General features: G+C 44.7%; 41 protein-coding genes and 1 other RNA gene (1 of these 42 only partly in view). 38 read left to right on the top strand and 4 right to left on the bottom strand.

Going from position 1 to position 45,149, the window contains the following annotated elements; translation table 11 throughout:
* From AC1DOV_RS27165 to rnpB, 27 genes are all read left to right on the top strand, one after another.
* A protein-coding gene (locus AC1DOV_RS27165) for a histidine triad nucleotide-binding protein (RefSeq protein WP_477511364.1) crosses the window boundary here: on the top strand, positions 1–66 show its final stretch. 282 nt of this gene lie to the left of the window's left edge; only the last 66 of its 348 coding nucleotides appear in the window; its start codon lies off the left edge, out of view; its stop codon occupies positions 64–66.
* Between the two features lie 91 nt (positions 67–157).
* On the top strand, positions 158–331 hold the full coding sequence (gene rpsU / locus AC1DOV_RS27170) for a 30S ribosomal protein S21 (RefSeq protein ID WP_005547957.1): 174 nt from the start codon (positions 158–160) through the stop codon (positions 329–331).
* 15 nt (positions 332–346) lie between these two features.
* A complete protein-coding gene (locus AC1DOV_RS27175; RefSeq protein ID WP_076266886.1) occupies positions 347–790 on the top strand; it encodes a GatB/YqeY domain-containing protein in 444 nt (147 codons plus the stop codon).
* Between the two features lie 156 nt (positions 791–946).
* On the top strand, positions 947–2,320 hold the full coding sequence (locus AC1DOV_RS27180; protein WP_477511390.1) for an NfeD family protein: 1,374 nt from the start codon (positions 947–949) through the stop codon (positions 2,318–2,320).
* Positions 2,321–2,353: 33 nt separating this feature from the next.
* Complete coding sequence (floA, locus tag AC1DOV_RS27185) at positions 2,354–3,343, top strand: flotillin-like protein FloA (protein WP_076266888.1); 990 nt, start codon at positions 2,354–2,356, stop codon at positions 3,341–3,343.
* A 70-nt stretch (positions 3,344–3,413) separates the two neighbouring features.
* Positions 3,414–3,908 carry a hypothetical protein gene (locus AC1DOV_RS27190; RefSeq protein ID WP_477511366.1) on the top strand — a complete coding sequence of 165 codons (495 nt, stop codon included), beginning with the start codon at positions 3,414–3,416 and terminating at the stop codon, positions 3,906–3,908.
* Between the two features lie 149 nt (positions 3,909–4,057).
* Entirely contained in the window at positions 4,058–4,336 is a 279-nt protein-coding gene (yqfC, locus tag AC1DOV_RS27195) for a sporulation protein YqfC (protein WP_076266890.1), read from the top strand.
* A gap of 48 nt (positions 4,337–4,384) precedes the next feature.
* A complete protein-coding gene (gene yqfD, locus AC1DOV_RS27200; RefSeq protein ID WP_076266891.1) occupies positions 4,385–5,584 on the top strand; it encodes a sporulation protein YqfD in 1,200 nt (399 codons plus the stop codon).
* A gap of 6 nt (positions 5,585–5,590) precedes the next feature.
* A complete protein-coding gene (locus AC1DOV_RS27205) occupies positions 5,591–6,562 on the top strand; it encodes a PhoH family protein (RefSeq protein WP_054026960.1) in 972 nt (323 codons plus the stop codon).
* Positions 6,563–6,579: 17 nt separating this feature from the next.
* The gene (locus AC1DOV_RS27210; protein ID WP_477551492.1) at positions 6,580–8,826 is read left to right on the top strand and encodes an HD family phosphohydrolase; all 2,247 of its coding nucleotides are present in this window, start codon (positions 6,580–6,582) and stop codon (positions 8,824–8,826) included.
* Positions 8,823–9,320: an rRNA maturation RNase YbeY gene (gene ybeY / locus AC1DOV_RS27215; protein ID WP_477511368.1), complete on the top strand. Its 498-nt coding sequence runs from the start codon at positions 8,823–8,825 to the stop codon at positions 9,318–9,320. Before AC1DOV_RS27210 ends, ybeY begins: the two co-directional genes overlap by 4 nt.
* A complete protein-coding gene (locus AC1DOV_RS27220; protein WP_477511369.1) occupies positions 9,320–9,682 on the top strand; it encodes a diacylglycerol kinase family protein in 363 nt (120 codons plus the stop codon). Before ybeY ends, AC1DOV_RS27220 begins: the two co-directional genes overlap by 1 nt.
* A 24-nt stretch (positions 9,683–9,706) precedes the next feature.
* Positions 9,707–10,144 carry a cytidine deaminase gene (gene cdd / locus AC1DOV_RS27225; RefSeq protein ID WP_477511370.1) on the top strand — a complete coding sequence of 146 codons (438 nt, stop codon included), beginning with the start codon at positions 9,707–9,709 and terminating at the stop codon, positions 10,142–10,144.
* 8 nt (positions 10,145–10,152) lie between these two features.
* Positions 10,153–11,076: a GTPase Era gene (gene era, locus AC1DOV_RS27230; protein ID WP_054024225.1), complete on the top strand. Its 924-nt coding sequence runs from the start codon at positions 10,153–10,155 to the stop codon at positions 11,074–11,076.
* Positions 11,077–11,176: 100 nt separating this feature from the next.
* Positions 11,177–11,338, top strand: a complete 162-nt coding sequence (locus AC1DOV_RS27235) for a YqzL family protein (RefSeq protein ID WP_076266896.1) — start codon at positions 11,177–11,179, stop codon at positions 11,336–11,338.
* A gap of 127 nt (positions 11,339–11,465) precedes the next feature.
* Positions 11,466–12,209 carry a DNA repair protein RecO gene (recO, locus tag AC1DOV_RS27240; RefSeq protein ID WP_477511372.1) on the top strand — a complete coding sequence of 248 codons (744 nt, stop codon included), beginning with the start codon at positions 11,466–11,468 and terminating at the stop codon, positions 12,207–12,209.
* A gap of 153 nt (positions 12,210–12,362) precedes the next feature.
* A complete protein-coding gene (locus tag AC1DOV_RS27245; RefSeq protein ID WP_477551493.1) occupies positions 12,363–13,904 on the top strand; it encodes an MDR family MFS transporter in 1,542 nt (513 codons plus the stop codon).
* 358 nt (positions 13,905–14,262) lie between these two features.
* Positions 14,263–15,150: a glycine--tRNA ligase subunit alpha gene (gene glyQ / locus AC1DOV_RS27250; RefSeq protein WP_076266899.1), complete on the top strand. Its 888-nt coding sequence runs from the start codon at positions 14,263–14,265 to the stop codon at positions 15,148–15,150.
* On the top strand, positions 15,143–17,224 hold the full coding sequence (gene glyS / locus AC1DOV_RS27255) for a glycine--tRNA ligase subunit beta (RefSeq protein WP_477551494.1): 2,082 nt from the start codon (positions 15,143–15,145) through the stop codon (positions 17,222–17,224). The genes glyQ and glyS overlap by 8 nt, the downstream gene beginning before the upstream one ends.
* A 27-nt stretch (positions 17,225–17,251) precedes the next feature.
* Positions 17,252–18,067, top strand: a complete 816-nt coding sequence (locus AC1DOV_RS27260; RefSeq protein WP_076266901.1) for a pyruvate, water dikinase regulatory protein — start codon at positions 17,252–17,254, stop codon at positions 18,065–18,067.
* 101 nt (positions 18,068–18,168) lie between these two features.
* On the top strand, positions 18,169–18,618 hold the full coding sequence (locus tag AC1DOV_RS27265; protein WP_339209682.1) for a YaiI/YqxD family protein: 450 nt from the start codon (positions 18,169–18,171) through the stop codon (positions 18,616–18,618).
* A gap of 41 nt (positions 18,619–18,659) precedes the next feature.
* On the top strand, positions 18,660–20,513 hold the full coding sequence (dnaG, locus tag AC1DOV_RS27270) for a DNA primase (protein ID WP_477551495.1): 1,854 nt from the start codon (positions 18,660–18,662) through the stop codon (positions 20,511–20,513).
* Between the two features lie 18 nt (positions 20,514–20,531).
* A complete protein-coding gene (gene rpoD, locus AC1DOV_RS27275) occupies positions 20,532–21,662 on the top strand; it encodes an RNA polymerase sigma factor RpoD (RefSeq protein ID WP_053376806.1) in 1,131 nt (376 codons plus the stop codon).
* 126 nt (positions 21,663–21,788) lie between these two features.
* Complete coding sequence (locus tag AC1DOV_RS27280; RefSeq protein ID WP_339203430.1) at positions 21,789–22,625, top strand: hypothetical protein; 837 nt, start codon at positions 21,789–21,791, stop codon at positions 22,623–22,625.
* A complete protein-coding gene (locus tag AC1DOV_RS27285) occupies positions 22,625–23,398 on the top strand; it encodes a tRNA (adenine(22)-N(1))-methyltransferase (protein ID WP_477551496.1) in 774 nt (257 codons plus the stop codon). Before AC1DOV_RS27280 ends, AC1DOV_RS27285 begins: the two co-directional genes overlap by 1 nt.
* Positions 23,374–24,495: a Nif3-like dinuclear metal center hexameric protein gene (locus tag AC1DOV_RS27290; RefSeq protein ID WP_477551497.1), complete on the top strand. Its 1,122-nt coding sequence runs from the start codon at positions 23,374–23,376 to the stop codon at positions 24,493–24,495. Before AC1DOV_RS27285 ends, AC1DOV_RS27290 begins: the two co-directional genes overlap by 25 nt.
* Before the next feature lie 77 nt (positions 24,496–24,572).
* An RNA gene (rnpB, locus tag AC1DOV_RS27295) (RNase P RNA component class A) lies at positions 24,573–24,979 on the top strand.
* Positions 24,980–25,046: 67 nt separating this feature from the next.
* Here rnpB and AC1DOV_RS27300 read toward each other — a convergent pair.
* Positions 25,047–26,894: a S8 family peptidase gene (locus AC1DOV_RS27300; RefSeq protein WP_076266907.1), complete on the bottom strand. Its 1,848-nt coding sequence runs from the start codon at positions 26,892–26,894 to the stop codon at positions 25,047–25,049.
* A gap of 184 nt (positions 26,895–27,078) precedes the next feature.
* Here AC1DOV_RS27300 and AC1DOV_RS27305 point away from each other — a divergent pair, with 184 nt between their 5' ends.
* The 3 genes from AC1DOV_RS27305 to AC1DOV_RS27315 are packed head-to-tail and all read left to right on the top strand — an operon-like array spanning position 27,079 to position 28,269.
* A complete protein-coding gene (locus tag AC1DOV_RS27305; RefSeq protein WP_076266908.1) occupies positions 27,079–27,579 on the top strand; it encodes a YpuI family protein in 501 nt (166 codons plus the stop codon).
* Positions 27,580–27,633: 54 nt separating this feature from the next.
* Positions 27,634–27,846 carry a DUF1540 domain-containing protein gene (locus tag AC1DOV_RS27310; RefSeq protein ID WP_076266909.1) on the top strand — a complete coding sequence of 71 codons (213 nt, stop codon included), beginning with the start codon at positions 27,634–27,636 and terminating at the stop codon, positions 27,844–27,846.
* Between the two features lie 6 nt (positions 27,847–27,852).
* Positions 27,853–28,269 (top strand): DUF4190 domain-containing protein, encoded by a 417-nt coding sequence (locus AC1DOV_RS27315; RefSeq protein ID WP_477511379.1) that lies wholly within the window; start codon positions 27,853–27,855, stop codon positions 28,267–28,269.
* A 47-nt stretch (positions 28,270–28,316) separates the two neighbouring features.
* On the opposite strand, the gene AC1DOV_RS27320 is transcribed toward AC1DOV_RS27315, so the two are convergent.
* The gene (locus AC1DOV_RS27320) at positions 28,317–28,946 is read right to left on the bottom strand and encodes a GTP pyrophosphokinase (RefSeq protein WP_076266910.1); all 630 of its coding nucleotides are present in this window, start codon (positions 28,944–28,946) and stop codon (positions 28,317–28,319) included.
* Positions 28,947–29,103: 157 nt separating this feature from the next.
* Between AC1DOV_RS27320 and AC1DOV_RS27325 the strand changes: the two genes are divergently transcribed.
* The gene (locus AC1DOV_RS27325) at positions 29,104–29,892 is read left to right on the top strand and encodes an ABC transporter ATP-binding protein (RefSeq protein ID WP_430057973.1); all 789 of its coding nucleotides are present in this window, start codon (positions 29,104–29,106) and stop codon (positions 29,890–29,892) included.
* The gene (locus tag AC1DOV_RS27330; RefSeq protein WP_477551498.1) at positions 29,883–32,207 is read left to right on the top strand and encodes an alpha/beta hydrolase; all 2,325 of its coding nucleotides are present in this window, start codon (positions 29,883–29,885) and stop codon (positions 32,205–32,207) included. The genes AC1DOV_RS27325 and AC1DOV_RS27330 overlap by 10 nt, the downstream gene beginning before the upstream one ends.
* A gap of 91 nt (positions 32,208–32,298) precedes the next feature.
* On the opposite strand, the gene AC1DOV_RS27335 is transcribed toward AC1DOV_RS27330, so the two are convergent.
* Positions 32,299–33,024 (bottom strand): queuosine precursor transporter, encoded by a 726-nt coding sequence (locus tag AC1DOV_RS27335; RefSeq protein ID WP_339203415.1) that lies wholly within the window; start codon positions 33,022–33,024, stop codon positions 32,299–32,301.
* A gap of 240 nt (positions 33,025–33,264) precedes the next feature.
* Here AC1DOV_RS27335 and helD point away from each other — a divergent pair, with 240 nt between their 5' ends.
* Complete coding sequence (gene helD / locus AC1DOV_RS27340) at positions 33,265–35,592, top strand: RNA polymerase recycling motor HelD (RefSeq protein WP_441886079.1); 2,328 nt, start codon at positions 33,265–33,267, stop codon at positions 35,590–35,592.
* A gap of 2 nt (positions 35,593–35,594) precedes the next feature.
* Here helD and AC1DOV_RS27345 read toward each other — a convergent pair whose 3' ends face one another.
* Positions 35,595–36,488, bottom strand: a complete 894-nt coding sequence (locus AC1DOV_RS27345; RefSeq protein WP_441886082.1) for a PAS domain-containing protein — start codon at positions 36,486–36,488, stop codon at positions 35,595–35,597.
* Between the two features lie 697 nt (positions 36,489–37,185).
* Between AC1DOV_RS27345 and glgB the strand changes: the two genes are divergently transcribed.
* The 5 genes from glgB to AC1DOV_RS27370 all read left to right on the top strand — a co-directional run bounded on the left by glgB (position 37,186) and on the right by AC1DOV_RS27370 (position 44,959).
* Complete coding sequence (gene glgB / locus AC1DOV_RS27350) at positions 37,186–39,093, top strand: 1,4-alpha-glucan branching protein GlgB (RefSeq protein WP_477511383.1); 1,908 nt, start codon at positions 37,186–37,188, stop codon at positions 39,091–39,093.
* A gap of 16 nt (positions 39,094–39,109) precedes the next feature.
* Positions 39,110–40,276, top strand: a complete 1,167-nt coding sequence (locus AC1DOV_RS27355) for a glucose-1-phosphate adenylyltransferase (RefSeq protein WP_477511384.1) — start codon at positions 39,110–39,112, stop codon at positions 40,274–40,276.
* A complete protein-coding gene (gene glgD / locus AC1DOV_RS27360) occupies positions 40,273–41,385 on the top strand; it encodes a glucose-1-phosphate adenylyltransferase subunit GlgD (protein ID WP_477551499.1) in 1,113 nt (370 codons plus the stop codon). The genes AC1DOV_RS27355 and glgD overlap by 4 nt, the downstream gene beginning before the upstream one ends.
* Before the next feature lie 140 nt (positions 41,386–41,525).
* Positions 41,526–42,992: a glycogen synthase GlgA gene (gene glgA, locus AC1DOV_RS27365; RefSeq protein ID WP_477511385.1), complete on the top strand. Its 1,467-nt coding sequence runs from the start codon at positions 41,526–41,528 to the stop codon at positions 42,990–42,992.
* Positions 42,974–44,959, top strand: coding sequence for a glycoside hydrolase family 15 protein (locus tag AC1DOV_RS27370; RefSeq protein ID WP_339203406.1), 1,986 nt, complete (start codon positions 42,974–42,976; stop codon positions 44,957–44,959). The genes glgA and AC1DOV_RS27370 overlap by 19 nt, the downstream gene beginning before the upstream one ends.
* The last annotated feature ends 190 nt before the right edge of the window (positions 44,960–45,149 follow it).

Genomic DNA, 45,149 nt, shown 5'->3' on the forward strand with positions numbered 1-45,149 from the left:
GTTTATCATCTGCATATCCATGTATTGGGGGGAACGAAACTTTCTTCTCGGGTTGTAGATATCTAAAGTTGACACTGCCTTTTGGTTTGACATATAATGAAATTTGATAAACCGTGTTATAGCTCTGGACGGTCTGTTTCGGAGGGAGGGAAAACTGGTGTCTGAAACTAAAGTTCGCAAAAACGAAACTATTGATGCTGCGCTTCGCCGCTTTAAACGTTCCATCGCTAAAGATGGTGTTCTAGCTGAGGTGAAAAAACGCAAGCATTATGAAAAGCCAAGTGTAAAGCGCAAGAAGAAGTCTGAGGCTGCGCGCAAGAGAAAGTTTTAGGAGGATCCTTCCATAATGAACCTGAGCGAAAGATTGACCGATGATATGAAGCAAGCCATGAAGAATCAGGACAAGTTTAAACTTTCCGTTATTCGTATGATGCGCGCGTCAGTGAAAAACTTGGAAATCGATCTCAAGCGTCCATTGGACGATAACGAAGTGCTTGATATATTGAGTCGCGAAATCAAACAACGTAAAGATTCCCTCCAAGAATTTAAAAAAGCCAGCCGCGATGATTTAGTAGCGGGTCTTGTGGTCGAAATTGAAATTATTAGTCAATACCTTCCCGAACAGCTGACTGAAGAAGAGATTCAAGAGATAGTAACGCAGACCATCCATGAACTCGGTGCTTCTTCCAAAGCCGATATGGGAAAAGTTATGAGTGCCCTTTTGCCTAAAACAAAAGGACGCGCTGACGGTAAACTAGTAAATCAGCTCGTTCAGCAACATCTCAACTAACTAAACATACGGACTCACAAAACACCCCTTAACGGGGGTGTTTTTTTGTACGTTTCAAGTGTAAATGGTATGATATGGAGAAGGCTGCCTGAAACGTTTTCATTTGTCAAACGTAGTAGAAAGCAAACACGAAAAAAAGGAGGAACCTTCTTGCACATGAATCGATGGCGAAGAAGTATGTCCGCCACTCCAATCGCATTGATCGCAGCGGTGTTAATGGTGACGCTTGCAGCATTATTTGGTTCACCGGGGGAGAAAGCAAAGGCAGCAAATGAAGTTGGCCCAGCAGTGTATGTGATTCCCGTTAAACAAACGGTGGAATCGGGGCTTCAATCCTTTTTGGAGAGAGCCTTTAAAGAAGCTGAGGAAGCAAAAGCTGAGCATGTGATTCTCGTTATTAATACGCTTGGCGGCAAAGTCGTAAACGCAGAGGAAATTGGTCATCTTATAAGGGAGAGCGCCATTCCTACTACGGCTTTTGTTGAGGGGAAAGCCGTATCAGCAGGCACTTATATTGCTTTAAATGCTGATAATATCATCATGCAGCCGGGCAGTACGATTGGTGCAGCTGCTGTAGTGGATGGCTCAGGGACATTAGAGGATAATCCCAAAACGATTTCCTATTGGACCTCTGAAATGAGTGAGTCAGCAGGATTGCAGGGTCGCGACAAGAGTATCGCTGTCGCTATGGCGGATCCGAATGCAATGGTGGAGCTGAAAGACAAGCTTGGCAGAGATAAGCTGAAGGGAGAAATTCTTACCCTGTCAGCAAGTGAAGCTGAGAAAGTCGGATACTCTGAGCATACAGCAGCAAACGTTGATGAAGCAATCAAATGGCTGGGCTTGGAAGGCAGAACACAAATTGAGGTTGTTCCGTCACTTGCGGAAAATGTAGCTAGATGGCTGCTCAATCCAATCGTTATGACGATTTTGCTCATACTTGGCATTGCTGGTATCGTTATTGAAATGATCATTCCAGGCTTTGGAGTACCGGGCGTTGTTGGAATATTATCGTTTGCCCTTTATTTCTTTGGCCACTATGTTGCTGGATTTGCCGGTATGGAGTCGGTCGTGCTGTTCGTAATTGGAATAGCCTTGCTCATAATCGAGGTGTTTGTACCAAGCTTTGGGATTTTGGGCTTGCTCGGCAGTGCTGCGTTGGTAGCAGGAGTCGTTACCGCAGCTTCAGACCCAATGACGGCTTTCATATCGATCGTCATTGCGTTAGTTGTAGCCACCATTCTAATCGTTATTTTTATTAGAATGAACAAATCCAGAGGTATTTGGAACAAATTTATATTGCGCGAGAAGCTGACAACGGAGCAAGGTTTTGTTTCTGCGGATATAAAGGATTCACTGCTCGGATTGCAAGGGACAACAATTACTCCGCTGAGACCGGCAGGAACAATTGTTATTAATGACAAGCGAATTGATGTCGTTACCTCTGGTGAGTTTATCGATACGAACCGAACGGTGACCGTCATTAAAGCGGAAGGTACTTGGGTCGTTGTCAAAGAAGTAACAAAATAGAGAAAACGAATATACAAATGGAGGTTAGAACAAATGGATCCTATCGTATCTTTTTTAATTTTGGCTGTCGTTGTTATTATCGTACTGTCCGTATTCTTAAGCTTTTTCCCGATTATGCTGTGGGTATCTGCATTAGCATCGGGCGTTAGAGTTGGAATTATTACGCTCGTTGCCATGCGTCTTCGCCGCGTCGTACCAAGCAGAATCGTCAACCCGTTAATTAAGGCAACAAAAGCAGGGCTGGGACTTAACATAAACCAGCTTGAGAGTCACTTCTTGGCAGGCGGTAACGTCGATCGGGTTGTCAATGCGTTGATTGCAGCGCAACGTGCGAACATTCCACTTATATTCGAACGCGCGGCGGCTATCGATTTGGCTGGTCGTGATGTACTACAAGCCGTACAAATGAGCGTTAATCCGCGCGTTATTGAAACACCAATCGTAGCTGCGGTTGCGAAGGATGGTATTGAAGTGAAAGTAAAAGCTCGTGTTACAGTTCGTGCCAACATTGAACGCCTAGTCGGTGGTGCTGGTGAAGAAACTATCATTGCTCGTGTTGGTGAAGGGATTGTAACGACTGTAGGTTCTGCTGGCTCACATAAAGACGTTTTGGAAAATCCGGACATGATCTCTCGCACTGTGCTTGGCAAAGGGCTTGACGCAGGTACAGCGTTTGAAATATTGTCAATCGATATCGCGGACGTTGATGTAGGCAAAAACATTGGTGCACATCTTCAAACGGAACAAGCGGAAGCGGACAAAAAAATCGCTCAAGCAAAAGCCGAGGAGCGCCGTGCGATGGCCGTTGCTCACGAACAGGAAATGAAAGCAAAAGTCGTTGAGATGGAAGCGCGCGTAGTAGAGTCGGAATCACAAGTTCCACTTGCCATGGCTGAAGCGCTTAGAAGCGGGAAAATTGGCGTTATGGACTATATGAACTTGAAAAACATCGAAGCGGATACCCATATGCGCAGCTCTATCGGCAAGCAGGACAGTTCTACGGACATTAAAGACGGCCGATAAAGTCGATGGCTCAGTTATTTGGTCGGATCAAGTAGGATCAACGTAACTGAGCCTTGGAGGTGAAGGCAAGTTGAAGATTATAGAATTTCTGATGAATAACATATTTATCGTTGTCGTTATATTGGGTGCGCTGGCTTCGATATTCGGCAAATCCGGCGCGAAGAAGAAGCCTGGTCAAATGCCTGACTTTGGCGGCGGAGGGCTGCCGCGTTCATTGTTCCCGCAGTCCGGAGAACAGGAGCGAGAGGTAGAGCGCCCGCAACCGCAACCGCCGCAGGCAGCTGGAGGAACGGTTTATCGCTCTGTAACTGACGTTGAGCGTTCTTCTGATATGAATTCGACACGTTCTAGCAGAGAGAGCGCAGAAGCGCCGCAAACAGCTTCTCTGCAGCGCGCGCTTCAAAGAGCAGCAGCTAACAAAGAAACAGCACAGGTTGCAGCACAGCGCAATTATGGAAGCCAGAGCATCAACACAGCATCCATTCGATCCGATGATTTGCGGAAAGCAGTTATTTGGGCCGAAGTATTAGGACCGCCTCGCTCGAAAAAACCTTTTCGAAAATAAATTTAAACCGCCTAAGCGCTGCGCTTAGGCGGTTTTTTTATTTTGGAGCCATAATTATCGAGCGGTTTGCATATTTTGGTACAGTACATGAAAATCGCCATTCCTTTGCTTTACTTTTAGCAAACCTTGAAGGAGGCAAAGAATCGTACATGCGCCACATAAAAAAGAGATTTCGCAAAATGACAGCAGAGCTGCTTGATATGCCGCATGATGTCGTATTTGATTTGCCGCGATTAACAATGATTGGAGACTGCCAATTATATATCGAGAACCATCGTGGTGTTGTTCATTTCTCTAGTGAGCGATTGAGACTCGCACTAAGCAAAGGCCAGTTGGAGGTTACGGGAAGCTCTCTAGTTATCCGCACCATTTGGACAGAAGAAGTGTTTATTGAGGGACAAATTACGAATATTCAATTGATTCCATGAAATAGATAAGGCGATTTTCTATATTAATAGCTGAGGTAATGGAGGGGAATGGACGTGAGCGGACAAGGTGCAAATTGGTTAAAGGGTATGGTCACCATTCATATTCGGGGGGGACAACCTGAGCAGCTCGTCAACCGAGCGCTGGCTGGCGGCTTGCAGCTGTCTTCCATCAGATGGACAAGCAGCGGCTTGCTTGAATGTGAGCTGTCAATCAGTGATTTTTTTGGCCTTCGTCCGTATTTAAAAGAGACAGGCTGTCGTGTTCATGTTACGAAGCGCAAAGGATTGCCTTTTCTGCTTGTCAAAGCAGAGCGCAGAAAGCTGTTTGCGGCTGGCATCGTGTTGTTTTTTGCGATTATCTTTATGCTGTCCTCGCTTGTTTGGAGCATCGAAGTGCAAGGCAATGTCAAGCTGACGGAGGATCAAATAAGGGCTGCTGCCAAAGAGGAAGGCTTATATCCTATGCAGTGGTCTTTCCGTTTAACCGATGCTGATGTGCTGTCCAAGCAGCTTGTTCGCAAGCTTCCAGGCTCAACCTGGGTTGGTGTGGAGAAAAAGGGGACAAAGGTTATTATTCAAGTGGTTGAATCAACGATACCGGATAAGGCTTCCTTGAATACACCTCGACATTTGGTGGCATCTGATGATGCTGTAGTTACCGAAATTATAGCAGAGGCGGGACGGCCCGTCGTTCGAAAAAATACGAAAGTGAAAAAAGACCAAATTTTGATCTCGGGAACGATTGGGGGAGAAATGAACTCGCGCACTGTCGTTGCCAAGGGCAATGTTCGTGGGCTTGTTTGGTACGAATTTGAAATTTCTTCACCGCTTGTTCAACAGGTTAAGGTGTATACTGGAGATAAAGAGACGAAATGGTTTGCAGTCATCGGCTCGAGAGCGCTTCAGCTTAGCGGGTACGGTGATTCTGCTTTCGGAAAATCCGAATCGATTAAGCATGAGGAGAAGGTTTCCTGGCGCAATTGGTCTCTTCCAATTGGTAGAATGAAGGAGACCATAATGGAAACCCGTATGGAAGACCGCACGCTTACCGAAGAAGAAGCGAAGAACGTCGGCATTCTGCAGGCTAAAGCCAAATTGCTGCTTAAAACAGGCAGCGATGCAGTCATCCGCGATGAAATTGTTTTGCATGAAAAGGCGGACAATGGTAAAGTTTATATGAAAGTTCTTTTTGAAGTCGAGCAATCTATCGTTAAGGAAATGCCACTAGTCCATATGCAGGGAGAATGAGGATTGTTGCAAATTGAAACGAAAGTAGTAAAGATACCGCTCGGCAACGCAGCGGAAGGACTTGGAGTATTCGGACCACAGGATAATTTTTTACGTCTCATTCAAGCGCAAGTAGAGTCTTCGATTACATCGCGTGAAGCGGAAATTGTCATATCAGGTCCTGTAGAAGAGGTTGATTCGTTAGAACAACTATACAATGTGCTCTTACAGCTCGTTCGCGGGGGCTATAAGCCATCAGAGCGTGATGTTGCATATGCACTTGAGCTCGCCAGATCGATGCAGGCAGAAGAGCTGTTGGACTTGTTTAAGAAAGAAATTACAACTACCTTCCGTGGTAAGCCGATTCGGGTAAAGACGATCGGTCAACGCCATTATGTGAAGACGATCCGCAAGAAGGATATCGTGTTTGGAATAGGCCCAGCCGGAACAGGTAAGACATATTTGGCCGTTGTGCTCGCTGTCGCTGCTTTGAAGGAAGGCTCGGTAAAAAGAATTGTTCTTACGAGACCTGCCGTAGAAGCGGGAGAAAATCTCGGCTTTTTGCCAGGCGATTTGCAGGAGAAGGTCGATCCTTATCTTCGTCCTTTGTATGATGCACTGCATGATGTGCTTGGACCTGATCAGACGGTCAAAGCGCTTGAGCGCGGAATGATTGAAATTGCTCCGCTTGCTTATATGCGCGGCAGAACGCTTGACGATGCGTTTATTATTTTGGATGAAGCACAAAATACGACGCCTGAGCAAATGAAAATGTTTCTAACAAGACTAGGATTTAGTTCTAAAATGGTTATAACGGGAGACGTTACGCAAATCGATTTACCGCGGGGCAAAAACTCCGGCTTAATTGAAGCTCAGCGGATTCTGAGAGACATAGAGGAAATTGGCATCATCCTTTTCTCAGAGCAGGACGTCGTTCGTCATTCGCTCGTTCAAAAGATTATTGTTGCCTACAACTGGGATGCTGAAAACAAAGCCTAGAAAGGAATGTCTGCTGCATGAACCAAAACCAGACCGGAAAACAAGGGAACTTGCGGCCGTCCAAAACGGCGGGTTGGAAGCAGAGTGCAGCCGTTCGCTGGGTGCTGATGTTGATGTTTGTGCTGCTATTCTATTTCAGCTTAGCTCCGCATCTCGTTCCTGAAACCTATGATATTCAGGAGGGCGCTGTAAGCGAGAAGGATATCAAAGCGCCCTTCCAAATTAAAGACGAGAAGGCGACTAGACAAGCGGAAGAGGATGCAGCCGAGAAAGTCGATGTCATCTATTCGATAGTACCGCTACGCAACGAGGTGCTTGTAGACCAAATCTTTGTTCGAATAGAGCAGCTGAATCAGGACGACCAAGTAACCTTGCAAAATAAGATTGATATTTATCGCAATGAAATCCCAGGTCGTTATTCGGAGTATATTGATACCTTTGTTAAGCTGAATAAGGGCCGTGGAACGTATAACAACACGCTGCTTGAGGAAATGGCGCTTATTGCGAAGGAGCAGCAATACACCATTCCGGAAGAAACCTTTTACAAGATGCCCAATCTAACAGCAGAAACGCTAACCGAGATGCGCGATGTAGCTCGGGATATTGTGCGTAAACTGACAGTAGAGCAGCTTCGTGATGCGGAAACCGCTCGAACACAGGTTGCGGAACTTGTTAATGCAAGCTCGCTATCCAGCCGGACAAGCAGAGAAATTGTGCAGGAGCTTGCGAGATTTGCCATCATGCCAAACAAGTTTCTGGATAAGGAAGCGACGGACGAGGCTAAAGTGCAGGCTAAGCAAAACACGCCGCCTGTCGTAATTAAAGAAGGTGAGCTGATCGTGAAGCGCGGTCAGACGATTACGCCTGAATTGTACAAGCTGCTCGTAGATTCTTCCCTGCTGCAGGATCGTAAGACTTATTGGCCACAGTTCGGATTGCTAATCATGTCTGTGATGTTTATCGTCGTCATTTACGCGTATTTGCATCAGTCTGGAAGTATCAATGGGATTAAGCCCAAATATAACAACTCTTCTCTTTTGATGTTGTGGCTCATCTTTCTGATCAATATTATTACGATGGAGATTACTTCGTTGACGCAGACGGATGCTGCCCCTTATGCGGGTTATTTGGCTCCTGCTGCTCTCGGAACGATGCTGATTACCTTGCTGCTAGATATGCATCTAGCCATGATCAGCTCCATAATATTTGCAATAATGGGCAGTATTATATTGAACACGAGCCAGCATCAAATTTTTGATTTCCAGTATGGCTTTGTCATTATTGTCGTTTCGTTTGCTGCCATCTTCTCGATTCATAGAGCGAGTCAGCGATCAACAATATTGAAGGCCGGAATAATGGTGAGTTTATTTGGCTCCTTGTCCGTTTTATCCATTTTACTGCTGTCTGAACAGCTGGAACGTGCTCATTTCATCTATTCTGTTGCTTTTGCGTTTGCTAGCGGTTTGATTACTGCGGTGCTCGTCATTGGCTTGATGCCGTTCTTTGAAGTTACATTCGGCATTTTATCTGCGCTTAAGCTTGTAGAGCTTTCGAATCCCAATCACCCGCTGCTTCGCAAGCTGTTGACTGAAACGCCGGGAACCTATCACCATAGCGTAATGGTGGGCAATTTGTCAGAGGCGGCAGCAGAATCAATTGGGGCAGACGGCTTATTATGCCGGGTTGGCTCGTTTTACCACGATATTGGGAAGACGAAGCGGCCGAATTATTTTATCGAAAACCAATCCAATATTGAAAATCCGCATGATACGATTGATCCTAAGTTAAGCAAATCAATCATTGTTGCTCATGCGAGAGACGGCGTCGATATGCTTAAAGGGCATAATATCCCTAAGCCGATTCGCGATATTGCAGAGCAGCACCATGGGACAACATCGCTGAAATTCTTTTATTACAAAGCGATAAAACAAGCGGAAGAACAAGGTGTCGAACCTGCGTTTACGGAAGATGATTTTAGGTATCCTGGTCCGAAGGCACAGTCAAAGGAAGCGGCTGTTGTTGGCATTGCTGATTGCGTGGAAGCAGCGGTTCGCAGCCTTCGCAACCCGACAGTAGAGCAGGTAGAAGCAATGATTAACAAAATTATTAAAAGCAGGCTGGATGACAATCAATACAATGAATGTGATTTAACGTTGAAGGAGCTGGACAAAATTGCGCATTCACTTAAGGAAAGCGTAATTGGCATCTTCCATTCACGTATTGAATATCCGGATGATGTGAAAACAAAGGAGCGTTTGTCATGAGCTTGCAACTCGGTTGGAGCAATGAGCAGGAAAAGCTGGAAATACTCGAGGATTGGATTACAAAAATAGAGCAATTGCTGCAATTGGCTGGTGAAGCGGAAGGCATTTCCGATGGTGAGGTGTCTTTAACATTCACAAACGATGAGGAAATTCATCAGCTGAATCGTGAATATCGCGGAATTGATCGTCCAACCGATGTATTGTCATTCGCTATGCAAGAAGATGGCGTGGATGAGCTTGATATTATTTTTGAAGTGGACAGCGAGGATGAGAAGGACCCGATCTCAGGCATGCTTGGCGATATTATAATAAGCGTGGATACGGCTCTTGCTCAAAGCGAGGAGTACGGTCATTCCTTGGAACGCGAAATCGGCTTTTTGTTTGTACATGGTTTTTTGCATTTGATCGGTTACGATCATCAGGATGATGAAACCGAAGCCGAAATGACCGCTAAGCAAGAAGCGATTTTGCAGCAGGCTGGCTTAACTCGTTAATGCGAAAAGTTATATCTAGTTTCGCAGTTGCAATATCCGGCATAGGCTTTGCTCTTCGGACTCAAAGTCATATGCGGTTTCACGCAATTGCCGCCGCAGTGGTGTGCTGTTTAGGTTTTATGCTATCACTTAAGCCGCTTGAATGGGCGATTATTTTAATGGCGATCGCCCTCGTGATAAGTGCTGAAATGGTAAATACGGCAATTGAACAGGCGGTTGATCTAGCAAGCCCCAATATTCATCCAGTAGCTAAAGCTGCTAAGGATGTTGCTGCTGGGGCGGTGTTAGTTGCTGCTGCAATTTCTGCAATTATAGGGCTGCTCATACTTGGGCCGCCCTTATGGCATTTAATAATGGATTAAAAAACGGGGAATGGCGGGATATTTATGGTGGTTTTTGAAGGATTGTCGGAGTCTTACACTTCGCTAATGATTTCGGCTAAGGAAGCGATGTCAAGAGCATACGTTCCTTATTCAAATTTCCAGGTTGGAGCAGCACTGCTTGACGATGAGGGCCAAGTCCATTATGGTTGCAACATAGAGAACGCAGCTTACAGTCCAACAAACTGTGCGGAGCGTACCGCATTATATCGCGCAGTAGCGGATGGAAAGCGACCAGGACAATTCCAAGCAATAGCTGTTATTGGCGATACGGATACTCCAATCGCGCCATGCGGCGTTTGCCGCCAGGTTCTAGTTGAGCTATGTCCGCCAGAAATGCCTGTCATTATGGGGAATTTAAAAGGTCAATGGACGATCTCAACCGTTTCAGGCATATTGCCGGGTGCCTTCACGCCGGCTTCATTAGATAATAGGGAGCGTTAAACAAGAATATGAATCAAAAAACATCAAATGAACGCAGCAACAAAAAATTTCGGTCCGGTTTCGTAGCTATAATCGGCAGGCCAAATGTTGGTAAATCAACGTTGATGAACCATCTTATCGGTCAAAAAATTGCGATTATGTCAGATAAGCCGCAAACGACACGGAATAAAATTCATGGTGTTTATACGACAAATGACACACAAATCGTGTTTCTTGATACACCTGGTATTCATAAACCACAATCCAAGCTTGGGAATTATATGATGCAAACCGCGGAAAGCGCGCTTCGTGAAGTGGAAGCAGCGCTCTTTCTAATCGATGCGTCAGAGGGACTAGGCGGCGGTGACCGTTTTATTATTGAACAGCTGAAAAAAGTGAAAACACCTGTTTTCCTAGTAATGAACAAAATCGATAAAGTAGAGCCTGAACAGCTTCTGCCGATGATTACACAATATAATGCATTGCATGAATTTGCGGAAATTATCCCAATTTCAGCGCTTAAGGGTAATAATGTGGAAACCTTGCTTGAACAGCTGACACGTTATTTGCCAGAAGGACCACAGTATTATCCAGCAGATCAAATTACTGATCACCCTGAGCAATTTGTTTGTTCGGAGCTTATTCGCGAGAAAATATTGCATATGACGCGTGAAGAGATTCCACATTCAATCGCAGTGACCATTGAGGATATGCGCGTAAAGGAAAATGGAGTCGTCTATATCGGCGCTGTTATTTTTGTAGAGCGTGATTCTCAGAAGGGTATCATCATTGGCAAAAAAGGTGATTTGCTGAAGGAAGTTGGCAAACAAGCGCGAAAAGATATCGAAGCGCTCCTTGGCTCACGCATCTTTCTTGAGCTGTGGGTAAAAGTGAAGAAGGATTGGCGCAATCAGGAGCGTGTGCTGAAGGATCTTGGTTACCGGAACGAATAAGCATAATTGACGTATTTTGTTAAGGATAGACATGAGCGGTTTATCGCATCCTATTAACGTCTGAAGCAGCATTTCAGGGGACGGAAAGGGATGAATACGTATGCGGAATTTTTCGTGGAAGTATTTTACGTTGACCGGGGATGTCGAGTCTTTCATGTTATACAAGGAAATACACCAATACGGAGCAGAAGGCAGCTCCGATGCGTTAGTAGGAAATCAGGATGAGCTTGCCGAGCTGGACCTCGAGGACACATCTGTCTAACGTATCAATGGCATTATTTGAATCGGTTGATCAAGTATAGAGCTTTTGTGTTTTTAACAGCTAAACGTATGTTTGCCGCCATGGGACGGTAAACATACGTTTCTGCTTTCAGGGGAGAGTTTGCATTATGTTGTATCGTGTCGAGGGAATTGTGCTGCGAAGCATGGATTACGGGGAAGGCAATAAAATTGTTACTCTGCTGACGAAGACAAATGGAAAAGCGGGTGTACTTATACGCGGAGCGAAAAAGGTGAAAAGCAAACATTCTTCGCTCGCGCAGCCGTTTACATATGGAGAGTTTGTTTATTTCCGAAGCAGCGGGCTTGGCACGCTTAATCATGGTGAGATTATTGAATCTCACCATGTTTTGCGTGAGAAGCTTGATTTGGCTGCTTATTCCTCTTACGTAGCAGAATTGACGGATCGTTCAATACAGGACGACGAGGCAACGGGTTTTCATTTTGAGCAGCTAAAAGCATGTCTTTCTGCACTTCAAGAAGGCAAAGACCCGCAAATCGTTTCTCATCTTTATGAAATGCGCATTTTGGATTTGTCTGGTTATGCTCCTGCACTTGATGAGTGTGTAAGCTGCGGAAACGTTGTTGGTCCTTTTAAACTTTCTCCCTATGCGGGTGGAATATTATGCTCAAGATGTACTGGTAAAGATCCTCATGCGATTTCGCTAGGGGAGGGTGCTTATAAGCTGCTTCGTTTGTTCCGCAGGATGGATATGAGAAGACTTGGTTCAATTCAAGTGAAGCCTGAGACAAAAGCAGAGCTGAAAATTGCTATGCGTAAGCTGTTAGATACTCATTTAGGAATGCAGTTGAAATCGCGTAATTTTCTTGATCAGCTCGATAAATTGATGTAAAGAAATTCATTTCTTGAAATGGGTGCTTTTGGTTTGTTATCGGTCTCAAGACGGAGGGAAGGCTCATTCCTCTGCATGATTTCATCATCTAAGAAATTGATTTATGATAGATGAGGTTGTTTGAGATTCATAGTAATTGGAGGGGTTGACCTGATGTCTACAGGACAAAATAGACTGGGCTTTGTCGTGGCCGGACTTTTGCTTGGTATACTGGTCGCATCAATCGATAATACGATTGTATCGACAGCAATGGCAACGATTGTATCCGATCTTGGCGGCTTGGACAAATATGTGTGGGTTACATCTGCATATTTGGTAACAGAGATGGCAGGCATGCCGATTTTTGGGAAATTGTCTGACATGTATGGGAGAAAACGTTTTTTCGTTTTAGGTATTTCTTTATTTCTAATCGGCTCTGTTCTTTGCGGAACGGCTGAATCGATTACGCAGCTGACCATTTACCGTGCTATTCAAGGTATTGGCGGCGGTGCGATGATGCCAATTGCCTTTGCAATCGTATTTGACATTTTTCCAGCAGAGAAACGCGGTAAAATGGGTGGATTGTTCGGTGCTGTATTTGGTACCTCAAGCTTGTTTGGACCGCTTGCAGGCGCATACTTAACGGAATATATCAATTGGCGCTGGATCTTTTACATCAATGTACCCATTGGTCTTGTGGCACTTGCTTTTATCGTTATTTATTACAAAGAGTCGCTTTCTCATTCCAAGCAAAAGATCGACTGGTGGGGAGCAACGACACTTGTGGGCTCTATCGTCTGTCTCATGTTTGCACTCGAGCTCGGTGGAACTGAGTTTGCTTGGGATTCAGTGCAAATTATTGGTTTATTTGCTGGCTTTGCGGTTTTACTCGGCATCTTTCTTTTCGTGGAAACCAAGGCAGCAGAACCAATTATTTCGTTTAATATGTTCAAACAAAGACTGTTTGCAGCAAGTACGGGAGCGGGCTTATTCTACGGAGCGGCGTTTATTACAGCAGCTTTATATATCCCGATGTTTGTCCAAGGCGTATTCGGCGGAACAGCGGTTAGTGCAGGTTTAACTTTACTGCCTATGACCTTGGGATCAGTTATTGCGGCGCAGCTCGGTGGTTTATTAGTCAACAAAATGTCCTATCGCAGCGTCATGATGATTTCAGCTGTTATATTTATTACAGGTATTTTCTTGCTATCCACCATTACGCCGGAAACAACAAGGTTTATGTTGTCCGTGTATATGTTCTTAACTGGATTTGGTATCGGCTTCTCATTCTCTGTGCTTGGAATGTCCTCCATTCATGGATTCGATATGCGGCAAAGAGGAAGCGCCACATCTACGATGTCCTTCATTCGTTCATTAGGCATGACAGTAGGGATTACGGTATTCGGCATTATTCAGCGCAACCACTTTACAAAGGGTATGACTGATGCTTTTGCAGGTGGGGAAGGAGCGGCTCCGATGACGGAAAATGCACGCGAGCTGTTATCACCGGAGAAGCGTGCGGAAATACCGGCTCCAGTCATGGAGAAAATTGTTGCCGCTTTGTCAGATTCAGTATCAACCACGTTCGTTTGGTCTATTGTTCCCGCAAGCTTAGCATTAGTTTGTGTTTTGATGATGGGGAATACGGGTATGAAAGATATTATCGGCAAACGTGATGGAAAAACGTCTAATACAGATGAGATTCGTGCACATTAGCGGCTTTATTATGATACCTAGGATCGATGTTTGACAATTGGCATAAAGAAGCATAAAATAATGCAATATGAATATTGGGCAGTGATGGAGAAAGTAATCGTTTTAAGCGGACTTGGTTAGCGAGCTGGGGAAAGTGAAAGCCCAGACGGTCAAAACGATGAAAAGGCACTCCGGAGTCGTATACAAGCAAAGAGGGTTTGCTCTTAAGGAGCTGACCAAGTAGGGTGGAACCGCGGGATTACAACTCTCGTCCCTACGTCTGGGAGCAGGCGTAGAGACGGGAGTTTTTTGCGTATAAACGCCTTTGCCTGCTTCGCTTTGACGGACACAAAACAGAGGAAGAAGGAGAGGGTCAGTTATGAATTTTCAAAAAATGATTTTGACTTTGCAGCAGTTCTGGGCTGAACAAAATTGTATTCTCGTACAGCCTTATGACGTTGAGAAGGGTGCAGGAACGATGAACCCTATGACGTTTCTACGCTCGATTGGTCCTGAGCCTTGGAATGTTGCCTATGTGGAACCATCAAGACGTCCAGCGGACGGTCGATACGGTGAGAACCCAAACCGTTTATACCAGCATCATCAATTCCAAGTTATTTTGAAGCCATCGCCTGACAATATTCAGGAGCTTTATTTGGAAAGCTTGAAGCAGCTAGGCATTGATGCACTTGAGCATGATATCCGTTTCGTTGAGGATAACTGGGAATCACCAACTCTTGGCGCTTGGGGTTTAGGCTGGGAAGTATGGCTGGACGGCATGGAAATTACGCAATTCACATATTTCCAACAGGTTGGCGGCATTGATGCTAATCCTGTCGCTGTTGAGATCACATATGGTATGGAGCGTTTGGCTTCTTATATTCAACAAAAAGAGAATGTTTTTGATTTGGAATGGGTTGAAGGAGTAACCTACGGTGACGTCTTCAAACAACCAGAGTATGAGCATTCCAAATATACATTCGAGACATCGGATACAGCAATGCTGTTCTCTTTATTTAACATGTATGAGCAGGAAGCTCAAAAAACGATGGAGCATCATCTTGTGTTTCCAGCGTACGATTACGTATTAAAATGCTCGCACACCTTTAACCTGCTCGATGCGCGCGGCGCAATCAGCGTAACGGAAAGAACGGGCTATATTACACGGGTAAGAAATTTAGCGCGTGCTTGCGCATCGACATACTACGAGGAAAGAGAACGTCTTGGATTCCCTTTGCTGAAGAAAGGAGTGGAGCAGCATGACTAGAGATTTGTTGCTTGAAATCGGACTTGAGGAAGTGCCTGCTCGGTTCGTGCGCGGTGCGATGAACCAGCTAAAGGATAAAATGGTGAAGTGGCTTGCGGACTCAAGAATCGAACACGGCGCTGTAAATGTGTATGCTACACCACGCCGAATTGCTGTTCTAATTAACGACGTAGCTGAGAAGCAAACGGATATGAATGAAGAAGCTAAAGGTCCTTCTCGTAAAATTGCTCAAGACGACCAAGGCAATTGGAGCAAAGCTGCTCTTGGATTTGCTAGAAGCCAAGGCGTTGAGCCTGAACAGCTGTATTTCCAAGAACTAGCTGGCGTTGAATATGTTTATGCTACCAAAAGCAGCATCGGTACAGACACAGCAGCGGTACTGCCAGATGGCTTGCTCAGCTTGATTACTTCGATGTCTTTCCCGAAAAACATGCGTTGGGGCAATCATGAGCTAAAGTTTGTTAGACCGATCCGGTGGTTGGTTGCACTATTTGGTCAAGATGTGATTCCTTTTGAAATTACAGGGGTACAAACTGGAAATACAACACGCGGACATCGTTTCCTTGGCAATGATGCAACTGTACAAGAACCTGCTCAATACGCTCAGCGCCTGCGCGAGCAGCATGTTCTTGCTGATGTCAGCGAACGTGAAGAGCTGATTGTAGCTCAGATCGATCGTCTAGCCAAAGAAAAAGGCTGGGAGATTGCAATCAAGGAAGATTTGCTTGAAGAGGTTGTTTTTCTAGTTGAATATCCAAACGTATTGTTTGGCGGCTTCGACCCAGCTTTTCTACACATTCCGCAGGAAGTGCTTATTACATCGATGCGTGAGCATCAACGGTATTTCCCGGTATTCAACAGCGAAGGTGAGCTTCTTCCGTTTTTCGTTACGGTTCGCAACGGCGATCTTAAGTCGATCGAGCTAGTATCGAAAGGTAATGAGAAAGTACTGCGCGCAAGACTTTCGGATGCTAAATTCTTTTATGAAGAAGATCATAAGCTCACGATAGAGCATGCTCTTTCGAAGCTTGAGAATATCGTATATCACGAAGAGCTAGGCTCAGTAGCTGACAAAGTAAGACGCATTCGTGCAACAGCTGATCTTCTGAGCAAGCATTTGCTGATCGATGAGCAAACGTCCAGCGACATTAGCCGCTCTGCTGATATTTGCAAATTCGATCTCGTATCCCAAATGGTTTATGAATTTCCTGAACTGCAAGGCATTATGGGGGAAGATTATGCTCTAAAAGCAGGAGAGCGAGCTTCAGTGGCGAAAGCCATTAATGAACATTATCAGCCGCGTTTTGCCGGAGATCTAGCTCCATCTGAATTAACAGGAGCAATCGTAAGCTTAGCGGACAAAATCGATACAATCGTTGGTTGTTTCTCGATCGGCATCATTCCGACAGGCTCGCAAGATCCTTATGCCCTTCGCAGGCAAGCAGCAGGTATCGTTCAAATTATTTTGGCGCACGGCTTGAAGCTGGAGCTAAACGATTTGTATGATGCTGCGCTATCCGTACATGAGAACCGCGGCCTTAAACGCGACGCTGCTGAAATCCGCAAAGATCTTTCTGATTTCTTTGCGCTTCGCGTTAAGAACGTATTGTCCGAGCAAGGCGTTCGTTATGATGTTGTAGATGCCGTTATGGCTTCTGGTTTTGCAGATCTGAAATCGACCATCGAGCGTGCGAGCGTCGTTCAAGCGCTTGCTGCAAGCAGCGATCGTACTGAATTTAAGCTAACTGTCGAGCAGTTTAACCGTGTCAGCAATCTGGGTTCCAAAGCTGCTGATTCAGCGGTTGATCCAGCTTTGTTCGCAGAACAGGTGGAAACAGAGCTGTATCAAACATGGCTAGCGCAGCGTCCAACGTTTAAACAAGCGATTGATGAGGGAGATATTTCAAGAGCGGTACAATCTTTATCATCGTTGAAGCCGTTTATTCATAACTATTTTGAGAATGTTATGGTCATGGCGCCTGATGAGGCTGTTCGTGCGAATCGATTGTCAACGCTTGCTGGTATCGCAGAAGATATTGCGATTATCGCAGATTTCTCGAAGCTCGTTTGGTAATTGAGTCCGTAAGGAGGATGATAGATCATGTCTCGTTCTAATCCCGAAGTAATCGTATATGTCGTCTCCGATGCAGCTGGTGATACAGGGGAGCTTGTTGTACGCGCAGCAATCGCGCAATTTCATCCACTTCATACCGATATCCGCAGAGCCCCTTTTGTAACGGAAGAGGCAGGCTTGCTGCGAATTATTGAGCAGGCGCAGCAAGTTGATGCAATAGTGATCTATACACTCGTTATTCCGCATCTTCGCGACAGCATGAAAAAGTTTGCAGAGGCATACAGCGTTACCGCGATCGATCTTTTGGGATCTTTTATCGAGACGCTGGAGAAGCGGACTGGGCGGAAATCACGTCAAGAGCCTGGTCTTAATCATGTGCTTGATGCCAATTATTTCAAAAAGGTAGATGCTGTAGAATTTGCGGTAAAATATGATGACGCGAGAGATACATCCGGCGTACTAAAAGCAGATATTGTACTCGTTGGCGTATCACGCACGTCAAAAACGCCTTTATCGATGTACCTCGCGCATCAGAAGTTCAAAGTTGCTAATGTGCCGCTAGTCCCTGAGCTAAAGCCGCCAGACGAATTGTTTAAGCTGCCAAAACGCAAAATAATCGGGCTTACAATAGGTGTTCCATACTTAAATACAATACGCAAAGAACGCCTTAAAGCACTTGGCTTACCGAATAATGCATCTTATGCGACTCCTGATCGTATTGAAAAGGAACTGCTTTATGCCGATACTATTATGAAGCAGCTAGGCTGCGTTGTGATTGACGTATCACATCGAGCCGTTGAAGAGACAGCAAGTTTGATTATGGAATATGTACGTTTGCCATAATGTCAAGCGGAAGGATTTTTTAGAGTTATGCCGTATATAATAGTATAGGAAAAGAATTTGAAACCGAGCGGTGATTTTCTATTCGTCAACAAAAACCTACCATTGTGGTCGATGCGGATGCATGTCCGGTAAAAACGGAAATAGGTGAAACGGCAAGACTCTTTTCTGTAGCAGTACTTATGGTTGCTTCTCACGACCATCGGCTGGAGCCTCAGCCTGGAGTAGATATTGTACAGGTGGACCGAAGCAATCAATCTGTCGATCTATACATTGTGAACCATATTGTGCGTGGAGATATTGTCGTTACACAAGATTTTGGACTGGCATGCATAGCAATCGGCAAAGGCGCTGTCGTATTGTCTCCTCGCGGAGAACAATATACCGATGAGAACATTGATTATTTGATGGAACGTAGACACGAACTTGCGAAACGTCGCCGTACCGGAGGCAAAACAAGAGGGCCAAAAGCGATGAACAACGACGATCGTGCACGGTTTCAACAAAAGTTGACAAAAGTTTTACGAAATGAGCAGGAGAACCATGACGTATAGCGAATATTATTTACGTGTTACTAGGATGAAGGTGATGAACGATGACATACGGTAATAAAATACCGGAAGAGGTCATTGATGCGGTTCGCAAGCATTATGACATCGTAGAGACGGTCGGGAAATATGTTCATCTCACGAAGCACGGCAAATATATGAAGGGGTTATGTCCGTTCCATTCGGAGAAGACTCCCTCATTTACAGTGACGCCGGAGCTCCAAATTTACCATTGCTACGGCTGCGGTAAGGGCGGCAACGTTATTCGTTTTTTTGAGGAAATGGAAGGTTATTCGTTTCCTGAAGCTGTTCGAGTGCTGGCGATGGATGCGGGAATGCCTGTAACCTGGGCATCACCAGATGGAGTGAAATCCACGCCGCATGATGCAGACCGAGCCAAGATCATTGAGGCGCATGAGCTGACAATTAAGTTATATCATCATGTGCTGAATAACACGAAGCAAGGACAAGCGGCAAAGCAATATTTGCGGGATCGCGGACTTAGTGATAAGCTGATTGATCATTTTATGATTGGTTACGCTCCTGAGGAATGGGACTTGCTGGCCCGGTTTTTAACGAATCGTGGGTTTGATCTTGCATTGATGGAAAAAGGCGGATTGCTTTCGGCTAAATCTGACGGGAGTGGATATGTGGATCGGTTTCGAAATCGCATTATGTTTCCGATATGGGATCGAGACGGCAAAGCTACCGCGTTTGCGGGTCGCATTATAGGCGAAGGACAGCCGAAATACTTGAATACCTCGGAAACGATGCTGTTTACGAAAAGCAGAACACTTTACAATCTGCACTATGCGCGGCCATCTATTCGAAAGAGTAAGCAAGTTGTATTGTTTGAAGGTTACATGGACGTCATTAAATCATGGAGCGCTGGCGTAAAAAATGGAATTGCCACGATGGGAACGGCTTTGACCGAAGAACATTGCGCTATTCTAAAACGACAAGCCGAAGAAGTCATTGTATGTTATGACGGTGATGATGCAGGACAAGCAGCAGCATTCAAATCAATTCCGATGCTTGAAGGCGCAGGCCTCAAAGTATCGGTGGCGATGCTTCCGAAAGGAAAGGATCCCGATGATTATATAAGCGAATATGGTCCGGAGTATTTCTTGCGAGAGATAATGGATCAGCCGGTATCGGTGACAAAATTTAAGCTTATATATTCAAGGAAAAACCATATACTGCTAAAAGAAGAAGGTAGAAAGAACTATCTGCTTGAGGCGGTACAAATTGTTGCAGAGCTTGATTCTTCAACGGAACGCGAAGTCTACCTGAAGGAAATTTCACGAGAGTTCGAAATCTCACTGGATGCTTTGAAACAGGACTGTCATCAAATTAGACAGGAGCTGCAAAAAAAGAAACCGCAAGGGGATAATAACGACAATTCGTGGAATAATGGTAGGAATGAAAAGCCCCGAAAGTCTGGACCACCTACTCTTATGCCTGCTTACACACATGCAGAACGAAGGTTGCTGCACGTTATGATGCGGGATCGAGAGGTAGCGCAATCGGTTCATGAACGACTCGGCGATGCGTTTAATGTAGAGGATCACGCAGCTCTTGCTGCTTATTTATACGCTTATTTTGCTCAAGGCTATGATCCGGATGTCAGCCGCTTTATTGCAACGCTGCATGATGACCGATTAGAACGTACAGCTGCATCGATTTTGATGATGGACGGTGACTTTCCGTTCGATGATACGACGATGGACGCATATATCCAAGACATTATTAAAGTACCGCAGTATCGTGATATTGAACGCAAGAAAGAAGAAATGGTGCGTGCTGAGCGTACCGGAGATTTTTTGGCAGCAGCACAAATAGCAAGTGAGATTATAACCCTAGAGAGACAGCTCAAAGGACGACAGGAAGATCGTTTCTAGGGGGGAGGGAGTCGGAATATGGCGAATGATCAACATACTGAACTAGATACCGAACAAAAACTGGATCATGTGAAGGATCAATTGATTGAGCAAGGCAAAAAGAGGTCATCTTTGACGTATAAAGAAATTATGGATAAGTTGGCTCCGTTCGATCAAGACCCTGAACAAATTGATGAATTTTTCGAACAGCTCGATGATTTTGGGATTGAGGTACTGAACGAAAATGACGAAGAAAATCCACTCGCTGCCCAAGGGGAAGAGCAAGAGCGCGAACAGGACGACTTTAACTTTGATGATGATCTAGCTTTGCCGCCGGGTATAAAAATTAATGACCCGGTACGTATGTATTTGAAAGAAATCGGTCGGGTTCCACTTCTTTCTGCAGATGATGAGGTTGAACTTGCACAACGTATCGAGAATGGTGACGAGGAAGCAAAACGTAGACTTGCGGAAGCGAACCTACGGCTTGTTGTCAGTATTGCGAAACGTTATGTAGGTAGAGGCATGTTGTTCCTTGATTTGATTCAAGAGGGCAATATGGGACTTATTAAAGCAGTTGAGAAGTTTGACCATCAGAAGGGCTTCAAATTCAGTACGTATGCAACATGGTGGATTCGTCAAGCGATCACTCGCGCCATTGCTGACCAAGCACGAACTATTCGTATCCCTGTTCATATGGTGGAAACGATTAACAAGCTCATTAGAGTATCACGTCAATTGCTCCAAGAACTTGGACGCGAACCGACACCGGAGGAAATTGCTGCGGAGATGGAGCTAAGCACCGAGAAGGTTCGTGAGATTATGAAGATCGCACAAGAACCGGTATCGCTCGAAACTCCAATCGGGGAAGAAGATGATTCTCACCTAGGTGATTTCATTGAAGACCAAGAAGCGCTTGCTCCAGCAGATGCTGCTGCGTATGAGCTGCTTAAAGAGCAACTGGAAGACGTGCTCGATACATTGACTGAAAGAGAAGAAAATGTACTTCGTCTTCGCTTCGGACTTGATGATGGACGCACGAGGACGCTTGAGGAAGTTGGCAAAGTATTTGGTGTTACGCGTGAGCGTATTCGTCAAATTGAAGCCAAAGCACTTCGCAAACTGCGTCATCCAAGCCGCAGCAAACGTTTGAAAGATTTCCTCGAATAAAAAAACTTGATGTTTAGTATATTGACCTTTCTGCTCGTGCAGCGAGGTCTTTTTTCTAAAATGCCAACCTCATACATACGGACTTGTGCAGGCAAGACAAGTCGACCGAAAGGATAGCGGGATTTTATGAATCAGGATCGTCGGCAAATTATCGTGAAAGAAATTGATCATTGGCGGCGAAGCAAGCTGCTGCCAGATCAATATTGTGACTTTCTGCTGAATTTGTATGCTGATCAAGATACGATCCAAACAACTAAAGAACAGCATCATACAGTTGGAAAAGCAATCGCCGCAGTACAACGAGCTACAGGTATGCAATGGCTACTTACATTTGGAACTTTTACCTTAATTTCCTTTGTTGTGCTTTATTTTAACGAATTTCATCCGTTATTGCAAATGGCTGTTGTGGTCGGCGCGGTGGCTGTTTTTTTACTTACGGGACAGCGACTTCGCAGCCGCAACGAGTCAGCTGGATTGGCAATAACAAGTACGGGAATGCTCCTCCTTCTAGGCGGGGGATTGTATATGTTGAATCTGCATGCTTTTGATCATTGGGGCTGGAAAACAGGCTTATTAGCCTTTTGTTCGATCTTTTGGGTTGTTTACGGAATAAAGGCTCGCATTCCTGCCCTTCATTTAAGTGGATGGTTGGCGGCTATACTTGTTTATGCGTGGCTGCTGTCACAATTTATGCTGGATTCGAAATGGTATGAGGTGCAGCTATACTGGCTGCCTATCGCTTGTTTATTTGGCTGGAGCAGTTGGTTTGTACATCGCTGGTCGAAGCCGGTATCTGCTGTTTTGTTTGCAACCTGCGCGCTCGTGTGGTTTATGCCTGAGCTATACTCGGTCATGTTCGTAAATGATGCGATTTTGTTGCAGCTGCAGCTCATTGTCAAAATAGCGATAGGCGGCATAATATTATTTTCAATGCGAAAACAATGGATGGTGTGGGTTGTATAATGTTAAAACTATCAAGGCGTCTGCAGAAGATTGCAGATTACGTAACCACGGGCTCGCGTGTAGCTGATATAGGCTCGGATCATGCGATGCTCCCCGTATATTTGCTGCAAATCGATAAGTGCCCTACAGCGATCGCAGGAGAGCTGAACCTCGGTCCCTATGAGGCAGCGAAGAAGCAAGGTGCTGCTGCTGGAATGACTGCTCGTTTGACAGTCCGGCAAGGCGATGGCCTGAACGTGCTTCAGCCTGGTGAGGCTGACACGGTCACAATAGCCGGTATGGGCGGCAGCCTTATGAGCGATATATTGGAGGCAGGTCATGCGGCGGGCAAGCTAGAAGGGGTTGTAGAGCTTGTGCTGCAGCCTAATGTAGGTGAAGAAGTCGTACGCGAATGGCTATTGAAGCATAATTGGTATTTGGCTGCAGAAAGCATTCTCGAAGAAGACGGAAAAATTTATGAAGTGATGCACGCCATACGTGTATTGGATGCTAAAGCGCGCAATAGCGAGCTTTATGATGGCAGCTTCTTAAAGGTTAAGTTGGCGGATGACAAGCTATTTGGTGTTTTGAAGCAAATGGGTCCGTATTTGCTTCGCGAGCCTCAGCCTGTATTGCTTAAAAAATGGCGTCATGAGCTGAATAAGCTTGAGCGTATTTGTGATCAGCTGGGTGGATCTGATCTTGCTGAATCAGCGAGTAAACGCGAGCAGTTTCAGGCGGAGATGAACGTGATTGAGGAGGTTTTACAATGCTTGCCAATGGACAAACCGTGATCCAGTTAATGGAGCAGCTTGCGCCTAAGCATTATGCGGTTGAGAATGACAAAATCGGCCTGCAGCTTGGCACATTAAATAAACCGATTAAGAAGATCCTCGTTGCATTGGATGTGACGGATGCTGTTGTTGATGAAGCGATCGAGCAAGGTGCTGAGCTTATTATCGCTCATCATGCGATCATATATCGGCCGCTTGCAAAGCTGGATACATCAACTGCGGCAGGGCGCCTATACGAGAAGCTTATCAAAAACGACATTGCCGTTTATATTTCACATACCAATCTTGATGTGGCAGATGGCGGAATAAATGATTGGCTCGCTGATTTAATCGGTATCGTGCCGGATAACCGCCAGTGTTTGGAGGAAGTGCATACGGATAAGCTGTACAAGCTTGTTGTATTTGTACCAGAGAGCCATCACGAGCAAGTGCTTGAGGCTATGTGGCGTGCAGGAGCAGGTAAAATTGGCAGCTACAGCAACTGCAGCTTCAATATAAAGGGGACAGGAACATTTATTCCTGGATCAGGAACGAACCCGTTCATTGGCGAGGAAGGAAAGCTGGAGTGTGCTGATGAGATTCGGATTGAAACGATCGTGCCTCACAGCGTCCACCGCAAAACGGTCCAAGCTATGCTCAAAGCACATCCGTATGAAGAGGTTGCTTATGATTTATATTCAGTCGATTTAAAGGGCAGATCATTTGGACTGGGCAGAGTCGGCAAGCTAGCCGAGCCGACGACACTGGGTGAGCTTGCGGAACAAGCGAAGCAATTATTTGATGTTCCAGCAGTGAGAGTCGTTGGTGCACTCGACCGAGTCATTCGCAAAGCCGCTGTACTCGGAGGTGCGGGTGGTAAATATGTACGCCATGCTGTATTTTCCGGCGCTGATGTGCTTGTCACTGGAGATATTGATTATCACACGGCACATGATGCGCTGGCTGCAGGAATGACGATCATCGACCCTGGTCATAACATTGAAAAAGTGATGAAGCAGAAGGTTGCAAATTGGTTGAATGAACAGCTTGTGAGCAGTAAATATGAAACGACAGCGGTTGCTTCTTCCTTGAACACAGAACCGTTTACTTTTATATAGTTAAATTATTATTAGATTGGAATGGCATTGAGGGTTGAGCTTTTGTGAAATACCTTGTATACTTAACGATGCCACGGAAAGTTTGACAGACAATCGCTGGCGGCCTTGTTGCCGCGAGAGGAAAGTCCGGGCTCCGCAGGGCAGGATGCTGGATAACGTCCAGTCAGCGCGAGCTGAAGGATAGTGCCACAGAAATGGACCGCCGATGGCCGGCTTTTAGCCGGAACAGGTAAGGGTGGAACCGTGGTGTAAGAGACCACGAGGAGCATAGGTGACTACGTTCCTGGTAAACCCCATCTGGAGCAAGACCGAGAGGACGCCGCAGCCCCTAAGCTGCAGCCTTAGCCTGAGGCGCGTCCGGGTTGGTTGCTGGAGCCGTATAGTAATGTACGGCCTAGATAGATGATTGTCGCTTCATCGTGGGAGGGTCGTTCCCGTTTGGACCACCAGAAGTACAGAACCCGGCTTACGACAAACTTTCCGCACGACCTTACACTTACAAACAAAGAGCACCCATCGCATGCGATGGGTGCTTTATTGTGTTTGCTGAATTACTTCCCGTACTTATTCATAATCCGATCAAGCCTTCTTTTTACCTGATCGGGATAAGTTTGCAGCGCTCCACCGTATTTTGAAGCAGCTTGCAGTGCTTTATCAACATCGATTTCTCCATAGCCAAAATAATCGTCTTTTCCTTTGGCGCCTAAATCTATAGCTGATTTTCTCATAATTTCCATGACCTCAACGTTGGATAGCTCAGGATTAATGGACCGAATCAATCCTGCCAATGCCGCGACATGGGGACTTGCCATAGATGTGCCGGACAATGCTGCATATTGACTGCCAGGATAGGTACTCGCAATGCTGTCGCCAGGTGCTGCAACGTCTATATAATCGCCATAGTTGGAAAATGAAGCTTTTTCTTTGCTGCTGTTGGTAGCCGCAACAGCGAATACTTCCGGATATGCGGCTGGATATCCCGGTCGATCCGTATTATCGTTACCGCTGGCTGCAATCATGACGACGTCATGGTCATAGGCGTATTTAATCGCGTCATGAAGAAAATCTGCCTGCGCATAGTTGCCTAAGCTCATATTAATGACCTTGGCTCCATGATCGACGGCCCAAATAATACCTTGAGCAACGGAATAAGTGGAGCCTGCACCGCTGCTGTCCAATACTTTAACAGGCATAATTTTGTTATACCATGATAAACCGGCAACACCTTCATTATTGTTAACGGTAGCGCCAATGATGCCAGATACATGGGTTCCGTGGCCAACATCATCATCGGGAGCCGCATTTTCATCTACAATATTTTTGCCTTCAGCAAGCTTTCCCTTCAAATCCGGGTGGTTGCTTTGCACGCCGGTATCAAGCACAGCAATAATAACCTTGTCACTGCCTTTAGATAAACTCCAGCCCTTTTCCGTCTCAATTGATGGCAAATTCCATTGGTACTCTGAGTACAAAGCGTCGTTTGGAACGATTGCGGCTGAGCTCTCATTTGTCATATACAAATAATGTGGTTCTGTATATTCGGTATTCCACGTTTGCTTGAAATAACGGACTAGCTGATCCGTTTCAATATTTCTTGAGCGGAAAATAAAAGTATCTCCGACTTGTTTAACCCACTCCGCATTTATATCACGTTTTACCTGTTCAAGCTCGCTGCCCGAAAGAGGCTTAACGAAATGTACAACGACGTCACGAACATGATAATGACTGGCATTACCGTTATCCTCGCCAGTACGAACAGTCGTATCAATCGTTGAGTTTGGTTTAACGGATTCGATTTTGTAATTTCCTTCAGCCGGGTAAGGTACAAGTCTAAGGTTGCGCATTTGATGATGTTCTACGGATTTCAAAATATCTTGTTTGATGACACCGACCACACCGATTCCACTATGCTTGGAGTCTGGCACACCCAGCACCATATAACGGCTTCCATTTTTGGCCGTGAAAGAAGGGGATTCAAACTTGGCCCCTTTGCTAACTTGTGATTTTGCTTCAGAAACATAAGATTTAACTTTCTGATCCTCTGTTTGTGGAAGGGCTCCTCGATCAACGCTGCGATTGCCCGAAATCCAGCTAATATAAGCCATGTGCGCATGCTCATGCATCATATGCTTGATTTGTTGATCCGCTTCGTTTTTTGATCCCATACTGGAGCTCATCAGCTTCTGAAAATCTTTGGAGCACTCCGTGGAGCAAAGCATCGCTGTCGCTTTCATATCGGATTGCAGCGCAGCAATTTTGAGCGTATGCTCGCGTTTTGCAGAAAAACTAGACGTTTGCGGCGGTTTTTTGACGTCTTTAGGGGCAAATATCGGCGTCATTGGTATAAGCAGAGCAGCTAAGGCTAAAATTGTAAGACCACCAATCCATTTTCTATGCATGCCTGAAACCCTCCATTGATCGTTCTAAATTAGAGCTAAGTCTAATCTATAGGTTCGGATTCCAAGGCTTAAAATATGCGAACGAAAGCGTGAATCGCCAGTACCACTTAAATGTAATTTGTGGTACGATAGTGATGATTGTAGTTTTTACGTGTGTTTGGATTATGAAAGGGGAACTACCTATATGCCAACTGCCAACGTCAAAGCACTAACGGAATCAACTCGCACAAAGCTAAAGGATGCGTTAAGCCAACTGGAACCGTTTCTGAATAACAATTCCTTGCCCCAATTAACCGGCGAAGATGATGGAGAAGAAGCACATACTTTTTACAAAGGCCTTTTATCCGATTTGAGACATTTATTGGTCTTTTCTGAAGTCTCGGTTGAAAAGCTGGGAGTATTGCTCAGACGGCCCAATTTTGATACAGATTATGCGGAACGCGTGCTGTATGAGGTTTACCATCAATGCGTAAGCGCGTTTTTCTATCCGAAGAACGAATGTTATTCTGAAGATGGCCGTTATGCTTATACTGGCCAAGATGCGATTCGTTTCCGCTTTAAACCGAATCGTGATTCTCGTGGTATCGTACTTAGTGTTTCCAAGGTTTTTGAAGAACTGCGTGATGAATTAGCGTATTACGAAAATGATTACATGACTCAGCGTCGTATGCAAGGACAAAAATAAGGCAGAATGAATCACCTCCGGTCAGGGAAACTTGATAGTGGAGGTGATTTTTTTATGCCAAAAGGCGTGTCTTGTAGTGTCGCTAACTGCAACTTCTGGAAAGAAGGCAATAATTGTGGAGCTAGTGAAATCAACATCGAAATCGATCAACATGCAGGCGCCAATTTTAAAGAAGAATTTGCTGCGGATGACCTCGGACTATTTCATCAAGATCAAGCTGAACAATCAAAGTCAACATGCTGCCTTACCTTTAAACCAAAGGAGTGAAGGTCGATGGGTAAATATGAAGACGATTATAAACAATTGTTGGATGATCGAGATCGATCGGAACGAACAAGCCATCCAGTTGTGGGGACGGATCGCTTGATTGATGTAAATGAAGAAATGGCTGCTGATTTTGCAATCACCAATCCAGCGGTTCATACAGAGCGCAGAGAAGACCGTTATGTGGAGAGAGAAGAGCGGGCAGATGCCGAGTCCGGAGGTAATGCTCTTGGATGGGTATCACTTGTGTTTGCAATTGCGTCTTGGTTTCTATGGCCTGTACTCATTGGTGCAACATCAGTCGTACTTGGCTTTATAGCATACCGACAAGGCGCACGCGGACTAGGCGGTTGGTCTATGGCGATCGGAGCAATTGCATTAATGTTAAATTTAATTATCATGCCTTTTTATTACGCGATCACCTAACCGAATAAAAAAAAGCTCCTTCCCGGTAAATCGGGATGGAGCTTTTTTTATTTTAGAGCTTGCTCACGGTGCTTTTGTACTTCCACATTCAAAGCAAGCATCTCCCGATCCAGGAGATGAATCATATCGGCAGAGCCTTTGAGCTGCTGTTGTATATGTAGCGGAATTTGCTCATTGAATTTATAATAGATCTTATGCTCGAGACTTGCCCAGAAATCCATGGCAATCGTTCGAATTTGAATTTCTACAAGCACATTTTCAGTTCGATCGGTAAGGAAGACCGGTATCTCAATAAGCAAATGAATGCTCTGATAACCATTTGGCTTCGGGTTGATGACATAATCCTTGAGCTCAACGACGCGCACGTCGCTTTGCTTGCTAATCATGTCGACGATTTGATAAATATCGGTAGAGAAGGAACAGATTACGCGCACACCAGCAATATCCCGAATATGCTCTTTGGCATCCTCAAGAGTGATAGGGAGCCCTTTGCGCTGAAGCTTCTGCATGACGCTCTCTGGCGCTTTGATTCTGGTCTTCATATGCTCGATCGGATTGTAATCATGAATAAATTGAAATTCTTCATTTAGAATGTTAAGTTTTGTTTCTACAGCATCGAGCGCAAATTTATAAGTCAGAAAAAAATGAGCCCATTGCTTTAGTTGATTCGTTTTCATACGCAGATCACTCCTGATATAACAATTATATATATGTGATTATTAGCTGGAACGGTTTCGACATAAGCGAGAATCGTTGTATTATTATAATGGTCGATATTATATGCCAAGTCAAATTTATAGCATACATAAAAGTCAACAGACGGGAGAGTTAATCGTGATCATTGACATTCATAACGTTTCGTGGGAACAAAATAACAATAAAATTTTGGAACAAATAAGCTGGAAAGTAAACGAAGGTGAGCATTGGTGTTTGCTTGGACTGAACGGGTCTGGCAAAACAACATTGCTGAATATGATTAACGGCTATATATGGCCATCTGAAGGCAGTATGGAGGTACTTGGGAAAAAATTCGGTGAATTTGATTTACGCGAGCTGAGAAAAAGCATTGGCTGGGTTAGTACTTCATTGCAGCAAAAGCTATACGGCTCTGAGACTGCTCTAAAAATTGTTCTTAGCGGCAAATTTGCAACCATTGGACTATATGATCAAACCGATTCTGCTGACATGATCCAAGCAGAAGAATTAATGAGAACACTTGGCTGTACGGCTTTAATGGAGCGAACATACAATACGCTGTCACAAGGAGAGAAGCAGCGAGTGTTGATCGCAAGGGCGCTGATGGCTTCTCCGAAGCTGTTAATACTGGATGAGCCGTGTACAGGCCTTGATGTATTTGCACGCGAGCAGCTACTTCAAATGATAGCTGCTGTGGCAGGCGAGCAGAATGCTCCTACCATTATTTACGTGACCCATCACGTGGAAGAGATATTGCCTTGCTTTGCAAAAACGCTTTTAATTAAGAAGGGGAAGGTGTTTGCAGCAAATGACACTTCTGAGGTGCTGACATCCGCACTTATGAGTGATTTTTTTGGAGTGCCTGTCCATATCGAGAAGCGTAATAGCCGAAACTGGATTACTGTTGAGGGGGATTTATGGAATTAGTATTGCAAGAGCCGCAGTTTCAGCTGCAGCAGCCTCCTGAGCCAAAAAGATGGAAAAAAATAATGGCTTGGTTAAAAAAACGATTCGAGCTTAGAAATGAACGAGATCATTATATAGCGAGAATTGCTACAGGAAGCACAGCTCTATTTGCGTCACTAGCGATGACGGCAGCCGCGCTTGGCATGCCGACTGGACTTGGTACGACAATTGATATTTTACTTTTTTTAATTTTGAATATCGTTGCTATGAGTCTAGCAGCGAACTTGCTATCATTAATATATTCAATGTTGTATTTACCAATACCGCGCAGACTTGCGGCTGTATGGACATACGCTTCGATAGAGGCTTATCTGATTTTGTATTATGCAGAGCTTGGCATACTCATGTCGATTATCATTGCGTTAGCTTTTACCATACTAGGGGCTGCTGCGGGCTGTTTGCTCGGTATCCTCTTAAAGTTAAAAATAAAGCGACGGAGCAAATTTTTGATTATGGTGGGAGCAGCTTCTGTTGCAGCGATCAGCTATCTGTTTGTTTATTGGCCAGGAACTGCAGCTATGTCTCAAACGGCTGACGTCGCGCTGGACAGCGATTCCATTCGCAATACAATAAATGCGCCTGATCCAGCTGAGAATGGGAAGTTTGTATTTCAGGCTTTCACTTATGGAAGCGGGCTGGATAAGCATAGAGTCATTTTTGGCAAAGAGGTTGATGTTCGATCTACGGCAGTTGATGCTTCAGCTTATATTACAGAATGGTCAAAACTGAAAACAAAATTTTGGGGATTTGACGAGCATGCTCTGCCTTTAAATGGGCGTGTCTGGATGCCGGAGGGTGAAGGACCATATCCAATTGCACTTATCGTACATGGCAATCATTTGATGGAGGATTTCTCTGATGGGGGTTATGGCTATTTGGGGGAGCTGCTTGCTAGCCAAGGCATAATAGCCATTTCAGTAGATGAGAATTTTTTAAACTATTCCGTTTGGTCTGGTATACCTAATAATGATATGAAAGTACGCGCTTGGGTACTTCTTAAGCATTTGCAGCAAATTAAACAGTTGAACGAAGAAGTCGGCAATCCTTTTACCGGAAAAGTTGACATAAGCAGGGTTGCATTAATTGGTCATTCCCGCGGGGGCCAAGCAGTAGCTATGGCTTCTGATGCGGATCGCTGGTTTAAAGACGACAAAACATTAGAGAGCTTAAATGATGTTGTAATCGAGTCTGTTGTGGCAATCGCACCAACAGATAAGCAAGTCGATAATAAATCGGCTCAGCTGACCGATGTAAATTACTTGACGCTTCAAGGGGCGCGAGATGCGGATGTAAACAATTTTTACGGTGATCGACAGTACAGCAGAACGAAGTTCCAAGAGTCAACAGATAAGTTTAAGGCAGCTCTTTATATCGCGGATGCTAATCACAGTCAATTTAATTCTGACTGGGGGAGAATGGATGAGCGTCCGCCGGGAGGCCTGTTTTTGAGTCGTAAGGAGCTGCTTGCGGCTGAGGACCAGCGTCAAGTTTCCAAAGTGTATGTATCCGCATTTTTGCAAGCTACTTTGCTAGGAGAAAACAGCTATAAGCAGCTTTTTGAAGATTATCGGTCTGGACTTGATTGGCTCCCAAATACAGCGTATACCAATCGGTTTGAATCGTCCGATTTTACAGAGATTGCTAGGTATGATGATGGCAAGCAAAAAACAGCGCTGAAGAATGGCGGCAAGGCGAGTGTTGCTGGAATGATCGATTGGAGCATCGCATCAGCTGAAGACCGCGATGGCAAAAACAAAGGTACAAAAGGAATCGAGCTGGAATGGTCGGAGCCTGGGGCGGAATATGCTTTGGAATTATCGCCAAAAACGATTGATCAAGCCGCAGAAATAACGGAGGGCAATCTTGTATTTTCGATGGCAAATCTTGAACGTGATTTGATCGCTGTAGAGGATAAAGACAAAGCGGATGCTGCTCATAACGAATTAGAACTCTCTGAACCGCCGCCGCTGCCGGTCATAGAGATTGAGCTTACGACGACTGAAGGCGAGAGTATAGAGCTAGGCTTAGATAAAGTGATGCCTGTGGCGCCGCCAACGTATACTGCCTTTATGGCTTTTCCTTGGCTGGAGGAGCGAATTAAGGATGAGAAATATAAAGAATCTTCGGAGCCCATATTTCAAACCTACACGCTGCCGCTTGAGCTGTTCAGCTCAGACGAATTAGCGATAAAAGCGGATGAGATTAGCCGAATTACGTTTCGTTTCAAAAGTGGACCAGGAAAAGTAATGATTGACGATATTGGGTTTACATCATAGTGAGCAAATAGGAAAGCGGGATGCCTGGCAGTTGGCATCCCGCTTTTACAACCTTATATGAATCATAAGTTACGAGCTTGTCCAGATGGCATCAGCCCGGAAGACTTTCCTTTTCTTCTTTAAAGGTAAAGTTTCTTGCAGCATATAAGAATGGTGTCGAACAAAGGGATACGATAAATTTGATGACATAAGTCGATAAGAAAATAGAGAGCCAAAGCTTGCTGCTATAGCCTGGTGCGCCTGCAAAAGCAATGGTGCAAAATATGAACGTATCGACTAGCTGACTTACCATAGTACTCCCATTATTACGAATCCAGAGCTGATTTGGAGCCGGACATAAACGTTTTAAAGTGGAGTAAATTTTGACGTCCAAAAATTGGCTCACAAAATATGCGCATAAGCTTGCTAGTGCAATTCTTGGCATTAGTCCGAATAACGTTTCCATAGCACCTTGAACCTGCAGAGGAAATTCTTCATTTAACGGATTAAAAAGAAGCGCCATCTGCATAATAATGGTCGAAGTAATAAGCGTGAAGAATCCGAACCAAACGGCTCTTTTGGCCGCTTTTTCGCCATACTTTTCATTAAGAAGATCTGACGCCAAGTAGATAGTTCCGTACATCGTATTGCCAAGCGTTATAGCAATAATCATGCCGAAGGCATGGATATCGATTGTTTTGACGACTTGAATGTTGGCTAACACGGTAGCCATTCCTATCCAAGCGTAAATGCCTACCCGGCCAAAAAAACGATACGAAAGAAGAAATAACGAAAAATGCACGAGCATGAAGATCGCGCCAAACCATAAATTAAACATGTTGCTTGTTACCTCCTAGTTTTGATAACGCGGGAGTTTTCGAACCGCGAATTGCTTGACTGATAAGACTTCTGAGTTGTTTTTCTGCCTTTGTCATTATAAACGCTTCTTAGGAGCGGAGCAATAACTTTTGATTGTTGTTTCATTTAGGCGGCAGAAGATGGTAAAATGGATGTTACGTTTTAAAACATGGTATGCCAAAGACTTGGTTAACCTTACTAATAGTTAAGGAGTGGTAAAGTGACTAATTCTAACGAACAATTGGAACAAGAGCAGCAGCGTGTCATTGACGTGACGGATCTCATCCGCACTCGGATAGAACAATTCAACAATCAGCTTGGCGGCATACGCGAGGATATCGTTGATTTTCGACGTAATTTTTGGGATGATGTAACACTAAATTTTGAAGATGCGGCGGAATCAGCAGAGTCGCATGCCAGCATGAAGCAGCAAGCAGAGGTACTCTCAGAGCGTGAAAGAAGCCATCGCCATGCTGAGGAACAGCTTAAAACACTTTATAAGCTTGAGCATTCTCCATACTTCGGTCGAATTGATCTTCAGGAGGAGGGGCAGTCCAAATCAGAGCCGATTTATTTAGGTGTAGGCTCCTTGCTGGATGAAAGCGGATATGAATACCTTATCTATGACTGGCGTGCTCCCGTGTCGAGTCTTTATTACGATTATGGCCCGGGTCCTGTGCAGTACGAAACGCCAAGCGGCTCGATTGAGGGCGAAATGTCGCTTAAGCGTCAATTTATTATACGTGATGCTGAAATTCGCAGTATGTTCGACACAGGTGTCACAATCGGGGATGAGCTGCTTCAGGAAGTGTTAGGCAAGCAGTCAGATGCCCAAATGAAAAGCATTGTAGCAACGATTCAACGCGAGCAAAATCGCATCATTCGCAACGAGCGCGCAAGGCTTCTTATCGTTCAAGGAGCTGCGGGCAGCGGAAAAACGTCAGCCGCGCTTCAACGAGTGGCCTATTTGCTTTATCGGTATCGCGGCTGGTTAAATGCGAACCAAATCGTTTTATTCTCACCAAACCCAATGTTCAACAGTTATGTGGCGACCGTATTGCCCGAGCTTGGCGAGCAAAATATGCAGCAAACGACCTATCAGCAATATCTCGAGCACAGGCTAGGACAAACGTTTGCCCTAGAGGACCCATTCTCACAAATGGAATATACGCTCGCAGCGGTTAATGAACAAGGCTATGATGCGAGAATAGCTGGAATTACTTATAAATCAAGCAATTCGTTCATGCATTTGATTGATCACTATGCAGCCGAGCTTGGTCAAGAGGGGCTAGCTTTTAAAGCAATTACGTTTATGGGACGAAAATTGATTTCTGCAGCAGCAATTTCGGAGCAATTTTACAGTTTGGAGCGTTCGTCTTCCATTGGAAACCGGATACGCCTTACGGCGGAATGGATACTGAAAGAGCTGACGCGGTTAAGCCGCGAGGAACGGGATCAGGACTGGGTTCAGGAACAGATCGAGCTTCTGGATCAAGAGGCGTATGCGAAGGCGTTTGAAGATCTGGAACGGAAAAAACATTTTGCAGGAAACACATTTGACGATTTTGACGCTGAACGTGATTATTTAGCCGCGATGGTTGTGCAGAAAAAATTCAAGAAGCTGCGCAGACGAGTGAAGCAATTATTGTTTTTGGATGTGCCGGCGATTTATAAGAGACTATTCGAGGATAATGCGAATATGTTGGAGCGATTTAAAAACAGCGATCATCAATTGCCTGAAAAATGGAATGAAATTAGTGAGCAAACGATTGCAAAGCTCAATCAGAAAGAGATTTATTATGAGGATGCTACTCCGTATTTATATTTAAAAGAAAAGCTTGAAGGATTTCAAACGAATACATTGGTTAAACATTTATTTATTGATGAAGCGCAGGACTATTCACCTTTTCAATATCACTATTTAAAACGTATTTTTCCCAACTGCAAAATGACCGTGCTGGGTGATCTCAATCAGTCCATATTTGCTCACGCTGTAACAGGTAATGGCTTCGAGCCGTTATCAGAGCTGTATAGCGAGGAGGAGACAGAGAAGATCATTTTAACAAGAAGCTATCGCTCGACGAAGCCGATTGTGTCATTCACGAGTCGGATGATTGAAGGCGGTGATCAAATTGAGGCCTTCAACCGAGATGGCGCTGAACCAACAATCACTAAAGCAGATAGCGAAATGCAGCTCATAGAGGGAATGCAGGAACGAATGAATCAGCTGCTGCTGGGCGGTTATCAATCGATTGCGGTCATATGTAAAACGGCGGAAGAAAGCAAACGCATGCATGCGTCTTTGCAGCCATACTTTCCTAAGCTCCGCCTTGTAGAAAAGGAAACCGTTACGTTTGAAAAAGGAATTATTGTGATTCCTACTTATTTAGCCAAGGGCGTCGAGTTTGATGCAGTTGTCATTAGCAATGCTAGCAATGAGATCTATTCACGCGAAAGCGAAAGAAAGCTGTTTTACACGGCGTGTACGAGAGCGATGCATGAGCTCCATATTTTCCATACGGGAGAGCTCACGCCGTTCATCAGATAACCTTATTTTCTAATCTCTGACCAAATATCATGAACATCCACTTGAAGCTCCGAAGCTATCAGCTCTGCTGTAAGTCTTTGGGGCTTCAATATTTTCCCGTTGCGGAGCTTGGAAATGGTTTGAATGGAAATACCGGTTGATGAGGATAGATAACCGACGGTTATATCTCTTTTGGCCATCCATATGCGCAGTTTCATCGAAGCTTCGATACAATCATCGACAGGACGCAGATCCCAGATGACGAATGCAAACTCAAGCACGTCGCCAAATCCGTCAATAATAGGTGTAAACGAAACGGACAACTCAAACTCGATCCCGCTTAGCTTGCTTGTCTTAATCGTAATACTCCGCTCTTTTTTTTGCAGGTGAGCCTCTTGTATTATTTTTAAAATTTTACCATGATCCGTTTCCGCAATAAATTGCAGCAGGGTTTCGTCCTGCATTTGCTGGTTAGGCTCAATTTGAAAGGGAGCAAGCCTGTCTCTTAGAAAACGCACATGATGATGTCTATCAATAATTCCGCTGATCAACACTTTATTTCTTTCTGCTTGCTGTTCAATCCAATTGTATGGTGATAGATCTTCGAATATAATGAAGGCATAAAGAAGTTTATTATCAATGCTCCTTGGCAAAGGCTGCAGGTCAATGCGTACAGAGATTTTTCGTTTCGATTTGGTGTAAATATTAACTTCGCTTCTCATCACTTGCCTTGAAATGTTGATCTTGTATTTATGAAGCAAATAGCTGCTTTTTTTGGATTGCAGCTCTTTTAGCGTATAACCGCATAACCTAAGGAAAGCTTGGTTCGCGTCCTCTATGCGCACCTCTATTTCATTTTGACTCATTAGCAGCATAGGCTGATTCATGATTTGAAAAATATGATTGTAAACCGACAATACGAAACACTCCTCTTAAACCCATTCCACGACCCTATAATCAAATAAAAGTATAAAATAGTCGTTCTAAACAAACAAGTCAATGAATTTGGCATTTCGTATTATGTTTCAAAAGTGTTTCATAAGTTTAATTAATTAAACTTGATCGCTGAAACGATACCTTTATGGTGCAAATAGTCATAAGTTGAATCAAAATCACCTGTAACACTCCGCCAGCAGGCTTTATTCTCATTCGGTTTCCCGATAATATGAAAGCAGACAGCCTCAATGGAAAAAAAGAGCAGCAGGCTAACACACAGGGGAGACAGAATATGAACCATTGCATCATAGAAAACTGTACAAAGCCGATCAAAGCCAAAGATTTATGTGCAATGCACCATCAACGTTTGCTGCGTCACGGTGATCCTTCCATTGTAAGACCGCGCAGAGTGAAACAAGTTACAAATTGCAAATGGATTAAATGTACTCAACTCTCAAAAACGAAAGGTTTTTGTGCTAAACATTATTACATACAGCGAACGCTGAGTCCTGAAAAAGATTGATGTTACGTAATCTAACACAGATTAATTATTATTGTCGAAATCTATGAAAACGACTGTGTTTTTTTTCAAAACCATGTATAATGTGGATAAAGTGATTCGTGTTTAGATGATTAAAGTACTTGTAATTAATCATCCAACAGGGGGTGAAACCAAGAATGGTTCAAACGGCGCCTATCGGATTATCCATGAAGGATCTCTATTTATTCAACGAAGGAAGTTCTTATCACAGCTACCGTTTTATGGGTGCGCACCGTGTTCAATTGGATGGTAAAAAAGGTGTTCGATTTACGGTTTGGGCACCAAACGCAGCTGAGGTTCGGGTTATTGGCAAATTCAATAAATGGATTGGCAATCGTCATGCAATGGTAAGAATCGGAACGACTGGCGTTTACAGCTTGTTTGTCCCTGGCATTGGTGAAGGCGAATTATACAAGTATGAGATTGTAACCATAGAAGGCAAAATCATTAGAAAAGCTGATCCGTACGCTTTTTTTGCAGAGCGGCGGCCAGGAACGGCATCCATTGTATCGGATTTAGACGGCTACAAATGGGATGATGCAAAGTGGCAGGAGAAGAAGCGCGAGCTTCCTCCATACACGAATCCGCTGCTCATTTATGAGGTGCATGCAGGTTCGTGGAAAATTAAAGGCAAAGAGGATTATTACACGTACGAGGAATTAGCAGATGACTTGATCCCGTATACAGCTGAAATGGGTTATACGCATATCGAGCTTATGCCGCTGTCTGAGCATCCTCTAGATCAATCTTGGGGCTATCAGATTACGGGCTTTTATGCAGCGACGAGTCGATACGGATCTCCGAAGCAGCTGATGCGATTTGTAGATAAATGCCATCAACATGGACTCGGTGTTATTTTGGATTGGGTTCCCGGTCATTTCTGCAAAGATGATCATGGGTTGCGACTTTTTGACGGTACACCTATTTTTGAAGGAGCAGATCCCAATCGAGCGGAGAAGCCGCTCTGGGGGACGCTTGCCTTCGATTTCGAGAAAAAAGAAGTTGTCAGCTTTCTTATTTCAAATGCCATTTACTGGATGGACTTATTTCACATTGATGGGTTGCGTGTTGATGCTGTCGCTAGCATGATCAATTTACACATGGACAAACCGCCGGAAATGCATACATACAACTACCTAGGCGGCCCAGACAACCTAGATGCTCTCCGCTTCCTTAAGAAGCTTAATGAAACTGTGTTTCATTATTACCCCGATACTTTGATGCTCGCAGAAGATTCTTCCGCATGGCCAGCTGTTACATCACCAACCTACAAAGGCGGCCTCGGATTTAATTTTAAATGGAATATGGGCTGGATGAACGATATGCTGCGTTATATGGCACTGGATCCGGCTGAACGTTCGCATCATCACCATCTCATTACATTTTCACTCCTTTATGCTTTTTCGGAAAACTATGTATTGCCTCTATCGCACGACGAAGTTGTTCACGGCAAACGTTCTCTGCTAAACAAAATGCCTGGAAGCTACGAAGAGAAATTCGCACAATTACGTTTGTTCTACGGCTATTGGATTACGCATCCTGGTAAAAAGCTGTTGTTTATGGGCAGTGAATGGGGGCAGTTCGATGAATGGAAGGACGCCGATATGCTGGATTGGATGCTGCTCGAATATGATCTGCATCGCAGCATGCACCATTATGTGAAAGCTCTTAATCATATCTATACTGATCAGCCTTCATTATGGGAGAGAGACAGCCAGGCGGATTGCTTCGAATGGATTGATGTTCATAATGCAGCACAATCTGTCATATCCTTTATCCGCCGTGGAAATACTGATTTCTCCGTTGTTATTGCTAATTTTTCTAGGAACGATTATAAACAGTTCCGTATTGGTGTTCCAGAGCCAGGTTTCTACAGCTCTTTAATAAATAGCAATGAGAAGCCATATGGCGGAACGGTAACACAGGCACAACAAGGCTACACCAGTGAAAACGTCGCTTGGCACGGTCACAATCAAAGCATTACGCTTCACTTACCCCCCCTGACATTCCAGATCTTCAGCTTAGATCCGGGGAACACAATTTGAGAGGGAGTTGGTGTCCATGGGCCGAAAAGAAATGATCGCTATGCTGCTTGCAGGAGGCGAAGGGAAAAGGCTGGGCGTGCTAACAAAGGATTTAGCTAAGCCTGCAGTCTATTTTGGCGGTAAATACAGAATAATTGATTTTACGTTAAGCAATTGCGCACACTCGGGAATTGACACTGTGGGCGTACTAACGCAATATCAACCGCTGGAGCTCAATCGTTATCTTGGCATTGGCAGTCCATGGGGACTTGACCGCCGTGATGGCGGCATGACCATTTTGCCGCCATTTATGAAACAAAAAGGCGGCGTATGGTATAAAGGCACGGCAAATGCAATTTATCAAAATATGTCCTTTATTGAACCTTACAATCCTGAGTATGTACTTATCATTTCAGGAGACCACATTTACAAAATGGATTATGATTTAATGCTCCAGCATCATAAGCGTTCAGGAGCAGACGTGACGATTGCCGGGATAGAGGTAGATTGGAAAGAAGCAAGCCGTTTTGGTGTTATGCACATCGATGATGAGGATCGAATTACGGCTTTTGAGGAAAAACCGAAAAACCCGACTAGCAACATCGCTTCCATGGGCGTATATATTTTCACATGGTCTGAGCTCCAAAAGTATTTGATTTATGATGAAGCAAGCCGCAGCTCCAGTCACGATTTTGGCAAGGATCTTATTCCAGCCATGATGAGAGACGGGAAACGGCTGCATTCATATCCGTTTAAGGGCTATTGGAAAGATGTTGGTACAATCGAGAGTTTATGGGAAGCGAATATGGATTTACTTGCTGATGAGCCACCGCTTGAGCTTGCCGATGCCGATTGGCGCATTTATTCGGTAAATCCAAATCAGCCAGCACAACATATTGGCGCAAGTGCACAGGTTTCTTCTTCTTTAATAACAGAAGGGTGCATGATTGAAGGGGTTGTTGATCGCTCGGTATTGTTCTACGGCGTTAAAGCAGCCCAAAACACAGTCATTACGGAATCAGTCGTCATGCCTAATGTAAGAATAGGTGAAGGCGCACGCATTTATAGAGCGATTATTGGCGAAGGAGCCGTCATTCAAGCGGGTGTAACGATTGGAAGCCCAGATGATGATGCCATTACCGTTATAGCAGTGGATCAATATGTGACGAACGAACATTTGCTGCAGGAGGTGGAGCACTCATGAAGCATAAAGTCATGGGCGTCATCAATTTAATTCATGAAACTGACGAGCTGGAACATTTAACACAAAGCCGCTGCCTTGCAACTGTCCCCTTTGGCGCGAGATATCGATTGATTGATTTTGTACTGTCGAGCATGGTTAACTCCGGAATCTCCAAGGTTGCCGTTTTTGCGCATACGAAATACCGCTCACTTATGGATCATTTGGGTTCAGGAAAACATTGGGATTTGCAGCATCGTCAAAGCGGATTATTTGTGCTCCCGCCAGCAACTGACGACATTCAAGAAATTAGCCGTGGAGATTTGTACCATTTCTATCAACAGCGTGATTATTTTAATCGGTCATCACTCGACTATGTTGTCATTACACGCAGCCACATGGTTTGCAATATCGATTTCGAGAAGGTTATCGATTTTCATTTGGAGCGGGAAGCTGACATCACCGTTGTGTGTAAGCAGCAGGCTGATATATTAATGGGCAAAGCTCGTAAAGTGAAGTTGAATGACGAAGGCAGAATCACCGCCATTCAGGATCACTATGGCCGGATGTCTAGTGACATCAATTCTATGGAAATGTACGTTATGCGCAAAGAGCTGCTGATGGAACTAGTAGAGACCTCGCTTGCTCAAGGCCAGGATCATCTGGTTCGCCACGCGATATTCTCTAGGCTGAATCAGCTTAATGTATATGGGTATATGTATGAGGGATATTTGGGTGTAGTTAATACGCTTAGCAGCTATTATCGCAATAATATGAATTTATTAGATCCGGATGTTTGGAAGGAACTATTTTATCAGCCGGGTTCCATATTTACGAAGGTTAAGGATGAGCCTCCTGCCCGGTATTTGGGTAATTCCAAAGTTAGGAATTCGTTAATTGCAAACGGCTGCCGTATTGAGGGTACCGTAGTGAACAGCATAATTTTCCGCGGCGTACATGTACAGAAGGGCGCTATCGTAAGCAATAGCATCGTTATGCAAAATGGCGTTATCGGAGAAAATAGCTTTTTACAGCACAGTATTTTGGACAAAGACGTTCGCGTTGAAGCGGATCGTGATATTAGGGGAGCGGCAAGCTCGCCATTCTTAGCAGGAAAACGGAAAATTATTTAATATAAGCAATCATTACGGTCATCCAATTCAAGCTTTTATTTGCCGCGAAAAAATGCAATTTACCACGATCGGAAAATAAAATCAGATTCCAGTTGGGTTCATGCATTGCTGATGCGGCGTCCATGAGAAAGGAGAATCCTATGAACATTTTGTTCGCAACCTCAGAAGCTGTACCGCTTGCGAAGACTGGCGGTCTCGCCGACGTTGCAGGGGCGCTCCCCAAGGCGCTGAATAAGCGGGGCGTTGATACCAGAGTCGTATTGCCGAAATATGCACAAATTCCTGCTGCACTTATCGGGCAGTTTGAGCTTGTTACTCATTTTAACGTGTCGTTTGGCTGGCGCAATCAATATTGCGGTTTGCTTAGAGCGGAGTTTGACGGCATTACTTATTATTTAATCGATAACGAGTTTTATTTTAAAAGAGATGGGCTTTATGGTTACGGGGATGATGCGGAAAGGTTTGTATTCTTCTGCTTTGCTGTGATGGAAGCGGTACGGTATATGGAATTCCATCCAGATATCGTTCATTGCCACGATTGGCAAACGGGACTCATTCCGTTTCTCCTAAAGACAAGATATTATTATGATCCGGCTTGGGCGTATACCAAATCCGTATTTACGATTCACAATTTAAAATATCAAGGTTTATTTGGAATTGATCTCCTGAAGGATTTGCTTGGAGCCGGTGATGATATGTTTCTGGAGGACAGCTTGGAATTTCATGGAGCAGGCAGCTGTATGAAAGGCGGCCTCGTGTATGCCGACAAGCTGACGACTGTGAGCGGTACGTATGCTCAAGAAATTCAAACCGATTATTTCGGCGAGAGGCTGGATTCTCTGCTCCGGTATCGTTCAGGCGATTTAATCGGGATTGTGAATGGCATTGATGATGAGCTGTTTGATCCGATGAATGACGAAGCTATTGCCATTCCTTTCCGAAATGCCTTGAATCGAAAAAGAAAAAATAAAGTGGAGCTCCAGCGTGAGCTAGGGCTCCATCAGTCCGAAGATATACCGCTTATCGGAATCGTTTCAAGATTGGTGGAGCAAAAGGGCTTTGATTTAATCACGGCAACATTTGAAGAACTGCTCCAAGAAGACGTGCAATTTGTAATATTAGGTGCGGGTGATTGGCAATATGAGCAATTTTTCAATGATGCCGCTTCTCGTCATCCGGGTAAGGTTGCTGTATGGATCGGTTATGATGATAGACTAGCGCGCCGAATTTATGCAGGCTCGGACATGTTCGCCATGCCTTCGCAATTCGAGCCATGCGGCTTGAGTCAACTTCTTGCGCTGCGCTATCGTTCCGTCCCGATTGTCCGCGAGACAGGAGGACTAAAGGACACGGTACAAGCCTATAACGAATATACTGGCGAAGGTAACGGCTTCAGCTTTACGAATTACAATGCGCACGACTATATGAATACCGTGCGCAGAGCGCTGGCTCTTTATCGTAATCAGGAAGTCTGGAAGCAAATCGTGAGTAATGGCAGCAACGAGGATTACAGCTGGAATCGGTCTGCCAAAGCCTATATATCCGTTTACTCACAACTTTTAGCGCATCGAAAGGAGAACGAAGAATCATGGCCCGTCATCTTGTAATCGGCAACGGTAAGATGCTCCTTAATTTGGATCAACATTGTTTTATTCGGGATATTTATTATCCATTCGTTGGGCAGTTAAATCACGTAGGCGGACAATATTGCCGCTTAGGCGTATGGGTAGAAGGTGCCTTTAGCTGGCTGGATGAGCCGGGATGGAAGTTTGATCTAGATTATATTGAGGATTCTTTGGTTACGAATATTACGGCTAAGCACGATGGTTTAGGCATCGAGCTTTATATGAACGACGGGATTCATCAGCGGGAATGCATTTATATCAAACGGGTAGTCATTCGTAATAAAACGAATGATACAAAAGAAGTACGCTTGTTTTTCCATCAGGACTTGATGATCGACGGGACAGAGGTTGGAGATACCGCTGTTTATTATCCTGAAAATCACACGCTGTATCACTACAAACGCAATAATTACTTTATGTTCAACGGTTTCTCAGATGAAGGCGGCATGACGCAGTATTCTACAGGAATCAAGAGGTTCCAGTCCGCTGAAGGAACATGGCGTGACGCGGAGGACGGCGTGCTTATGGGCAATTCGATTGCCCAGGGTTCCGTTGACAGCACGATCAGCTTCCGAACAGTCGTTGCTCCAAACAGCGAAAAAACCATTTATTATTGGATGTCAATCGGCCAAAATCTTGAGGAAGTCAAAGAGCTGAACCAGTATGTTCAGGAGAATCATCCGGAGAAGCTGCTTAGCCGGATGGTTATTTACTGGAAGCACTGGCTTCGCCGAGCAGAATCAGACCTTGGTGATCTGCCGCATGATGTGGTGAAGATGTTCAAACAAAGCTTGCTTCTCGTAAGAACACAGGTGGATGAGAGAGGCGCTATATTAGCTGCCAATGATACGGATATCCTGCAATACAATCGAGACCATTACAGCTATATGTGGCCGCGTGACGGCGCTCTTATTGCAGATGCGATGTCTATGGCAGGGTATCAGAGTGTAATAGCTCCTTTTTTCCATTTTTGCGCACAGGCATTGTCGCCTGAAGGGTATTTGTATCACAAATACAATCCAGATGGAACAGTAGGCTCAAGCTGGCATCCGTATATCGTGCAGGGCAGCAGAAGATTGCCTATTCAAGAGGATGAAACCGCACTCGTGTTATTCGCATTGTGGAAGGATTACTCGCGGAATCAAGTGATTGAGCTGCCGCAGTCCTTATATAGCAACCTGATTCGCAAGGCTGCTACTTTTTTGACCTCGTACATGGAGCCTTCCTTGTCACTGCCGAAACCGAGCTATGACTTGTGGGAGGAGCGCTACGGCATCTGGACGTATACCGCCGCATCTGTATATGGCGGTTTAATGGCTGCATCGTTTTTCACAGATCTATTTGGCGATTATGAGCGCAGCGATCTTTACAAAAGCACAGCAGAAACAATTAAACATGGCATTGTAACTAATTTGTGGGATGAAGAAACCGGCCGATTCGCCAGAGGACTTATTCAGAAGGATAATCGCTGGGTGAAGGATATGACGCTCGAGAGCAGCTTGTTCGGCGTTCTGGAATTTGGCGTGCTTCCTGTTGATGATTATCGTGTCGTGCAGACGATGCATGCCATTAAGGAAGGGCTGCAGGTCAAAACCCATATCGGAGGCATCGCCCGTTACACGAACGATTATTATTTCCAGCAAACAGGTGAAATTGACAAGGTTCCAGGAAACCCTTGGATTATTTGTACGCTATGGGTAGCTAACTTTGAGATTGATTCCGCCAAAACGCTTCAAGAGCTGGAAAGCCCGCGCAGTACGCTGCAATGGGTATCTGATCATGCACTGCAAAGCGGATTGCTGCCGGAGCAGCTTAATCCTTACGACGGAACGCCGCTATCAGTAGCGCCGCTAACTTGGTCGCATGCAACCGTCGTACACAGTGTGAGCAAATATGCAGAGAAATATAAACGTCTTCGTCTGGAAGCGGAGGCTAACGGTTTACTTTAAAGTTTTCATAACTGGAAGCGAAATGAAAAGAAGAACCTGAGTGTGAAGTGCACCCCTTAGAATAGACATTGGAAAAACCCCTAGGTTATTCCGATGAAATTCTAGGGGGTGTATTTTTGTGGCGGTTAAAGGGCAAAAGTTTAAGCATTATGAAGATACAACGAAAGTGGAGGCAATCCGCTTACATGTT

This window comes from Paenibacillus sp. 01T47, from assembly GCF_056398245.1.

Bases quoted from the DNA above. Each gene is read 5' to 3' on its own strand.
- AC1DOV_RS27175 (WP_076266886.1), top strand. From the start codon at position 347: ATGAACCTGAGCGAAAGATTGACCGATGATATGAAGCAAGCCATGAAG.
- AC1DOV_RS27180 (WP_477511390.1), top strand. From the start codon at position 947: ATGAATCGATGGCGAAGAAGTATGTCCGCCACTCCAATCGCATTGATC.
- floA (WP_076266888.1), top strand. From the start codon at position 2,354: ATGGATCCTATCGTATCTTTTTTAATTTTGGCTGTCGTTGTTATTATC.
- yqfC (WP_076266890.1), top strand. From the start codon at position 4,058: ATGCGCCACATAAAAAAGAGATTTCGCAAAATGACAGCAGAGCTGCTT.
- yqfD (WP_076266891.1), top strand. From the start codon at position 4,385: ATGGACGTGAGCGGACAAGGTGCAAATTGGTTAAAGGGTATGGTCACC.
- AC1DOV_RS27210 (WP_477551492.1), top strand. From the start codon at position 6,580: ATGAACCAAAACCAGACCGGAAAACAAGGGAACTTGCGGCCGTCCAAA.
- ybeY (WP_477511368.1), top strand. From the start codon at position 8,823: ATGAGCTTGCAACTCGGTTGGAGCAATGAGCAGGAAAAGCTGGAAATA.
- AC1DOV_RS27220 (WP_477511369.1), top strand. From the start codon at position 9,320: ATGCGAAAAGTTATATCTAGTTTCGCAGTTGCAATATCCGGCATAGGC.
- cdd (WP_477511370.1), top strand. From the start codon at position 9,707: ATGGTGGTTTTTGAAGGATTGTCGGAGTCTTACACTTCGCTAATGATT.
- era (WP_054024225.1), top strand. From the start codon at position 10,153: ATGAATCAAAAAACATCAAATGAACGCAGCAACAAAAAATTTCGGTCC.
- AC1DOV_RS27235 (WP_076266896.1), top strand. From the start codon at position 11,177: ATGCGGAATTTTTCGTGGAAGTATTTTACGTTGACCGGGGATGTCGAG.
- recO (WP_477511372.1), top strand. From the start codon at position 11,466: ATGTTGTATCGTGTCGAGGGAATTGTGCTGCGAAGCATGGATTACGGG.
- AC1DOV_RS27245 (WP_477551493.1), top strand. From the start codon at position 12,363: ATGTCTACAGGACAAAATAGACTGGGCTTTGTCGTGGCCGGACTTTTG.
- glyQ (WP_076266899.1), top strand. From the start codon at position 14,263: ATGAATTTTCAAAAAATGATTTTGACTTTGCAGCAGTTCTGGGCTGAA.
- glyS (WP_477551494.1), top strand. From the start codon at position 15,143: ATGACTAGAGATTTGTTGCTTGAAATCGGACTTGAGGAAGTGCCTGCT.
- AC1DOV_RS27260 (WP_076266901.1), top strand. From the start codon at position 17,252: ATGTCTCGTTCTAATCCCGAAGTAATCGTATATGTCGTCTCCGATGCA.
- dnaG (WP_477551495.1), top strand. From the start codon at position 18,660: ATGACATACGGTAATAAAATACCGGAAGAGGTCATTGATGCGGTTCGC.
- rpoD (WP_053376806.1), top strand. From the start codon at position 20,532: ATGGCGAATGATCAACATACTGAACTAGATACCGAACAAAAACTGGAT.
- AC1DOV_RS27280 (WP_339203430.1), top strand. From the start codon at position 21,789: ATGAATCAGGATCGTCGGCAAATTATCGTGAAAGAAATTGATCATTGG.
- AC1DOV_RS27285 (WP_477551496.1), top strand. From the start codon at position 22,625: ATGTTAAAACTATCAAGGCGTCTGCAGAAGATTGCAGATTACGTAACC.
- AC1DOV_RS27290 (WP_477551497.1), top strand. From the start codon at position 23,374: ATGCTTGCCAATGGACAAACCGTGATCCAGTTAATGGAGCAGCTTGCG.
- AC1DOV_RS27300 (WP_076266907.1), bottom strand. From the start codon at position 26,894: ATGCATAGAAAATGGATTGGTGGTCTTACAATTTTAGCCTTAGCTGCT.
- AC1DOV_RS27305 (WP_076266908.1), top strand. From the start codon at position 27,079: ATGCCAACTGCCAACGTCAAAGCACTAACGGAATCAACTCGCACAAAG.
- AC1DOV_RS27310 (WP_076266909.1), top strand. From the start codon at position 27,634: ATGCCAAAAGGCGTGTCTTGTAGTGTCGCTAACTGCAACTTCTGGAAA.
- AC1DOV_RS27315 (WP_477511379.1), top strand. From the start codon at position 27,853: ATGGGTAAATATGAAGACGATTATAAACAATTGTTGGATGATCGAGAT.
- AC1DOV_RS27320 (WP_076266910.1), bottom strand. From the start codon at position 28,946: ATGAAAACGAATCAACTAAAGCAATGGGCTCATTTTTTTCTGACTTAT.
- AC1DOV_RS27330 (WP_477551498.1), top strand. From the start codon at position 29,883: ATGGAATTAGTATTGCAAGAGCCGCAGTTTCAGCTGCAGCAGCCTCCT.
- AC1DOV_RS27335 (WP_339203415.1), bottom strand. From the start codon at position 33,024: ATGTTTAATTTATGGTTTGGCGCGATCTTCATGCTCGTGCATTTTTCG.
- glgB (WP_477511383.1), top strand. From the start codon at position 37,186: ATGGTTCAAACGGCGCCTATCGGATTATCCATGAAGGATCTCTATTTA.
- AC1DOV_RS27355 (WP_477511384.1), top strand. From the start codon at position 39,110: ATGGGCCGAAAAGAAATGATCGCTATGCTGCTTGCAGGAGGCGAAGGG.
- glgD (WP_477551499.1), top strand. From the start codon at position 40,273: ATGAAGCATAAAGTCATGGGCGTCATCAATTTAATTCATGAAACTGAC.
- glgA (WP_477511385.1), top strand. From the start codon at position 41,526: ATGAACATTTTGTTCGCAACCTCAGAAGCTGTACCGCTTGCGAAGACT.
- AC1DOV_RS27370 (WP_339203406.1), top strand. From the start codon at position 42,974: ATGGCCCGTCATCTTGTAATCGGCAACGGTAAGATGCTCCTTAATTTG.